At 71.9% G+C, this 56357-nt stretch carries 55 protein-coding genes (1 of these 55 cut by a window edge); 23 read left to right on the top strand and 32 right to left on the bottom strand.

The features are described 5' to 3' along the window. Nucleotides 1–249 precede the first annotated feature (249 nt). The 3 genes from AB0G52_RS11855 to AB0G52_RS11865 all read left to right on the top strand — a co-directional run bounded on the left by AB0G52_RS11855 (nucleotide 250) and on the right by AB0G52_RS11865 (nucleotide 2487). On the top strand, nucleotides 250–663 hold the full coding sequence (locus tag AB0G52_RS11855; RefSeq protein WP_132889537.1) for a peptidoglycan-binding domain-containing protein: 414 nt from the start codon (nucleotides 250–252) through the stop codon (nucleotides 661–663). A gap of 104 nt (nucleotides 664–767) precedes the next feature. Further along, nucleotides 768–1253 (top strand): TrkA C-terminal domain-containing protein, encoded by a 486-nt coding sequence (locus AB0G52_RS11860; RefSeq protein WP_361336074.1) that lies wholly within the window; start codon nucleotides 768–770, stop codon nucleotides 1251–1253. Nucleotides 1254–1260: 7 nt separating this feature from the next. Then, the gene (locus AB0G52_RS11865; protein ID WP_132889538.1) at nucleotides 1261–2487 is read left to right on the top strand and encodes a cation:proton antiporter; all 1227 of its coding nucleotides are present in this window, start codon (nucleotides 1261–1263) and stop codon (nucleotides 2485–2487) included. A 21-nt stretch (nucleotides 2488–2508) separates the two neighbouring features. Here the strand turns inward: AB0G52_RS11865 and AB0G52_RS11870 are convergent, their stop codons facing one another. Further along, nucleotides 2509–2961, bottom strand: coding sequence for an ATP-binding protein (locus AB0G52_RS11870; protein ID WP_361336076.1), 453 nt, complete (start codon nucleotides 2959–2961; stop codon nucleotides 2509–2511). 17 nt (nucleotides 2962–2978) lie between these two features. Between AB0G52_RS11870 and AB0G52_RS11875 the strand changes: the two genes are divergently transcribed. From AB0G52_RS11875 to AB0G52_RS11885, 3 genes are all read left to right on the top strand, one after another. Next, the gene (locus AB0G52_RS11875) at nucleotides 2979–3905 is read left to right on the top strand and encodes a helix-turn-helix transcriptional regulator (protein ID WP_361336219.1); all 927 of its coding nucleotides are present in this window, start codon (nucleotides 2979–2981) and stop codon (nucleotides 3903–3905) included. Continuing rightward, nucleotides 3868–3984, top strand: a complete 117-nt coding sequence (locus AB0G52_RS11880; protein ID WP_361336221.1) for a DUF397 domain-containing protein — start codon at nucleotides 3868–3870, stop codon at nucleotides 3982–3984. Before AB0G52_RS11875 ends, AB0G52_RS11880 begins: the two co-directional genes overlap by 38 nt. A gap of 263 nt (nucleotides 3985–4247) precedes the next feature. Further along, nucleotides 4248–5123 carry a hypothetical protein gene (locus AB0G52_RS11885; RefSeq protein WP_361336078.1) on the top strand — a complete coding sequence of 292 codons (876 nt, stop codon included), beginning with the start codon at nucleotides 4248–4250 and terminating at the stop codon, nucleotides 5121–5123. Nucleotides 5124–5153: 30 nt separating this feature from the next. On the opposite strand, the gene AB0G52_RS11890 is transcribed toward AB0G52_RS11885, so the two are convergent. Then, a complete protein-coding gene (locus AB0G52_RS11890) occupies nucleotides 5154–5873 on the bottom strand; it encodes a TIGR03943 family protein (RefSeq protein WP_132889542.1) in 720 nt (239 codons plus the stop codon). After that, nucleotides 5870–6952 carry a permease gene (locus tag AB0G52_RS11895; RefSeq protein WP_361336080.1) on the bottom strand — a complete coding sequence of 361 codons (1083 nt, stop codon included), beginning with the start codon at nucleotides 6950–6952 and terminating at the stop codon, nucleotides 5870–5872. The genes AB0G52_RS11890 and AB0G52_RS11895 overlap by 4 nt, the downstream gene beginning before the upstream one ends. A gap of 171 nt (nucleotides 6953–7123) precedes the next feature. On the opposite strand from AB0G52_RS11895, the gene AB0G52_RS11900 reads away from it, so the two are divergent. Then, entirely contained in the window at nucleotides 7124–9073 is a 1950-nt protein-coding gene (locus tag AB0G52_RS11900; RefSeq protein ID WP_361336082.1) for an NAD-binding protein, read from the top strand. 102 nt (nucleotides 9074–9175) lie between these two features. On the opposite strand, the gene AB0G52_RS11905 is transcribed toward AB0G52_RS11900, so the two are convergent. Then, nucleotides 9176–10993, bottom strand: a complete 1818-nt coding sequence (locus tag AB0G52_RS11905) for a prolyl oligopeptidase family serine peptidase (RefSeq protein ID WP_361336084.1) — start codon at nucleotides 10991–10993, stop codon at nucleotides 9176–9178. A gap of 120 nt (nucleotides 10994–11113) precedes the next feature. On the opposite strand from AB0G52_RS11905, the gene AB0G52_RS11910 reads away from it, so the two are divergent. Then, entirely contained in the window at nucleotides 11114–11905 is a 792-nt protein-coding gene (locus AB0G52_RS11910; RefSeq protein ID WP_361336086.1) for an SURF1 family protein, read from the top strand. 40 nt (nucleotides 11906–11945) lie between these two features. Here AB0G52_RS11910 and AB0G52_RS11915 read toward each other — a convergent pair whose 3' ends face one another. The 5 genes from AB0G52_RS11915 to AB0G52_RS11935 all read right to left on the bottom strand — a co-directional run bounded on the left by AB0G52_RS11915 (nucleotide 11946) and on the right by AB0G52_RS11935 (nucleotide 17564). Then, entirely contained in the window at nucleotides 11946–13076 is a 1131-nt protein-coding gene (locus AB0G52_RS11915) for a hypothetical protein (RefSeq protein ID WP_361336088.1), read from the bottom strand. A 116-nt stretch (nucleotides 13077–13192) separates the two neighbouring features. Further along, nucleotides 13193–13867 carry a SigE family RNA polymerase sigma factor gene (locus AB0G52_RS11920; RefSeq protein ID WP_207921755.1) on the bottom strand — a complete coding sequence of 225 codons (675 nt, stop codon included), beginning with the start codon at nucleotides 13865–13867 and terminating at the stop codon, nucleotides 13193–13195. 499 nt (nucleotides 13868–14366) lie between these two features. Then, the gene (locus AB0G52_RS11925) at nucleotides 14367–15437 is read right to left on the bottom strand and encodes an aspartate-semialdehyde dehydrogenase (RefSeq protein ID WP_132889547.1); all 1071 of its coding nucleotides are present in this window, start codon (nucleotides 15435–15437) and stop codon (nucleotides 14367–14369) included. After that, nucleotides 15434–16705, bottom strand: coding sequence for an aspartate kinase (locus tag AB0G52_RS11930; protein WP_046732250.1), 1272 nt, complete (start codon nucleotides 16703–16705; stop codon nucleotides 15434–15436). Before AB0G52_RS11930 ends, AB0G52_RS11925 begins: the two co-directional genes overlap by 4 nt. 190 nt (nucleotides 16706–16895) lie before the next feature. After that, the gene (locus AB0G52_RS11935) at nucleotides 16896–17564 is read right to left on the bottom strand and encodes a TetR/AcrR family transcriptional regulator C-terminal domain-containing protein (protein ID WP_132889548.1); all 669 of its coding nucleotides are present in this window, start codon (nucleotides 17562–17564) and stop codon (nucleotides 16896–16898) included. A 72-nt stretch (nucleotides 17565–17636) separates the two neighbouring features. Here AB0G52_RS11935 and AB0G52_RS11940 point away from each other — a divergent pair, with 72 nt between their 5' ends. Next, the gene (locus AB0G52_RS11940; RefSeq protein WP_132889549.1) at nucleotides 17637–19022 is read left to right on the top strand and encodes an FAD-dependent monooxygenase; all 1386 of its coding nucleotides are present in this window, start codon (nucleotides 17637–17639) and stop codon (nucleotides 19020–19022) included. A 30-nt stretch (nucleotides 19023–19052) separates the two neighbouring features. Here the strand turns inward: AB0G52_RS11940 and AB0G52_RS11945 are convergent, their stop codons facing one another. From AB0G52_RS11945 to AB0G52_RS11955, 3 genes are all read right to left on the bottom strand, one after another. Further along, nucleotides 19053–19715, bottom strand: coding sequence for a DUF5063 domain-containing protein (locus AB0G52_RS11945; protein ID WP_132889550.1), 663 nt, complete (start codon nucleotides 19713–19715; stop codon nucleotides 19053–19055). Further along, nucleotides 19708–20307 (bottom strand): recombination mediator RecR, encoded by a 600-nt coding sequence (gene recR / locus AB0G52_RS11950; RefSeq protein ID WP_046732256.1) that lies wholly within the window; start codon nucleotides 20305–20307, stop codon nucleotides 19708–19710. Before recR ends, AB0G52_RS11945 begins: the two co-directional genes overlap by 8 nt. A 107-nt stretch (nucleotides 20308–20414) precedes the next feature. Beyond that, the gene (locus AB0G52_RS11955) at nucleotides 20415–20759 is read right to left on the bottom strand and encodes a YbaB/EbfC family nucleoid-associated protein (RefSeq protein WP_132889552.1); all 345 of its coding nucleotides are present in this window, start codon (nucleotides 20757–20759) and stop codon (nucleotides 20415–20417) included. A 296-nt stretch (nucleotides 20760–21055) separates the two neighbouring features. Here AB0G52_RS11955 and AB0G52_RS11960 point away from each other — a divergent pair, with 296 nt between their 5' ends. Next, nucleotides 21056–21808 carry an SLATT domain-containing protein gene (locus AB0G52_RS11960; RefSeq protein WP_361336092.1) on the top strand — a complete coding sequence of 251 codons (753 nt, stop codon included), beginning with the start codon at nucleotides 21056–21058 and terminating at the stop codon, nucleotides 21806–21808. 280 nt (nucleotides 21809–22088) lie between these two features. Next, nucleotides 22089–23243, top strand: coding sequence for a Gfo/Idh/MocA family oxidoreductase (locus tag AB0G52_RS11965; protein ID WP_361336094.1), 1155 nt, complete (start codon nucleotides 22089–22091; stop codon nucleotides 23241–23243). 19 nt (nucleotides 23244–23262) lie between these two features. Here the strand turns inward: AB0G52_RS11965 and AB0G52_RS11970 are convergent, their stop codons facing one another. Continuing rightward, the gene (locus AB0G52_RS11970; protein WP_361336096.1) at nucleotides 23263–24792 is read right to left on the bottom strand and encodes a substrate-binding domain-containing protein; all 1530 of its coding nucleotides are present in this window, start codon (nucleotides 24790–24792) and stop codon (nucleotides 23263–23265) included. 134 nt (nucleotides 24793–24926) lie between these two features. After that, entirely contained in the window at nucleotides 24927–26717 is a 1791-nt protein-coding gene (locus tag AB0G52_RS11975) for a serine/threonine-protein kinase (RefSeq protein WP_361336098.1), read from the bottom strand. Nucleotides 26718–26926: 209 nt separating this feature from the next. Between AB0G52_RS11975 and AB0G52_RS11980 the strand changes: the two genes are divergently transcribed. From AB0G52_RS11980 to AB0G52_RS12000, 5 genes are all read left to right on the top strand, one after another. Further along, complete coding sequence (locus AB0G52_RS11980) at nucleotides 26927–28282, top strand: aspartate aminotransferase family protein (RefSeq protein WP_361336100.1); 1356 nt, start codon at nucleotides 26927–26929, stop codon at nucleotides 28280–28282. A gap of 125 nt (nucleotides 28283–28407) precedes the next feature. Further along, nucleotides 28408–29106, top strand: a complete 699-nt coding sequence (locus AB0G52_RS11985) for a GntR family transcriptional regulator (RefSeq protein ID WP_132889558.1) — start codon at nucleotides 28408–28410, stop codon at nucleotides 29104–29106. An 8-nt stretch (nucleotides 29107–29114) separates the two neighbouring features. Continuing rightward, nucleotides 29115–31571 carry a dolichyl-phosphate beta-glucosyltransferase gene (locus tag AB0G52_RS11990; protein WP_361336223.1) on the top strand — a complete coding sequence of 819 codons (2457 nt, stop codon included), beginning with the start codon at nucleotides 29115–29117 and terminating at the stop codon, nucleotides 31569–31571. A gap of 78 nt (nucleotides 31572–31649) precedes the next feature. Then, nucleotides 31650–32300 carry a hypothetical protein gene (locus AB0G52_RS11995; protein WP_132889559.1) on the top strand — a complete coding sequence of 217 codons (651 nt, stop codon included), beginning with the start codon at nucleotides 31650–31652 and terminating at the stop codon, nucleotides 32298–32300. A 139-nt stretch (nucleotides 32301–32439) separates the two neighbouring features. Continuing rightward, the gene (locus tag AB0G52_RS12000) at nucleotides 32440–32697 is read left to right on the top strand and encodes a hypothetical protein (RefSeq protein ID WP_132889560.1); all 258 of its coding nucleotides are present in this window, start codon (nucleotides 32440–32442) and stop codon (nucleotides 32695–32697) included. 102 nt (nucleotides 32698–32799) lie between these two features. Here the strand turns inward: AB0G52_RS12000 and AB0G52_RS12005 are convergent, their stop codons facing one another. From AB0G52_RS12005 to AB0G52_RS12015, 3 genes are all read right to left on the bottom strand, one after another. Next, a complete protein-coding gene (locus AB0G52_RS12005) occupies nucleotides 32800–33213 on the bottom strand; it encodes a hypothetical protein (protein ID WP_361336103.1) in 414 nt (137 codons plus the stop codon). Then, complete coding sequence (locus AB0G52_RS12010) at nucleotides 33210–33473, bottom strand: hypothetical protein (RefSeq protein WP_361336105.1); 264 nt, start codon at nucleotides 33471–33473, stop codon at nucleotides 33210–33212. The genes AB0G52_RS12005 and AB0G52_RS12010 overlap by 4 nt, the downstream gene beginning before the upstream one ends. A gap of 75 nt (nucleotides 33474–33548) precedes the next feature. Then, the gene (locus tag AB0G52_RS12015) at nucleotides 33549–33872 is read right to left on the bottom strand and encodes a hypothetical protein (protein WP_361336107.1); all 324 of its coding nucleotides are present in this window, start codon (nucleotides 33870–33872) and stop codon (nucleotides 33549–33551) included. Nucleotides 33873–34158: 286 nt separating this feature from the next. Here AB0G52_RS12015 and AB0G52_RS12020 point away from each other — a divergent pair, with 286 nt between their 5' ends. Further along, the gene (locus tag AB0G52_RS12020; protein WP_132889564.1) at nucleotides 34159–34899 is read left to right on the top strand and encodes a class I SAM-dependent methyltransferase; all 741 of its coding nucleotides are present in this window, start codon (nucleotides 34159–34161) and stop codon (nucleotides 34897–34899) included. A gap of 24 nt (nucleotides 34900–34923) precedes the next feature. Here the strand turns inward: AB0G52_RS12020 and AB0G52_RS12025 are convergent, their stop codons facing one another. The 7 genes from AB0G52_RS12025 to AB0G52_RS12055 all read right to left on the bottom strand — a co-directional run bounded on the left by AB0G52_RS12025 (nucleotide 34924) and on the right by AB0G52_RS12055 (nucleotide 41914). Next, the gene (locus tag AB0G52_RS12025; protein ID WP_361336109.1) at nucleotides 34924–35325 is read right to left on the bottom strand and encodes a hypothetical protein; all 402 of its coding nucleotides are present in this window, start codon (nucleotides 35323–35325) and stop codon (nucleotides 34924–34926) included. Nucleotides 35326–35416: 91 nt separating this feature from the next. Further along, nucleotides 35417–35872, bottom strand: coding sequence for an NUDIX domain-containing protein (locus AB0G52_RS12030; protein WP_132889566.1), 456 nt, complete (start codon nucleotides 35870–35872; stop codon nucleotides 35417–35419). A 59-nt stretch (nucleotides 35873–35931) separates the two neighbouring features. Continuing rightward, nucleotides 35932–36741 carry a protein phosphatase 2C domain-containing protein gene (locus tag AB0G52_RS12035; protein WP_132889567.1) on the bottom strand — a complete coding sequence of 270 codons (810 nt, stop codon included), beginning with the start codon at nucleotides 36739–36741 and terminating at the stop codon, nucleotides 35932–35934. Beyond that, nucleotides 36742–37602 (bottom strand): hypothetical protein, encoded by an 861-nt coding sequence (locus AB0G52_RS12040; RefSeq protein WP_132889568.1) that lies wholly within the window; start codon nucleotides 37600–37602, stop codon nucleotides 36742–36744. A 152-nt stretch (nucleotides 37603–37754) separates the two neighbouring features. After that, entirely contained in the window at nucleotides 37755–38570 is an 816-nt protein-coding gene (locus AB0G52_RS12045) for a TauD/TfdA family dioxygenase (RefSeq protein ID WP_361336112.1), read from the bottom strand. Nucleotides 38571–38639: 69 nt separating this feature from the next. Beyond that, the gene (locus AB0G52_RS12050; protein ID WP_361336114.1) at nucleotides 38640–40460 is read right to left on the bottom strand and encodes a 5'-nucleotidase C-terminal domain-containing protein; all 1821 of its coding nucleotides are present in this window, start codon (nucleotides 40458–40460) and stop codon (nucleotides 38640–38642) included. 170 nt (nucleotides 40461–40630) lie between these two features. Beyond that, entirely contained in the window at nucleotides 40631–41914 is a 1284-nt protein-coding gene (locus AB0G52_RS12055) for an adenylosuccinate synthase (RefSeq protein WP_132889571.1), read from the bottom strand. A gap of 197 nt (nucleotides 41915–42111) precedes the next feature. Here AB0G52_RS12055 and AB0G52_RS12060 point away from each other — a divergent pair, with 197 nt between their 5' ends. The 3 genes from AB0G52_RS12060 to AB0G52_RS12070 all read left to right on the top strand — a co-directional run bounded on the left by AB0G52_RS12060 (nucleotide 42112) and on the right by AB0G52_RS12070 (nucleotide 46249). Beyond that, nucleotides 42112–42951, top strand: a complete 840-nt coding sequence (locus AB0G52_RS12060; RefSeq protein ID WP_132889572.1) for a diacylglycerol kinase — start codon at nucleotides 42112–42114, stop codon at nucleotides 42949–42951. Nucleotides 42952–43041: 90 nt separating this feature from the next. Beyond that, complete coding sequence (locus AB0G52_RS12065; RefSeq protein ID WP_361336117.1) at nucleotides 43042–44172, top strand: DUF6801 domain-containing protein; 1131 nt, start codon at nucleotides 43042–43044, stop codon at nucleotides 44170–44172. Continuing rightward, nucleotides 44165–46249: an NACHT domain-containing protein gene (locus AB0G52_RS12070; RefSeq protein WP_361336119.1), complete on the top strand. Its 2085-nt coding sequence runs from the start codon at nucleotides 44165–44167 to the stop codon at nucleotides 46247–46249. The genes AB0G52_RS12065 and AB0G52_RS12070 overlap by 8 nt, the downstream gene beginning before the upstream one ends. Here AB0G52_RS12070 and AB0G52_RS12075 read toward each other — a convergent pair. Beyond that, complete coding sequence (locus tag AB0G52_RS12075; protein ID WP_132889575.1) at nucleotides 46222–46800, bottom strand: MarR family transcriptional regulator; 579 nt, start codon at nucleotides 46798–46800, stop codon at nucleotides 46222–46224. The two genes, AB0G52_RS12070 and AB0G52_RS12075, sit on opposite strands and share 28 nt — an antisense overlap. 74 nt (nucleotides 46801–46874) lie before the next feature. On the opposite strand from AB0G52_RS12075, the gene AB0G52_RS12080 reads away from it, so the two are divergent. From AB0G52_RS12080 to AB0G52_RS12090, 3 genes are read left to right on the top strand one after another with little or no spacing between them, the layout of a single operon-like run. Continuing rightward, nucleotides 46875–47762 carry an ABC transporter ATP-binding protein gene (locus tag AB0G52_RS12080; RefSeq protein WP_361336121.1) on the top strand — a complete coding sequence of 296 codons (888 nt, stop codon included), beginning with the start codon at nucleotides 46875–46877 and terminating at the stop codon, nucleotides 47760–47762. Then, a complete protein-coding gene (locus tag AB0G52_RS12085; protein WP_361336123.1) occupies nucleotides 47759–49327 on the top strand; it encodes an ABC transporter permease in 1569 nt (522 codons plus the stop codon). Before AB0G52_RS12080 ends, AB0G52_RS12085 begins: the two co-directional genes overlap by 4 nt. Nucleotides 49328–49375: 48 nt before the next feature. Next, nucleotides 49376–49594 (top strand): hypothetical protein, encoded by a 219-nt coding sequence (locus AB0G52_RS12090; RefSeq protein WP_132889578.1) that lies wholly within the window; start codon nucleotides 49376–49378, stop codon nucleotides 49592–49594. Here the strand turns inward: AB0G52_RS12090 and AB0G52_RS12095 are convergent. The 7 genes from AB0G52_RS12095 to AB0G52_RS12125 all read right to left on the bottom strand — a co-directional run. Beyond that, on the bottom strand, nucleotides 49584–50786 hold the full coding sequence (locus tag AB0G52_RS12095) for a cytochrome P450 (protein WP_132889579.1): 1203 nt from the start codon (nucleotides 50784–50786) through the stop codon (nucleotides 49584–49586). The two genes, AB0G52_RS12090 and AB0G52_RS12095, sit on opposite strands and share 11 nt — an antisense overlap. Before the next feature lie 180 nt (nucleotides 50787–50966). Next, complete coding sequence (locus AB0G52_RS12100) at nucleotides 50967–51791, bottom strand: MHYT domain-containing protein (protein WP_361336126.1); 825 nt, start codon at nucleotides 51789–51791, stop codon at nucleotides 50967–50969. A 225-nt stretch (nucleotides 51792–52016) separates the two neighbouring features. After that, nucleotides 52017–52682, bottom strand: a complete 666-nt coding sequence (locus AB0G52_RS12105) for a response regulator transcription factor (RefSeq protein ID WP_358978997.1) — start codon at nucleotides 52680–52682, stop codon at nucleotides 52017–52019. Beyond that, nucleotides 52679–54046 carry a histidine kinase gene (locus AB0G52_RS12110; RefSeq protein WP_207921756.1) on the bottom strand — a complete coding sequence of 456 codons (1368 nt, stop codon included), beginning with the start codon at nucleotides 54044–54046 and terminating at the stop codon, nucleotides 52679–52681. Before AB0G52_RS12110 ends, AB0G52_RS12105 begins: the two co-directional genes overlap by 4 nt. Before the next feature lie 114 nt (nucleotides 54047–54160). Continuing rightward, complete coding sequence (locus AB0G52_RS12115; protein ID WP_132889583.1) at nucleotides 54161–54847, bottom strand: response regulator transcription factor; 687 nt, start codon at nucleotides 54845–54847, stop codon at nucleotides 54161–54163. Continuing rightward, a complete protein-coding gene (locus AB0G52_RS12120; protein WP_361336129.1) occupies nucleotides 54844–56229 on the bottom strand; it encodes a sensor histidine kinase in 1386 nt (461 codons plus the stop codon). The genes AB0G52_RS12115 and AB0G52_RS12120 overlap by 4 nt, the downstream gene beginning before the upstream one ends. Before the next feature lie 10 nt (nucleotides 56230–56239). Continuing rightward, nucleotides 56240–56357, bottom strand: partial view of an acyltransferase gene (locus AB0G52_RS12125; RefSeq protein ID WP_361336225.1) — the final stretch only. The gene runs 1187 nt beyond the window's last position; only the last 118 of its 1305 coding nucleotides appear in the window; its start codon lies off the right edge, out of view — the gene reads right to left on this strand; it ends in the stop codon at nucleotides 56240–56242.

Below are 56357 nucleotides of genomic sequence, written 5' to 3' on the forward strand. Positions count from 1 at the left end.
GCCGCCCAGCTTCGGGCGGAACGCCTTGAGTGTCTGCGGCCGGCCGCTGACCACCCAGCGGGTACCGACCATGCAGGTGCCCCGGTACGAGCGGGCGCTGACCGGTCCCCCCGGGGCTGACCCGCCGGGTCGGCCCCGCCGCGTCAGCTTCACCGGTCCGGGGAGGACGGCCGCCACCGCCCTCCCCGACTCGCGGACCTCACCGCGTGCGCGCGACCATGGGCGGAGGACGCCCTCGAAGGAGCGGGCATGAAACGGAACCGACTGCTCACCTCGTCCGCGACGCTCACCTCGGCCGTGACGCTCGCCGCGACCGCCGCGCTCGGCCTCGCGGCGCCGCACACCGCCGTCGCCGCCACCCCCGGACCCGGCCCCAGCCCCGACCCCGGCCGGTCCTGCGCCTACGCGTCCTCCGCCTTCCGGCCGACCCTCAGGTACGGCGACACGGGCGCGGCGGTCAGCCAGGCGCAGTGCCTCAGCAACGCGTGGGGCGGCGTACCCCCCAAGCTCGCGCCCGACGGCGTCTACGGCACCGCTCTGCTGAAGAAGATCGAGTGGATCCAGACCTGCCACGGCCTGCCGGCGAGCGGAGTCGTCGAGGGCCGCACCTGGCAGTCCCTGTACCACCCGGCCCTGGACTGCTACGTCCCGTACCCGGCCTGAGGCAGTCCCCCGCGCCCCTTGTCGACACCGCTTTGCGAACGCACCCGTTAGGGTGGTTAAAGAAATCGCAAAGGACGAGCTGTGACGAGACGAGGGAGACAGCCTTGGGGGCGCCACGCCTGAGCAGGACGCCGTTGCCGGGAATCGGGGTCCGGTACGACCTCACCACGAAGGAGCAGGACAGGCTCTCGGTGGTCGCGCACCGGGACGGTTCGCGCATCCTGAGCGCCTACCGCCAGGAGGACCCCGACGCCTGCGCCCTGTCGGTGCGGCTGTCCTCCGGGGAGACGGCCGCGCTCATCGACGCGCTGATGCCGACGCACCACAGCCCGAACCTGCTGTCCACCACCGACCTCGGCCTGGTCGCCGAACGCATCGAGCTGGGCGCGACCTCGTACTGGAACGGCCGGCTGCTGGGCGAGACGCGGATGCGGACCGAGACGGGGGTCTCCATCGTGGCCGTGCTGCGCCGCGCCGACGCGGTCCCCTCGCCCGCCCCGGACTTCCGCCTCGCCGGCGGGGACACGCTCATCGTGATCGGCACCCGCGAGGGCGTCGACGCGGCCGCCGCGATACTCGGGCGGGAGTGAGGCCGTCGTGCACGACTCCGCCGTCTTCCTGATCGAGTTCGGGGCGATCATCCTCGGCCTGGGCCTGCTCGGCCGCCTCGCCGGACGCTTCAGCTTCTCGCCCATCCCCCTCTACCTGCTGGCCGGGCTCGCCTTCGGCAAAGGGGGCCTCTATCCGCTCGGCACCAGCGAGGAGTTCGTCGCGATCGGCGCCGAGATCGGCGTCGTTTTGCTGCTCCTGATGCTCGGTCTGGAGTACACCGCGAGCGATCTCGTCTCCAACCTGAAGACCCAGTACCCGGCGGGCCTGGTGGACGCCGCGCTCAACGCGCTGCCCGGTGCCGCCATGGCCCTCCTGCTGGGCTGGGGGCCGGTGGCGGCCGTGGTGCTGGCCGGTGTCACCTGGATCTCCTCGTCCGGTGTGATCGCCAAGGTCCTCGGCGACCTGGGACGGCTCGGCAACCGGGAGACCCCGGTGATCCTGAGCATCCTGGTCCTGGAAGACCTCTCCATGGCCGTCTACCTGCCGATCGTCACCGCACTGCTGGCCGGCGCGGGCCTGGCCGCGGGCAGCCTGACCCTCGCCATCGCCCTCGGGGTGGCCGGACTGGTCCTGGTGATCGCGGTCCGCTACGGCAGGCACATCTCCCGTTTCGTCTCCAGCGACGACCCCGAGAAGCTGCTCCTCGTGGTGCTGGGCCTGACCCTCCTCGTCGCGGGCATCGCCCAGCAGCTCCAGGTCTCCGCCGCGGTGGGCGCGTTCCTCGTCGGCATCGCGCTCTCCGGGGAGGTCGCGGAGGGCGCCCACCACCTCCTGGCACCCCTGCGCGACCTCTTCGCCGCCGTCTTCTTCGTCTTCTTCGGCCTGCACACCGACCCGTCGAGCATCCCGCCGGTGCTGCTGCCCGCGCTCGCGCTCGCCGTCGTCACCGCACTGACGAAGATCGCCACCGGCTACTGGGCCGCGAAGCGCGCCGGGATCTCGGCGAAGGGCCGCTGGCGGGCGGGCGGCACCCTGGTCGCGCGCGGCGAGTTCTCGATCGTCATAGCCGGGCTCGCCGTCACGGCGGGCATAGAACCCTCCCTGGGCCCCCTGGCCACCGCCTACGTCCTGATCCTCGTCATCCTCGGCCCCCTGACGGCCCGCTACACCGAACCGTTGGCCCGCCGCCTGACCCGCCGCTCCGAGCCGCCGCAACCCGCCCCGCTCCCGGAACCCGGGGTCCCCGACCCGGACACGGTGGGCCGCCCCTGACCGGGCTCGACGGCACCTGACTCACGGCGCCTTGACGGCCACCTCCGCCCATGCCGTCTTGCCCACCGGCTGCCGGGGCACGCAGCCCCACCGCACCGCCACGGCGGCCACCAGGAGCAGGCCGCGCCCCGACTCCGCGTCGGGGGCGGACCGCGGCGCGGCGGCAGGTGGCCTCCGCGCGGCCGCGGCGGCCGCGACCTCGATCCGGACCAGGGCCCCGGCCACGTCGCGAACCAGCCGGAGACCGAAGGTGTGCCCCGGCACCCGGCCGTGCCGCACCGCGTTGGCGGCGAGTTCGGCGACGACGAGGGCGACCGCGCACGACACGTCGGACTCGCCGGGAAACCCCCACTCCGCCATCCGTTGCACGGCATGGTGCCGGGCGTGCCGCGCCCCTCGTGCCGAGGACGCGAACTGCGCGCTCCACCCTGGCTCCTTGGGTTCCTTCTCCGGTGTGACCGCATCTGTCAGCACAGCGCGCCCGTCCTTGCCTGTACGCGAGTCGTTACGCGCTGTTCGGCGCACGAGCACGGAGACTCCGCGTCGCCGCCGGACTGACCCAGGCCGAACTCGGCGCCGCCGTGCACGTGGTGAGCACCCGGATCACCCAGATCGAACGGGCCTCGGGAGCGAAGCCGACGCTCGAACTGGCGCGAGCGCTGGACGCGGTCCTGGGCGCCGACGACCTGCTGGTGGAGCTGTGGCCGTACGTGTACCGGGAGGCGTTCCCCGACTGGTCGCGGAAGTTCATGGCGTATTCGGAGCGGGCGGTGGTCATCCGGCAGTACGCGGCGCACGTCGTCCCGGGCCTGTTGCAGACCGAGGCCTACGCGCGGACGGTGCTGAGCGTCGGCCGAACACTCGACGGCAGGCAGCAGTTGGAGGAGCGGGTCGTCGCCCGCATGGGCCGTCAGACACGGCTCGGCGCGGCCGACCGGCCGGAGTTGTGGGTGGTCCTCGACGAGGCGGTGCTCAGGCGTCCGGTCGGCGGCCCGGCGGTGATGCGAGAGCAGTTGGAGCGACTGCTCGACACCGCGACGGAGTCCCATCTCACCGTGCAGGTACTGCCGTTCGACCAGGGTGAGCACGACGTCATGGGCGGCTCGCTCACACTCCTGACCATGCCGGACGACTCGGAAGCCGCCTACACGGAGGGCGCTCACTACGGCCAACTCATCGAGGAAACCGGCGAGGTCAGGAGCTTCGCGCTGACCTACGATCGGCTACGGGCGGCAGCCCTGCCCCCGCTCATGTCACTCGACATGATCCGATCCGTGATGGAGGACAGTCACCGTGGAGCGAACGTCCCGTCCCGATCTGAACGACGCCGCCTGGCGCAGGAGCAGCTACAGCAATCAGGCGGGGGGCGACTGCGTGGAGGTGGCCGACGGGTTCCCCGGCGCCGTCCCCGTCCGTGACAGCAAGGTCCCGCACGGGCCGGCACTGTGCTTCGACACCACCGCCTGGACCGCTTTCATAGGCGGGTTGAAGGGCTGAGGCCGCCGCCCCGGGCTCACCGGACCCTTGCCCGCGAGGGGCCGGTGGGCCGCTGACCTCCCCAAAGAACCGGGAGAAAGAACTACCCGCCCACCCACCCTCCCCGGCCGCACGGTCCGCGTCACCCGTCCGGGTGACCGGCTTGCAGGGGCGGGACACGGACCGTTACGTTCGCCGCGACAACCGCACACAGACGACGGCCCCCGGCCGGGACTGGCATCCCGAACGAGGGCCTGACCGATCCGGAAGTGAACGCCTTCCCGATGGCTGAACCGCAGTCTAACGCGCCCTCGCGCGCCCACGCCGGACTCCCGACCTCCGGCGTGATCCACGTCCGCACCCGGCTCTCCGCCGACTTCACCGTGATCTCCAACGCCCTCGCCCAACGGCCCGGCAGCGCGGTCACGGTGGGCGTCGCGCTGTACGTCCTCTCCCTGCCCGACGGCGCCCCGGTGAGCATCGCCGCCCTGTGCCGTCACTTCACCGAGGGCGAGATCCTGATCTCCCGGGCCCTCAGGGAACTGGAGGCGGACGGCTACCTGGAACGCCGCCGCGAGCGAACGCCCACCGGCCAGATCCGTACCCGGACGTACTTCTACGACGTCCCCGGCGGCGATCCCGCCCCTCCCGAACCGCCGAAGCCGCGCCGCCCCCGGAAGCGACCCGCCGCCCGACCAGTCGTACCGGTGTCCGAAGCAGTACAGGAAGCGGTGCAGGCACCCGTACCGGCGCAGGCAGAGGCACCGGTTCCGCTCGCCGACGCCGACCCGAAGGCCGTCGCCGTACTCGCGGGCCTGCGCCGCATCGACCCCCGCCTCACCCTCTCCGAGCAGGACGCCGTCCGCCTCGCACCGGCCGTCAGCCGCTGGCTCGCGGCGGGCGTCCGGCCCACACAGATCGCCGACCACCTCACCGCAGGCCTCCCGGCCCACCTCCTGGCCCGCCCGGCCGGCATCCTCGCCCACCGGCTCAAGGAGACGCCCCTGCAAGCACCGGCGAGCATCCCGGCGCCGCCGGCCGCCCGGACCGTCGTCCCCATGTGGAACTGCGACGGCTGCGACCGAGGCTTCCGCGCCCCGCAACCGGGCCACTGCCGGGACTGCCGGCACCGCGAGCAGCGCCTCTCCGGTGCTGCCTGAGCCGGTCGACGCGGTGTCCCGGGCAGACCGTCAGTTGTTCCAGCTCTCGTCGTACGGGTCGGACGGGACCGGGATCGGTTTGGCCTGGGTGACCTTGAGGTAGGGGATCGGGCCGTTGTTCACCGGGTCGTGGGTCACGCGGGCGGTGTAGGTGCCCGTCACCTGGAGCCAGGCGTCCGGCTGGAGGACCGGGGGGATCTTGCCGGTCAGGGCCACCTTCACCGGCTGGGCGTCCGCCGCGCAGCAGTTGAGGGCCATGCGGACCAGGTAGGGGGCGCCGCTCTTGTCCAGGGCCACGAAACCCGCGAAGCGCACGCTCCTGCCGCCGAAGGAGCGCCCGTGGTCGTAGACCGCCCGTCCCGCGTAGTCGACCAGGTTCAGCGGGATGGGGTCCGACTTGGGCAACTTCATGTAGCCGTACGGCTGTTGCAGGGCCGTACCGGCGCGCACCGCGCTGTAGGAGCCGAGGGCGGGCGGGGCGACGAGGATCAGGGCGAGGAGGGGGAGGACCAGGAGCCAGGAGATGCGGGGTTCGCGGTGAGCGTGGTCCTGGGTGGGGGTGGTGCGGGCTCGGGCTCGCCACTCGTACCACGCCGTCGCCAGCGCCGCGACGATCAGGACCGCGCCCGCCGCCAGGATCAGCGGTTGCAGGCCCGCCTTGACGTAGCGCAGGTACAGGTTGGTCATGCCCGCGTGCAGGAGGGCCGCCCCGACCAGGAACAGCACCGCCGCCTGAGCCTGCCGGTTCACAGCAGCACCGCCCCGGTGACCAGCGCGCCCGCGATGGCGGCGACGAACGTGGCGGGGGCGAAGCGCAGGGCGAAGCCGCGGCCGAAGGTGCCCGCCTGCATGGCGAAGAGTTTCAGGTCGATCATCGGGCCCACGATCAGGAACGCCAGCTTGGCGGTGAGGGAGAACTGGGTCAGGGAGGCCGCCACGAACGCATCCGCCTCCGAGCAGATGGACAGCAGCACCGCCAGGATGGACAGCGCGAGGATCGCCACCACCGGGTTGGCGGCCGCCGTGCGCAGCCACTCCGCCGGGGCCACGGCCTTCAGCGTCGCCGCGGCCATCGCACCGAGCACCAGGAACCCGCCCGCGTGCACGGTGTCGTGCCGGACCGAGGACCAGAACGCCTCCATCTTCGTCTCGCCCTCGTGGTGCGCGTGCGCCGGCGGCCGCAGCCAGTCGGTGCGGCCCACCCGCTGCCACAGCCAGCCCATGACGCACGCGACCAGCAGGCTGCCGGCGAACCGCGCCAGCACCATCTCGGGGTTGCGCGGGAACGCCACGGCCGTCGCCGTCAGCACGATCGGGTTGATCGCCGGGGCGGAGAGGAGGAAGGCGATCGCCGCGGCCGGAGTGACGCCCCGGCGGACCAGGGCGCCCGCCACCGGGACCGACGCGCACTCGCAGCCCGGCAGGATCGCACCGGCCAGGCCCGCGACCGGGACCGCGAGGGCGGGGCGGCCGGGCAGGGCGCGGGCGAAGAAGGACGGCGGCACGAACACCGCGAGGGCCGCGGAGAGCAGGACGCCGAGGACGAGGAAGGGGAGCGCCTGGACGACCACTGCCACGAACACCGTCATCCAGCTCTGCATCACCGGCTTCGCCAGCGCGCCGCGCACCGGCCCCTGGAAGACCACGACCAGGAGCAGCACCAGGGTCAGCACGAGGGGTGAGTTGAGGTGCCAGCCCTCCTGCTCGGAACGGCCGGAGCGGCCGGGGCGACCGGGGCGGGCGGGGCCGCCGGAGCGACCGGAGCGGCCGGGGGGCTCGTCGTGGGCGGCGGCCGACCCGGGCGGGGCGGCTTTCTCGGTGATGGCCACGGGACGGATACCTCCGGCACTTCGGTCAGATCCGGGATGATGCTCCCTCCCCCTCCCTACGGGAGGCGGGGGCCGGCTGTTCACTTCGTTGCTGGAACCATGCGTCCCGTTGAGGCAGTCTTTTCCCTCGTGGCGAGCGTTCCGTATCAAGGTGGTGGGGGTCCGGCACCCATGGTGGTGTGCGGGGACGACGGGCTCGCGCACCGGCTGGCCGCCGAGTTGCGCACGGTGTACGGCGAACAGGTCACCCTGGTCGTGCCCCCGAACGGGCGCACCGCCCGGCCGCCGGTCGTCGGACGGGCCCGCGCCGCCTCCGCCGCGCTGATCGACCGGGTGGTGAGCGCCGCCGTCGGGCGGGCGACCGCCAACGGCGGTGGCAACGGAGGCAACGGAGGTAACGGAGGCGGCAACGGCGGCTCCGGGAGCACCGGCGGTCCCGGCACGGCCACCGGGGAAGCGCCGCGCGGGGAACGGGTGTTGGAGGCCCTCGAAGCCACCGAGTCCGTGCTCGCCGAGGCGGGCGTGGAGCGGGCCCGCGCGCTCGCCCTCGTCTACGACGACGACGAGACCAACATCCGCGCCGCCCTCACCGCCCGTCGGCTCAACCCCAGGCTGCGCCTGGTCCTGCGGCTCTACAACCGGCGGCTCGGCCAGCACATCGAGGAACTCCTCGACCAGGCAGCCGCGTTGGCGGTCGGGGACGCGGACGGCGAGGCCGGGGACGCGGCCACGATCGTCCTCTCCGACGCCGACACCGCGGCCCCCGCGCTCGCCGCCACCGCGCTCGCCGGGCACGGCAAGGTCATCCAGACGGACGGCCTGGTCCTGCGGGCGGTGGAACTGCCGCCCGGTTCCGGGGCCGACCGGCGGGACGCCGACCTGGGGCTGTTTCCGCTGGCGCTGCTCTCCGCGAACAGCACCGGTCCGCTGCCGTCCGGGCCGTCCGCGGGCGGCGCCGACCAGGGACCCCGCCTGCTGCCCGACGAGGCGGAGGTACGGGCCGCGGACGGCCGGGGCGTGCTGGTGCTCGAACAGGTGTCGTCGTCCGCGGGGGCGGCGGCGCCCGGCGGCCGTGGGCGCGGCAACGGCGTCGGGGCCGGAGTCGTACCGGCGCTCGCGTCGCTGTTCTCGCGGCGGCTCAGGTGGTCGCTGGCCGGACTCGTGGGGTGTGTGGTCGCGCTCGCGGTCGCGCTGTCGATCGTGACGGGCATCCATCCGGTACGGGCCTTCTACTACACGCTCCTCGACCTGTTCGCCATCGACAATCCCGCGATCGGGGAGTCGCTCGGGCGGCAGATCCTGCAACTGCTGTCGGGGTTGATGGGGTTGCTGCTGCTGCCGGTGCTGCTGGCGGCGGTGCTCGAAGCGCTCGGCACGTTCCGGACCGCGTCCGCGTTGCGGAAGCCGCCGCGCGGGCTGAGCGGGCACGTGGTGCTGCTCGGGCTGGGGAAGATCGGGACGCGGGTGCTGACCCGGCTGCACGAACTGCACGTCCCGGTGGTGTGCGTGGAGTCCGATCCCGACGCGCGCGGGCTGGCGGTGGCGCGGCGGCTGCGGGTGCCGGTGGTGCTCGGGGACGTCACCCAGGAGGGGGTCCTGGAGGCCGCCAAGATCCACCGGGCGCAGGCGCTGCTCGCGGTGACCAGCGCGGACACCACGAACCTGGAGGCCGTGCTGTACGCGCGGTCCGTACGGCCGGACCTCAAGGCCGTGCTGCGGCTGTACGACGACGACTTCGCGACCGCCGTGTACCGGACGTTGCGGACGGCGCACCCGCGGGCGGTCACCCGGAGCCGGAGCGTGTCGTATCTGGCGGCGCCGTCCTTCGCCGGGGCGATGCTGGGGCGGCAGGTCCTCGGGGCGATCGCGGTGGAGCGGAAGGTGTTGCTGGTGGCGGTGCTGGGGGTGGGTGGGCATCCGCAGTTGGAGGGGCGGACCGTGGCGGGGGCGTTCCGGGCGGGGGCGTGGCGGGTGCTGGGGTTGGAGGGGCGGGCGGGGGTTGCGGACGGGGGGTATGTGATGCGGGGTGGGGATCGGGTGGTGGTGGCCGCTACTCGGCGGGGGTTGGCGGAGTTGTCGGGGAGGGTGCCGCCCACCCACCCGCCCGACTCGCTCGGTTGAGAGGGGGGTGGGTGGGTCGGCGTTGTCGGGTGGCTGCGGGTGGGTGGGGGCTGAGCGCGCAGTTCCCCGCGCCCCTAAGGGGGCGCTTCGGGCGGCGTGGGTCTAGAGGGGGGCCTCCGCCTTCTCTTTCAGGTGGCGCTTCGCGAACTCCATCTCCAGCCTCAGTTGCTTGATGCGTTCGTCCACCACCAGGGAGCCGTGGCCCGCGTCGTAGCGGTAGACCTCGTGGGGGGCCGAGCGGGCTGCCAGGCGGGACACGTAGTTGTCGATCTGGCGGATGGGGCAGCGGGGGTCGTTGAGACCGGCCGAGATGTAGACGGGGGCCTTCACGTCGTCGACGTACGTCAGGGGCGAGGACGCGGCGAAGCGGTCCGGGACCTCCTCCGGGGTGCCGCCGAGCAGCGTGCGGTCCATCGCCTTCAGTGACTCCATCTCGTCGTGGTACGCCGTGACGTAGTCGGCGACCGGGACGACGGCGATGCCCACCGCCCAGGACGCGGGCTGGGTGCCGAGGCCGAGGAGCGTGAGGTACCCGCCCCAGGAGCCGCCGGTCAGGATCAGCCGGTCCGGGTCGGCGAGACCGGACTCGACCGCCCAGTCCCGTACCGCGGCGACGTCCTCCAGTTCGATCAGGCCCACCCGGTGCTTCAGCGCGTCCGTCCAGGCGCGGCCGTAGCCCGTGGAGCCCCGGTAGTTGATGCGGACCACCGCGTAGCCGTGGTCCACCCAGGCCGCCGGGCCCGCCGCGAAGCTGTCGCTGTCGTGCCAGGTCGGACCGCCGTGCAGGTCGAAGACCGTGGGGAGCGGGCCGACGGCACCGGCCGGCTTCTGGATCAGGGCGTGGATGGGACCGCCCGGTCCCTCCACCCACGCGTCCGAGACCGGGACCGACGGGGGGCACTTCATACCGGGCGGGTCGAGGACGACCGCGCCCGTCGTGGAGCGGACCACCGGTGGCTCGGCGGCCGACGACCAGAGGTACTCGACCGTGCCGTCCGGGCGGGCCGTGGCCCCGGAGACGGTTCCCGGCGGGGTGGGGATCCGGGTCAGCTCCTGCGTGCCGAGGTCGTAGCGGAACAGTTCGCTGCGGGCCTTGTGGCTGTGCGCGATCAGCAGCGCGCTGCCGTCCGGGTACCACTCGGCGCTCACGTCGCCGGGCAGGTCCAGGATCAGGTCCGTCTGCGCGCCGGTCACGACGTCCCAGACCAGCGGCTCCCAGCGGCCCCGCCGCTGATGGCCGATGAGCAGCCGCGGATCGCCCTCGACCGGGGCGAAGCCCAGCACCTCCAGGCCCAGTTCCTCGGCGCCGCCCCTGGTGTCGTCCAGCTCGGCGACCGTCGTGCCGTCGGGGCGGATCACGCGCAGCGCCGAGTGCATCGCGTCACCGTGCTCGGTGTGCTCGATCGCGATCAGCGACCCGTCGTGGGAGAGGTCTCCGACGCCCGCCGACTCGGCGTGCCGGTAGATCTCCGACGGCTCCTCGCCTGTCCTGACCAGGTAGATCGTCGTGCCCTCGGCATCCGTCGAGCGGCCCACGACGGCTGTGCGGCCGTCCCGGCCGAGGGCCAGGCCCGAGGGGTACGACGGCTCCAGGCCCGGCGTCGCCTCCTCGTCCGCGCCGCCCTCGAAGGGCTGGCGGCGCCAGACGCCGAACTCGTCGCCGTCCTTGTCGTCGAACCACCAGATCCACGCGCCGTCCGGGGAGAGCAGCCCGTCCGTCGTGCCGTTCGGCCGGTTCGTCGCCTGGCGCTGCTCCCCGCTCGCGCGGTCCCAGGCGTACAGCTCGTACGTCCCCGTCGCGTTCGACACGAACAGGGAACGGTCGGGGGCGTCCTCCGCCCAGTCCGGCAGGGAGACCCGAGGGGCGCGGAAGCGCTTCTCCCAGTCCGGCATGTCGCTCTCACTCATGGCCGCAGTCATGGCCCCATAGTGCCTGCCTCCGCCCACAATGCGCTGCTCTCGTCCTCAGCCTGTGGATAACTTTGCGCGCGCCCACCCCCACTCCCAACCCCCCGCAAAGCGCCCCGTACCGTGGACAGGGTGTACCGGTTCCTGCTGACACCCCGCTGGTGGGGCATCAACGTCTTCGTGCTGCTCGCCATCCCGTTCTGCATCTTCATGGGGTCGTGGCAGCTGAGCCGCTTCGAGGCGCGGGTGGAAGCGCACCGCACCGCCGACGAGCAGGTCGTGACGGCCAGGACGGAAGCGGCCCGGCCGCTGGCCGACCTGCTCCCCGTCGACCAGGCCACCTCCGGCAAGCGGGCCGTCGTCAGCGGCCGGTACGCCAAGCAGCTGCTGGTGCCCGACCGGCAGCTCGACGGCCGTGACGGCTACTACGTGCTGACCCTGCTGCGCACCGACTCCGGCAAGGCCCTGCCCGTGGTGCGCGGCTGGCTGCCCGGCAAGGCCGACGCCGCCGCGGCGCCCGCCCCGCCCACCGGCGAGGTCACCGTCACCGGCGCGCTCCAGGCCTCCGAGACACCGGGGGACAACGGCGTCAGCGCCCAGGGCGGCCTGCCGTCCGGGCAGACGGCGGCGATCAGCGCGGCCTCCCTGGTGAACCTGGTGCCGTACCCGGTGTACGACGCGTGGATCACCCTGGACAAGGCCGACGCGGGGATGACGGCCGTACCGGCGGCCGCGCCGGACAACTCGGGGCTCGACCTGAAGGCGTTCCAGAACCTCGGCTACACCGGTGAGTGGTTCGTCTTCGCGGGGTTCGTGGTGTTCATGTGGTTCCGGCTGCTGCGCCGGGAGGCGGAGTTCGCCCGGGACGCGGAGCTCGGGCTGATCCCGCACGAGGAGGCGCAGCAGCCGACGGCCACGGTCTGACCGGCCCCGGCGCGGACGTCCGGGGCCTCGGCCGTGGGCGTCACTGCGCCGCCAGGACCCCGGTCCAGTAGACCGTGCCCGCGCACGCGTTCGGCACCGTCGCCGAGCCGGTCGGGGACCCGGCCTCCGGGGTGTACGAGACCGCGACGCTGCCGTCGGCCGTACCGTCCTCGGTGAGCATCTGGGTGGTGACGCCCTCCGTGCCCGAGGTGGTCGTGCCGGTGCTGCTGCTCGCGTCCTCGGAGGGGCTCGGGGAGGGCGTGCCGCCGGGGTCGGTGGTGCCGCCGGTACCGGATCCGCCGGTCGGGCAGGGGGCCGTCGGGACGAAGGCGAACTTCTCCGCGTAGGCGGCGCCGGGTGCCAGGACCAGGCCGGTGAGTTCGGTGGTCGGGTCGGGGAGCCCGGCCGCCGGGTCGCCCGAGGCGTGCCGGACGGCGACGACCTTGGTGGCGTCGGCCGCGCCCTGCGCGAGGACGCCGACGCTGCCGGGGCCGCCGACGGTACAGCTCGTCGCCGAGACGTTGACGACGCGGAAGGTGCCGTAGACGGCGCCGGTCGAGTCGGGGGCGCCGACGGTGGCCGCCGGGGCGCCGAGCTGGGCGGAGGTGCAGACCGGGGCGGCGGCGCTCGCCGTGGGGACGACCTTGGTGCCGCCGGTGCTCCCGGTGCTCTCGTCCTTGCCGCTGCCCTGGGTGGCGCCGGGGCTCCGGCTGGCCTCCGGGCCGCCGGAGCTGCCCGCGGTGCCGGTGCCGCCGTCCGGGTTCTTGCCGCCGGCCGAGCCGCCCTGGGCCTGGGAGGCCTGGCCGGCCATGGAGGTGTTGGGGTCGGTGCCGCCGGAGTTGGAGACGTGGACGAGGGCGGGGATCGCGGTGCCGATGAACAGGGCGGCGGCCGCCATCCCGACGGCGGCCTGACGCTTGCGGGCCCGGCGGGCGGGCACGGCACGGCGCAGCCGGTCGAGGGCGCCGTCACGGGGCGCGAGGTCGTCGACCGCGGTGTGCAGCAGCCGCCGCAGCGCCAACTCGTCGACGCCGAGCCCGTCCGGGTCCGCGGGGAGCCCGCGGCCGGTCCGGTCGGGGTCGTCACGGAGTTCTTCGTCGGGGTCGTTCCGGAGTTCTTCAGAGCCCTGGCCGAGGCCCTCCGGGCCCTTTTCGTCGGGGCCGTGGTTCACAGTTCCGTTCCCAGCGTGCGATTGCGTGTGCTCTTGCTCGTGGCGTGGTGGCATCGGCTCGTGCCAGAGGTAGGGCTCGTGCCGGTCATGCGAGTCCCGCCCCTCCGCTTCCTCCCTCATACCGACGCCTCCATCACGACCCGCAGCGCCGCGATGCCGCGCGAGCCGTACGCCTTCACCGAACCCAGCGAGATGCCGAGCGTCTCGGCGACCTGGGCCTCGGTCATGTCGGCGAAGTAGCGCAGCACCAGGACCTCGCGCTGCCGGCGCTGCAGTCCCTTCATCGCCTTGATGAGGTCACGCCGCTCCAGCTGGTCGTAGGCCCCCTCCTCCGCGCTCGCCATGTCGGGCATCGGCTTGGAGAGGAGCTTGAGGCCGAGGATGCGGCGGCGCAGCGCGGAACGGGAGAGGTTGACGACCGTCTGCCGGAGATAGGCGAGGGTCTTCTCCGGGTCGCGGACGCGTTTGCGGGCGGAGTGGACACGGATGAACGCCTCCTGCACGACGTCCTCGCAGGAGGCGGTGTCGTCGAGGAGGAGCGCGGCGAGGCCGAGGAGCGAACGGTAGTGCGCCCGGTAGGTCTCGGTCAGGTGGTCGACCGTCGTACCGGCCGCCGCCGTCTCCTCCGCGCCGTCGCGCTGGCTGGGTATGCGGGTGGGCCGCGCTGCGGGCATGGGCGCGATCACCGGCATGCCGCCGGGCGCACCGGGCACGCGGGGGCGCAGGCCGGCGCGGGGCGGCCGTAGGGCCGTCGCGCCGCGGGGCGCACTGAGTTCGAGAACCTCTGCCACGCAAGTTGGACACACTCACCCCCGCCGGGGTTGTACGTGCCGAGCATCACTTTCACATCGGACCCGCGGGCGCCGGGCCCAGCCGTCGCGTCGGGTCGCCCTGCCGGCCGGCGCGGCGTCGCCGTGGCGCACGGTGCCGCTCTTCGCGCGTCCGGCCGTACACCCGACGGTGCCTCAAGTGCCGTCATGCGTCCCGCTCTTCCCCTATATCCCATATGAACGGGCGTCCCCACGCCCCGATCACGGCGTCCCCACGCCAGGATCATGCGTCCGCACGTCCCGAAGGCCGCCGCGTAAGCGCCCGGTAAGAGGGCGATCGCAAAGACGCTCCCCGCCGCCCGCGTGGTTGCGGAGGACGGGGAGGAAAATCTTCGAACGCCGAGGCCCCCCGGTTCAAGAGGTCCGGACCATGCTCCGGACCACATTTCTTAGGGGAATCCTCACCATGGGCCCGCTCCCATCGAGAACGTTCCCCCTGGTCACCGGCCATTCACGCGCGCTACGCCGTTCCTGAACGGCCGGTCAGCTCGGCCGCCACGAGCTCGGCGATCTGCGCGGTGTTCAGCGCGGCCCCCTTGCGGAGGTTGTCCCCGCAGACGAACAGTTCGAGCGCGGTCGGGTCGTCGAGCGCCCGCCGCACCCGCCCGACCCAGGTCGGATCGGTGCCGACCACGTCCGCGGGCGTGGGGAACTCCCCGGCGGCCGGGTTGTCGAACAGGACCACACCCGGGGCGGTGTCGAGGATCTCCCGGGCCTTGTCCACGGTGACCTCGCCCTGGAAACGGGCGTGCACGGTCAGCGAGTGCGTGGTGACCACCGGCACCCGTACGCAGGTGACCGCGACCGGCAGCTTCGGCAGCCCGAGGATCTTGCGGGACTCGTCCCGCACCTTCATCTCCTCCGACGACCAGCCGTCCTCCCGCAGCGACCCGGCCCACGGCACGACGTTGAGCGCGACCGGCTCCGGGAACGGCCCGGTGTCGTCCCCCACGGCCCGCCGCACGTCCCCGGGCTTGGTGCCCAGCTCCGTACCGGCGACCAGCGACAGCTGCGCCCGCAGCGTCTCCACGCCGGCCCGCCCGGCCCCGCTCACCGCCTGGTACGACGACACCACCAGCTCGCGCAGCCCGAACTCGGCGTGCAGCGCGCCCAGGGCGACGATCATCGACAGGGTGGTGCAGTTGGGGTTGGCGATGATCCCGCGGCGCCGGTTGCGGGCGCAGTGCGGGTTGACCTCGGGGACCACGAGGGGCACGTCCGGGTCCATCCGGAAGGCGCCCGAGTTGTCCACCACGACCACGCCCCTGGCGGCGGCGACCGGCGCCCAGCGCGCGGACACCTCGTCGGGGACGTCGAACATGGCGACGTCGATCCCGTCGAAGGCCTCCTCGGACAGGGCGACGACCTCGACCTCCGCCCCGCGCACGGTCAGCTTGCGGCCGGCCGAGCGCGGGGAGGCGATCAGGCGGATCTCGCCCCAGACGTCCGCCCGCTGGGACAGGATCTGGAGCATCACCGTGCCGACGGCCCCGGTCGCCCCCACGACCGCGAGCGCCGGCTTGGCAGTCATCGGCCGGTGCCCCCGTAGACCACGGCCTCGTCGGTGTCCGAGTCGAGTCCGAAGGCGGAGTGCACGGCGCGCACGGCCTCCGGCACGTCGTCGGCGCGGGTGACGACCGAGATGCGGATCTCGGAGGTCGAGATCAGCTCGATGTTCACCCCGGCGTCGGACAGTGCCTCGAAGAAGGAGGCGGTGACGCCCGGGTTGGTCTTCATGCCCGCGCCGACCAGCGAGATCTTGCCGATCTGGTCGTCGTAGCGCAGCGAGTCGAAGCCGATGCCCGGACGGTTCTTCTCCAGCGCGTCGATGGCCTTGCGGCCCTCGGTCTTGGGCAGCGTGAAGGAGATGTCCGTCAGGCCGGTGGCCGCGGCGGACACGTTCTGCACGACCATGTCGATGTTGATCTCGGCGTCGGCGATGGTCCGGAAGATGGCTGCGGCCTCGCCCGGCTTGTCCGGCACACCGACGACCGTGATCTTGGCCTCGGAGGTGTCGTGCGCGACACCGGAGATGATGGCCTGCTCCACCTTCTTGTCCCCAATCGGCTTGCTGCTGACCCACGTGCCCTGCAGTCCGCTGAAGCTGGACCGCACGTGGATCGGGATGTTGTAGCGGCGGGCGTACTCCACACAGCGGTGGAGCAGCACCTTGGAACCGGAGGCGGCGAGCTCCAGCATGTCCTCGAAGGAGATCCAGTCGATCTTCCGCGCCTTCTTCACCACGCGCGGGTCGGCGGTGAACACACCGTCGACGTCGGTGTAGATCTCGCAGACCTCGGCGTCGAGCGCGGCGGCGAGCGCCACGGCCGTCGTGTCGGAGCCACCGCGCCCCAGCGTGGTGATGTCCTTCTTGTCGGCGCTGACGCCCTGGAAACCGGCCACGATGGCGATGTTGCCCTCGTCGAGGGCGGTGCGGATGCGGCCGGGCGTGACGTCGATGATCCGGGCTTTGTTGTGCACGGAGTCGGTGATGACGCCCGCCTGGCTGCCCGTGAACGACTGGGCCTCGTGGCCCAGGTTTTTGATCGCCATGGCCAGCAGGGCCATGGAGATGCGCTCTCCGGCGGTCAGCAGCATGTCGAACTCCCGCCCGGCAGGCATCGGGGATACCTGCTCGGCGAGATCGATCAACTCGTCCGTCGTGTCGCCCATCGCGGAAACGACGACAACCACCTGGTTGCCGTTCTTCTTCGCTTCCACGATCCGCTTGGCGACGCGCTTGATGCCCTCGGCATCGGCAACGGAGGAGCCTCCGTACTTCTGCACGACAAGGCCCACGTGCGCTCCTCGCTCGGTTCGTTTGTGTCGGCTCAGTCTAACGAGCGTCCGAATTCCACCAGACTGCTCCCGCATGGTGAGACATCGCACGGGGGGTGTTCGGCGGCGGCCGCTCGCGTCCGGAACGGAACCTGCCCAGCGCACGCCCCGTCACGCGGAAAGTGCCCCGGCTCACAGAGAGGCACGCGGCTCAGCCCGGGGCAGGCCGGGGCGCCACCCCGTACCGGGCCCCGATCCCCGCGATCACGACCGCGAGACCTTCCTCGAACTGGCGGTCGTAGTCATCGAAGAGGAACGCGCCGGCCGCCGCCGCGAGGGGGTGGTCGGACAGGCGGCGGGCGCGGTCGGCGATGTCGGTGCGGGCCTTCTCGCCGCCCGGCAGGGGGCGCATGCCCTGTTCCTCGATGACGAAGCCGAGGGTGTAGGCCTGGGCCGTGCGGCCCGCGTCGACGGCCTGGGCGAGGGTGAGCCCGGCGGCCGTCAGCAGGCGCAGGTTCGCCTCCATGGCCGGTGCGTGGTCGGTGCCGGTGAAGCGTGAGCCGCTGAAGACCTTGGCGCCGTCGCGGTAGCCGAGCAGCGCGGCGCGCAGGCCGCGGTTGTCCTTCAGCAGGCGTTCCTGCCAGGTGTCGGCGGGGTCGAGTTCGGTGCCGGCCGCCATCCGCCGGAACATCTGCGTCGCCATCTCGTCGAGCAGCGCCTGCTTGTCCTTGAAATGCCAGTACAGAGCGGGCGCCTTGACGTCCAGCTCCTTCGCGATGGCGCGCAGGGTCAGCCCGTCGAGGCCGACCTCGTTCAGCAGCCGCAGCGCCGCGTCCGCGACCCGCGCACGGTCCAGGGGGGCTCGTCGTTCCGTACTCACGCTTGACAGCTTAACAACGTTAAGGGCACTCTCGTGACCGATGGCACTTAACGACGTTAAGGAGATGTGGTCATGGATACGACGGATGTCCTGATCGTGGGTGCGGGCCCCACCGGGCTCGCCCTCGGCATCGACCTCGCCCGGCGCGGGGTGGCGGCCCAGCTCGTGGAGCGCGAGGACGCCCTGTTCCCGGGCTCGCGCGGCAAGGGGATCCAGCCCCGCACCCAGGAGGTCTTCGACGACCTCGGCGTCATCGACGCGGTCCTCGCGGCGAGCGGGCCCTACCCGGACCGGATGGTCTGGCGGGACGGCGAGCAGGTCGGCGAGGAGTCGATGTTCGAACCCTTCGAGCCGGACGCGGGCACGCCCTACCCCGTGCCGCAGATGATCCCGCAGTGGCGCACCCAGGAGATCCTGTACGCCCGGCTCACGGAACTGGGCGGGAAGGCCGCCTTCGGGCGCGAGGTCACGGGCCTGGAACAGGACGCGGACGGCGTGGACGTGGCGTTCGCCGACGGTACGACGGTCCGCGCGCGCTACGTGGTGGCGGCCGACGGCGGACGCTCGGTCGTCCGGCGGGCCCTCGGCGTCGGCATGACCGGCGAGACCGTCGACCCGGCGCCGTTCGTGGTGGCGGACCTGCGGGTGCGGGGCCTGGACCGGGCGTACTGGCACGCCTTCCCGGCCACGGACGGCAGCGTCCTCGGGATCTGCCCGCTGGCCCGCACCGAGGAGTTCCAGCTGGCCGCACGGCTGCCGGCGGACGCGGAGCCGGACGTGACCGAGGACGGGGTGCGCGACCTGGTCGCCCGGTACACCCACCTGTCCGCCGCGGACGTGACCGAGGTGCGCTGGGCCTCGGAGTTCCGGCCCCGGGCGGCGCTCGCGGACCGGTTCCGGGTGGGCCGGGTGTTCCTCGCGGGCGACGCCGCGCACGTGCACTCGCCGGCCGGGGGGCAGGGCCTGAACACCAGCGTCCAGGACGCCTACAACCTCGGCTGGAAGCTGGACGCGGTGCTGCGGGGCGCCCCCGAGCCCCTGCTGGAGACGTACGAGGAGGAGCGGCGGGCGAACGCCGCGGCCATGCTGGAGCTGTCCACCGGCGTGCACCGCGGCGAGGTCCGGCGGGGCCGGGCCACCGTCCAGCTCGGCGTCGGCTACCAGGAGTCGTCGCTCAGCGCCGAGACCCGGGCCGACCCGGGACCGGTGCGCGCGGGCGACCGCGCCCCGGACGCCGCGGTCCCCGGCGGGCGCCTCTTCGACCTCTTCCGGGGACCGCACTGGACCCTGCTGGGCACGACCGCTGCCCCGCGGGCGGACGTACGGACCCTGGCGTCCGCCCCCGAGTCGTACGGCCCCGGCGTCTTCCTGGTCCGCCCCGACGGCTACGTCGGCTGGGCGGGCGAGACGGTCACGGAGGACCTGGCGGCGTACCTCGCCGGCGTCGGCATCCGCTGAACCCCGCCCCTCACCGGGCCCGGGAGCCGCCTACCTGGTCGAGGTGCGGGCTCCCAGGCCGCCGATCTCCTGCTGCATGACCTGGCCCGCCTCGAACTCCAGGGTCTCGTCGCCGATGGTGTCCTGGTCGGTGTCCAGGCCGTCCAGTTCCTCCAGGGGCTGGTTCAGGCGGACGTGGATGAGGACGGACTGGAGGGCGCGCAGGACCGCGGAGGCGGTGGGGCCCCAGTTGGAGAAGTAGGAGAACTGCCACCACCACAGGGCCTCCGTGGTACGGCCCGCCCGGTAGTGGGCCATGCCGTGGCGCAGGTCGGTGATGATGTCGGCGAGGTCGTCCGAGATCCGGGCCGGCACGGGGGCCTTGCGGGGCTCGTACGGGTCGAAGACCTCGGAGTAGACGTCGATCGGGTCCAGGAGGCGCGCGAAGTTCTCGCGGAGCTGGTCGACGTCCGGCTCCGGGCCCAGGTCCGGCTCGTAGCGCTCGTCGGGGACGATGTCCTCGTGTGCGCCGAGGCGGCCGCCGGCCAGCAGGAGCTGGGAGACCTCCAGGAGGAGGAAGGGGACCGCCGAGTCCGGCTCGTCGCCCTTCGCCACCTCCGTGACGGCCACCAGGAAGCTCTCCACCTGGTCCGCGATCTGGACCGCGAAGTCGTCCGGGTTCAGCGTCGTGTCGTGCAGCGTGGCGTCAGACATCTAGGAGTCGTCTCCCCTCGAAGGCGCGCCCGAGGGTGACCTCGTCCGCGTATTCCAGGTCGCCACCCACCGGGAGGCCGCTGGCCAGGCGGGTGACCTTCAGGCCCATGGGTTTGATCATGCGGGCGAGGTAGGTGGCCGTGGCCTCGCCCTCCAGGTTCGGGTCCGTGGCCAGGATCAGCTCCGTGACCGTGCCGTCGGCCAGCCGGGCGAGGAGTTCCCTGATGCGCAGGTCGTCGGGGCCGACGCCCTCGATCGGGCTGATCGCCCCGCCGAGCACGTGGTACCGGCCCCGGAACTCCCGGGTCCGCTCGATCGCGACGACGTCCTTGGGCTCCTCCACCACACAGATCACCGTGGGGTCGCGGCGGGCGTCGCGGCAGATGTTGCACAGTTCCTCCTGTGCCACGTTGCCGCAGGTCGCGCAGAAGCGGACCTTCGCCTTCACCTCCAACAGGGCCTGCGCGAGACGCCGTACGTCCGTGGGCTCCGCCTGGAGGATGTGGAAGGCGATCCGCTGCGCGCTCTTCGGACCGACGCCGGGCAGCCGCCCCAGCTCGTCGATGAGGTCCTGGACCACGCCTTCGTACAACGGACTGCCCTTCCTGGAGTCTTTCGGTACGTACGGTAGTTGGCTGCCGCCCGTCCTAGGAAGGCGGTACCGGTGTCGCGTGGGCGACGAACATCAGAACGGCCAGTTCAGAACGGCAGCCCGGGGATGCCGCTGCCGCCGCCCAGACCCTGGGCCAGCGGGCCCAGTTTCTGCTGCTGGAGGGTCCCCGCGTTCTCGTTGGCCGCCTGCACGGCCGCGACGATCAGGTCGGCGAGGGTCTCGGTGTCGTCCGGGTCCACCGCCTTCGGGTCGATCTTCAGCGCGCGCAGCTCGCCGGAGCCGGTCACGGTGGCCCGTACCAGACCGCCGCCCGCCTGTCCGTCGACCTCCGTGTTCGCCAGCTCCTCCTGGGCCCGTGCCAGGTCCTGCTGCATCTTCTGGGCCTGCTGGAGCAGCTGCTGCATGTTGGGCTGGCCACCACCGGGGATCACGATCAGCTCCTGGATGTCGGTTCTCGGTTGTCCCGTTGTGCATGAGCCTACGTGGTCGACGCAGCCATCGCCCCGCCACTCTTTCGAGTGAGAATCACTGGAGGCCTATACCTGATCAAGGGCCACTTCTGGGCGGAAAAGACGCGAAAGCCAAGCCTTCGCCACCCATTGGGCGGTAGGAAGGGTTCCCGTCGTCAGCATCCATTGTCAGGCCCCGCGCGGTGGCCGGCGTCGTGTTCAATGCCATGGCCCGTGTCACGGGACGTGACCGGTGGGGATCAGTTAGGGAGTGCCTGGTGGGTCAGCCGGAGATGCAGCCCGAGGGACCGCGTCAGGACGGGCGGGGCGAGGGCGCGGCCGGACTGCGGCCGGGCGATCTGGCCGGGCGGGCGTTCCCGCTCGGGGACTGGGGGGAGCCGGCCGAGCGGCTCGACGAGCTGTACCGGTGGGTGGAGCGCGGGGCGCTGGAGACGGCCGCGTGGTACCTGACGGACCGGGTGTGGAAGCGGCGAGGGGCGCGGGCGCTGCGCGGCGGGGCGGCCGTTGGGGCGGTGCTGGGGGCTGCGCTGCCGCTGCTCGACCTGACCGGGGTGGTCGGCGGGGTCGCGCCCTGGGGGTATCTCGCGCTGCTGACGGCGGTGGCGTGCGTGGGGGTCGACCGGTTCTTCGGGGTGACGTCCGGCTGGATAAGGGACATGGCCACCGCGCAGGCCGTGCAGCGGCGGCTCCAGGTGCTCCAGTTCGACTGGGCGTCGGAGAGCGTGCGGGAGGTGCTGGGGCCGGCGGAGGGGACGGCGAGCGAGGCGGCGGAGCGGTGCCTGGCGGTGCTGCGGAGGTTCTCGGAGGACGTGACCGAGCTGGTCCGTACGGAGACGGCCGACTGGATGGTGGAGTTCCGGACCGGGTCGGCGCCGCTGGCGATCCAGGCGGCGGGGGCGGCCGGGCCGCGGGGGGAGGCGGGGCAGCTGCACGGCCGCTTCCCGCTGCCCCCGGGGACGAACGGGGCCCGCCCGAACATGCCCCGGCAGCGCCCTCCCGAGCCCAGATGAGGTAAGGGGGGCGCGCCTCACCGGTCGACCGCGGGTGCGCCGTGGTCCCTCGCGCAGTTCCCCGCGCCCCTTCGGGGGCACGTCGGTCGAGCGCCCCTTCAGGGGCGCGGGGAACTGCGCGACCAGCCACGACGGCGCCGCGGACGGGCGACGGCGCTCACCCGTCCCCCGGATCCGGGATTGTAAGGACGCCCGTATGTCTTGACATCTGCGGAAGCGGGCCCGCATCGTGGGCGGGCAGTCTCCGGAATGGTCCAAAGCAGCGGTGGAGGGGCAGCCCATGGTGCGTGCGCTCGGCGTCGCCGTCGTCGGATTCGGCTGGATGGGACGGGTGCACACCCAGGCCTACCAGCGGATCCCCCACCACTACCCGCAGCTGGCCGTGCGCCCCGAGCTGCTGACCGTCGCCGAGGAGGTGCCGGGCCGGGCCGAGGAGGCCGCCGGTGCCTTCGGGTTCCGGCACACCACCCGGGACTGGCGCGAGGTCGCCGCCGACCCCCGGATCCACGCCGTCAGCATCACCGCGCCGAACTTCCTGCACCGTGAGATCGGCGTCGCCATGGCGGAGGCCGGCAAGCACATCTGGATCGAGAAGCCGGTCGGACTGACCGCCGAGGACGCCACCGCCGTCCGGGACGCGGTCCGCAAGGCCGGCGTCCAGGGCAGCGTCGGCTTCAACTACCGCAACGCCCCCGCCGTCGCGTACGCCCGTGAGCTCATCGCCTCCGGCGAGTTGGGCGCCGTCACCCATGTCCGCATCCGGCTCTTCAGCGACTACGCGGCCCACCCCGACGGCGCCCTGACCTGGCGCTACGAGCGGGCCCGCGGCGGCGGAGGCGTCCTCGGCGACCTGGCCTCGCACGGCGTCGACCTGGCCCGCCACCTGCTCGGGGACATCACCGCGCTCGCCGCCGACACCGCCGTCTTCATCCCCGAGCGCGCCCGGCCCAGCGGCGCCACCGCCGGCCACACCCTGGCCACCGGCGGCGCACTCGGCCCGGTCGAGAACGAGGACTACGTCAACTGCCTGCTGCGCTTCGCCTCCGGTGCCCGCGGCGTCCTGGAGGCCTCCCGGATCTCGGTCGGCGAGCAGAACAACTACGGCTTCGAGGTGCACGGCACCAAGGGCGCCGTCTTCTGGGACTACCGGCGGATCGGCGAGCTGGGCGTCAGCCGCGGCTCCTCCTACCAGGACCAGCCCGTCAGCACCGTCTTCGTCGGCCCCGGCCACGGCGAGTACGCCGCCTTCCAGCCCGGCGCCGCCAACGCCATGGGCTACGACGACCTCAAGGTGATCGAGGCCCGCACCTTCCTGCGCTCGATCGCCGAGGGCACCCCGTACGGCGCGACCCTGGACGACGCCGTGCACAGCGCGACCGCCCTCGACGCGATGAGCCGCTCGGCCGCGTCGGGCACCTGGGAGAACGTCGGATGAGGGCGGCCCACCCGGTGCCTCACGCGCACAACTTCATCCCCACCGGCGTGTAGCAGGGCACGTGCCCGTACGACCGGATCGCCGCCTCCCCGTTCCCCTTCTCCACGTACGCCAGGAAGCGCGACGCCAGCGAGTCCGGGACCGGCTGCCCGTACGTGTACGCGTACTCGATCTCCCGGTACGGGTACGGGCTGGTGCCGCGTTCGATCGCCTCCACCGAGGGGGCGTGGCCGTCCAGGGAGAGGACGCGCAGCCCCTTCGCGCCGGCCGCCACGTTCAGCTCCGCGTAGCCGACCGCCTCCTTGAGCCGGGCCACCTCCGACAGCACCTGGTCGGTCGAGTCCAGCTCGCAGCGGATCACCTTCGCCGTCGGGTCGTCCTTGTGGACGCAGTCGACGGAGGAGTTGGCGATCTCACCGCGCCCCAGCACCCGCCGTTGGAACACCTGCCGGGTCCCGGAGTTGGCGTCCCGGCTGACCAGCCGCACCGGCAGGTCGGGGCCGCCCAGCTGCTTCCAGTCGGTGATCTCCCCCCGGTACAGCCGGCGCACGTCGGCCGTGGACAGGTCCGTCAGCCCCACGCCGTCGTTGACGACCAGCGCGAACACCACCAACGCGACCCGGTTCTCCTTCAGTTCGGGCATGTCGACGGGTTTGGGGCCGTCCGAGAGCGCCATCACCGGCGGGGAGCCGTTCTTCTTCCAGGCGGCGCCGGCACCGTCGAGGTCCCTGATCCCGGCCGTCGAGCCGTGTGCGTCGACGTGGATCGAGGCCCCCTCGCACTCCTTCTCGTAGCTGCGGGCCGCGTCCTGCATCACCGGGGCGAACGCCGTGGAGCCGTACACCTGCAACGAGCCCTTCGCGCAGCCCATCGGCGGCGGGTGGTCGTCGCGGGCGACGACGATCGTGGCGAGGGTGAGCACGCTCAGCGTCAGCATGATGGTGATCAGCCGGGAGGCGCGGCTGAACAGGGGCGTCGCGTCGTCCGGAGTGGCGCTGCGGTTGGTGTGCACCTCGCCGTCGTGCAGCCCGCCGATGAGTCTGATCTCCCGGCCGACGTCACCGCCGGAGAGCAGCACGAGCAGCTTGAAGTGCTCGCCCGCGTTGAGCGGGACGCGCGGGATGCGCAGGGTGTTGCCCGCGTAGCCGAAGCCGCGCTCCGGGGTGAAGTGCGGCATGAGGTGGTCGCTGTCGGTCGGCTGGGTGACCGAGACACCGCGGATGGTGCGGTCGCTGAACACCGCCGTGAGCCCGTGCAGTTCGGGGCTGGTGTAGTCGTCGCGGCCGATGCCCTGGGAGCCGTCGTTCTCGATGCGCAGCAGGACGAGGGTGGCGTCCGCCATGTCCGGGGCCTCGTCGAACAGACCGAGCCGTCTGCCGATCCGCCCGGAACGGACGTCGTCGCCGATCGGGTTGTCCATCTGGACCCGGTAGCCGATCCGTTTGCGGCGCGGCACCCGGCGCTCGTACCAGAAGATGCCCGCCGACGCGACGATGCCGGCCGCCGCGGTGCCGACGGCCACGATGTTCTCCGCGCTCAGCCACTCCATGTGGGTGCCCCCGCCACTCCCCGGAGCCGGATGGTGGGGTCACCGTAAGGGGCGGGACGGGGGCACGAAGGGACAAAAGGGGCGACCTTCCGGATGTTCTCCGAAGGTTCAACTACCTGTGTCGGAGCGGGAGTTCACCCTTTGCTGTACGTCAGGCTCTCGCCGCCGCCCTTCGTCGCGCGCTTCAGCCTGCCGTCCGGCAGCAGGGTCACCTCGGTGGGGTCACCGGCGGTGCACGACGAGAGCGGCTTGCCCGACGTGACCTTGGACGGCCCTATGTCCAGCGGCCCGCCGGCACCGGGGCGGCCGGCGAGCTTCGCCGTGAACTCGCAGTGGTAACCGGGTCCGGCGGCGACCAGGGTGAGGACCGTGTCGCCCACCGCGCCCTGCCGGATGGTCAGTTCGCGGGTGTTGTGACCGGTGGAGTTGTCTATGGCGGTGGTCCAGGTGCCCAGGAAGGCGGTGGGCACCAGCGAGCTGGTGGACGCGGAGGGCGACGGGGTGGGAGTCGGCTCCTCGGAGGTGGTCGGGGCGGCGGCCGAGGTGGTGGGGGTGGGCCCGCCGGGCGCCTTGGCGTCGTCGCCGCTGCCGCCGTCGTTCAGGAGCGCGTAGACGGAACCGCCCGCGGCCAGCATCACGATCAGGGCGACGGTGACGAGGAGCGCGGTGGAGCGGGTGCGGCGGGGTTCGTCGGTGGCGTCGGGATCGTAGGGCGGGGGCGGCGGGGGCGGCGGGGTGTAGACCGGCGGGGTGGGGGCCGGGTCAGGGGTGACGACGGTGGTGTAGGGGTTGTACGGGGTGGGCTGGGGGTGGGGTTGCGGGTAGCCGTAGGCGGGGTGGGCCGCGGTGTGTTCGGGGGGCGTGCTGTGCTGGGGTGGCTGCGGGTGGGCCGTGGCCGGTCGCGCCCCCGCACCGGCAGCCGCGGGTCCGGTGCCGCCCCGCACCCCCGGGTCGCTCGTCCCGTGCGCCCCCTGATCGGCCGGGGTCCGCAGGGCGCCGTACACCGTCGGGTCCTCCACCTCCAGCAACTCCACGGCGTGACGGCCCAGTTGGGCCACCAGGGAACCGGGCAGCCAGGGGTCCCTGGAGCGCCCCTGTTCGACCGTGTCGACCGCTCCCGTCCGGGCCAGGATCGCGTCCAGGGACGGGCGGGACGCCGGGTCCTTGCGCAGGCAGTCGCGGACCACGTCGGCGATGCCCTCGGGGAGACCGGAGAGGTCGGGGTCCTCCTGGGCGATGCGGAACAGCACGGCGTGTTCGCCGCCCCCGGTGGAGCCGAAGGGCAGCCGGCCGGTCGCCGCGTAGGCCAGCACCGAACCGAGGCAGAAGACGTCGGACGCCGGGGTGATCCGGTCACCGCGCACCTGCTCGGGTGCCATGAAACCCGGCGAGCCGACCAGCGAGCCGGTCCGGGTGAGCCCCTCCCCCGGCGAGGTCTCCAGCGCCCGCGCGATACCGAAGTCGATGACCCGGGGACCCTCGATCGTGAGCATCACGTTGGACGGCTTGAGGTCGCGGTGGACGATCCCGGCCGCGTGGATGTTGGCCAGCGCGTGCGCCAGCCCGGCCGCGAGGATGCGCACCGACCGCTCGGGCAGCGGCCCGTGGTCGTGCTCGATGACCCGCTGGAGGCTCGGCCCGGCCACATAGCCGGTGGCCACCCAGGGCACCTCGGCCTCGGTGTCGGCGTCCAGCACGGGCGCGGTCCAGAACCCGCCGACCCGCTGGGCGTTGCGCACCTCCTGCCGGAAGCGCGCCCGGAACTCCTCCTGCGCGGCCAGCTCCGCCCGCACCAGCTTCACGGCGACCGTACGGCCCCGCTCCGACCGGGCGAGGTACACGTGCCCCATGCCGCCCGCACCCAGCCGCGCGAGCAGCCGGTAGCTCCCGATGTGCTGCGGATCCCCCGGCCCCAGCTTCTCCATGGCAGATCCGCCCCTCCTCCACAGGTGTGATCGAGCCGAGAATATTCCGGCCGTGCGGGGCGCCGAGCCCCGCCCTGTCTACGGTTCCGTAACAGGTACGGACGGCCGGGCACATCCACCGGTTGTGGACAACGTGTCGCGGAATCCGCCGGAGCACGGAACATGTCGCCGATACCGCGCCCCCTCCCGGCGCTCCTACGCTCCCCGCCATGACCCCTCAGCCCCATCCCCAGGCCGGAGCCGCCGTGAAGGCGGCCGATCGTGCGCACGTCTTCCACTCGTGGTCCGCGCAGGACCTCATCGACCCGCTGGCCGTGGCCGGCGCCGAAGGGTCGTACTTCTGGGACTACGACGGCAGGCGGTACCTGGACTTCACCAGCGGGCTCGTCTTCACCAACGTCGGCTACCAGCACCCGAAGGTCGTCGCCGCCGTCCAGGAGCAGGCCGGGCGGATGACGACCTTCGCGCCCGCCTTCGCCGTCGAGGCGCGTTCGGAGGCGGCCCGGCTGATCGCCGAGCGGACGCCGGGCGACCTGGACCGGATCTTCTTCACCAACGGCGGCGCCGACGCGATCGAGCACGCGATCCGGATGGCCCGGCTGCACACGGGCCGCCCGAAGGTGCTGTCCGCGTACCGCTCGTACCACGGGGGCACGCAGCAGGCGATCAACCTCACCGGCGACCCGCGCCGCTGGGCCTCCGACGGCGCCGCCGCCGGGGTCGTGCACTTCTGGGCGCCCTTCCTCTACCGCTCCCGCTTCTACGCGGAGACCGAGGAGCAGGAGGCGGCCCGCGCGCTGGAGCACCTGGAGACGACGATCGCCTTCGAGGGGCCGGCGACCGTCGCCGCCGTCGTCCTGGAGACGATCCCCGGAACCGCCGGGATCATGGTGCCGCCGCCGGGATACCTCGCGGGGGTCCGGGAGATCTGCGACAAGTACGGGATCGTCTTCGTCCTGGACGAGGTGATGGCCGGGTTCGGGCGGACCGGTGAGTGGTTCGCCGCCGACCTGTTCGGGGTCGTACCGGACCTGATGACCTTCGCCAAGGGCGTGAACAGCGGGTACGTGCCGCTCGGGGGCGTGGCGATCAGCGACCGGATCGCCGAGACCTTCGGGAAGCGGCCCTACCCGGGCGGCCTGACGTACTCCGGGCACCCGCTGGCGTGCGCCGCGGCCGTCGCCACCATCGGCGTGATGGCGGAGGAGGGGGTCGTCGAGAACGCCCGGCGGCTCGGCGCGGAGGTCGTCGGGCCCGCGCTCGCCGCGCTCGCCGAGCGGCATCCGAGCGTCGGCGAGGTGCGCGGCACCGGCATGTTCTGGGCGCTCGAACTGGTGCGGAACCGGGAGACCCGGGAGCCGCTGGTGCCGTACAACGCGACGGGCGAGGCGAACGCGCCGATGGCCGCGTTCACGGCGGCCGCCAAGGAGCGCGGCCTGTGGCCGTTCGTGAACATGAACCGGACGCATGTCGTGCCGCCGTGCAACGTCACCGAGGCGGAGCTGAAGGAGGGGTTCGCCGCGCTGGACGCCGCGCTGGGCGTGGCCGACGAGTACACGGTGTGAGGTCACGGGCGGCCTTCCCCACAGAGAAGACATACGAAGGCAACCCGAACGCGTAAGGTGGCGTGCTCGTAGATGTACATGTAAGCGAGCACGTCACCCGAACGCGTGAGGAGAGGCACCCGACGATGCCCGGCAACGGCGCTGTGACGCGCAGTACCCTGCGCCAGCAGATCGCGGACGCGCTCCGTGACGAGGTGCTCGCCGGGCGACTCCAGCCGGGTCGCGAGTTCACGGTCAAGGAGATCGCGGAACAGTACGGGGTCTCCGCCACGCCGGTCCGCGAGGCCCTGGTCGACCTGTCCGCGCAGGGCATCCTCGAAGCCGACCAGCACCGCGGCTTCCGCGTCCCCGAGTACACCCTGGCCGACTACCGGGGCATGATCGAGGCGCGCAGCATGGTCATCGACGGCATGTTCCACGCGCTGGCCGACGGCCACCACCCCGCCTTCGAGGACCCCCAGAGCCCGCGCGTCGCCGCCGCCCTGGCGACGGTCCGCCGCCGCGGCGAGGAGGCGCGGCGCGCCGCGACCGCCGGTGACCTCATCATCCTCATCGGCTACGACCTGCGGTTCTGGCGCGAGCTCTCCGCCCTGTTCGGCAACCCCTACCTCGGCGACTTCCTGCACCGGCTGCGGGTCCAGTCCTGGGTGTGCGCGGTCCAGCAGCTGCGGCGGCTGCCCGATCTACGCGGGTATCTGTGGGCGCGGCACACGGAGCTGGTGGACGCGGTGGTCCGCCGTGACGCGGAGACCGCCCGGGGGATCGTCGCCGCGTACAACAGCCACTCCCTCGCCCTCATCGAGCGACTGTCGGAGAACGGATGACGGAGCCCATGGAACGGGCCGCAGCGGAACGCGCCGACGCGGATCGGGCCGACACGGAGGAAGTCGGCCTTTCCGTCGTCATCCCCGCGTACAACGAGGAGGAGCGGCTCGGGCCCACCCTCGACGCCGTCACCCGTTACCTCGCGGACAACGAGAGCCGTTTCGGCTGCTGGGAAGTGATCGTCTCCGACGACGGTTCGACCGACGGCACCCGCGAGGTCGCCGCCCTGGCCCACCCGCGGGTCCGGCTGGTCGCCGCCGACCGCAACCGGGGCAAGGGCAACGCGCTGCGCCTCGGCGTCGCCGCGACGACGGGCGCCCGGGTGCTGGTCACCGACGCCGACCTGGCCGCCCCGATCGAGGAGCTGGAGCGGCTGGACAAGGCGCTCAGCGAGGGCAACGCGGCGGCGATCGGCTCGCGTGCGGTGCCCGGCGCGGAGATAGCCGACCACCAGCACCGGCTGCGCGAACTGCTCGGCCGGGCCGGGAACCTGCTGATACGCGCGACCGCGGTGCCCGGCCTCAGGGACACCCAGTGCGGTTTCAAACTGTTCGACGGCGACCTGGCCCGTGAGTCGTTCGCCGCGTCCCGCCTCGACGGCTGGGGCATCGACGTGGAGGTCCTCCAGCACCTGCACCGGGCCGACCACCCCATCGCCGAGGTCCCGGTCCGCTGGAGCCACCAGCCGGGCTCGAAGGTGGGCCCGCTGGACTACCCGCGGGTCCTCGGCGACCTGGTCCTGCTGCGGGTGCGCCGGCTGCGCCCGACCGACCTGCTGGTCGCGGCCCTCTTCCTGGTCCTGTCCGTGGCGCTGTACTCGCACCGGTTCTTCGACCCCGGCCACCGCTACCTCGTCGACTCCATCCAGGACCAGAACCAGTGGGAGTGGTTCTTCGCGGTGACCGCGGACAACCTCGCCCACCTGCGCAACCCGCTCTTCTCCGATCTCCAGAACTTCCCCGACGGCGTGAACCTGATGGCCAACACGGTCATGCTGGGCATGTCCGTCCCGTTCGCCCCGCTCACCCTGCTCGCCGGACCGGCCGTCTCGCTCTCCGTCTGCATGGCGCTGGGCCTCGCCGCGACCGCCGTCGCCTGGTACTGGCTGATCGTGAAGCGGGTGACGCGGCACCGGGGCGCGGCCTTCGTCGGCGCGGCCCTCGCGGCCTTCGCGCCGCCGATGGTCAGCCACGCCAACGCGCACCCGAACTTCGTGATCCTGTTCATGGTCCCGCTGATCGTCGACCGCGCCCTGCGGCTGGCGGCCGGCGCACGCGTCCGGCGCGACGGGATCGTGCTCGGCGTGCTGACGGCCTACCAGGTGTTCCTGGGCGAGGAACCGCTGCTGCTGGCCGCGCTGGGGATGGCGCTGTTCGCCGGCGCGTACGCGGCGGTACGCCCCGACGTGGCGAAGGAGGCCTGGCGCCCGCTCGGCAAGGGGCTGCTGGTGGCCGGGGCGGTCTGCCTCCCGCTGGTGGCCTTCCCCCTGTACTGGCAGTTCACGGGCCCGCAGAGCTACCACAGCGTCCTGCACGGCGACAACGCCGGAAACAGCCCGCTCTCCCTGCTGGCCTTCGCCGAGCGCTCGCTGCTCTTCGGCGACGCGGCCCGTGCCAACGAGCTCTCCCTGAACCCGACCGAGCAGAACGCCTTCTACGGCTGGCCGCTGGTCCTGCTCGCCTTCGCGATCGTCGTACGACTGTGGGAGCGGCCGCTGGTCAGGGCGCTGGCGTTCACCTCGCTGGCCGCGGCGGTGCTGTCGCTCGGCCCGAAGATCCGGATCCCGCTGACCGACACGGTGTACCCGGGCCCCTGGGCGCTGGTGCGGAAGTTCCCGCTGTTCGAGTCGGTGATCGAGGGCCGGGTCGCGATGATCTGCGCGCCCGCGCTGGGCGTCCTGCTGGCCGTCTATCTGGAGAAGGTGCTGTCCACCCAGCGGATCGGCACCCTCTACGCCGGTCTGCTCGCGGTCGCCCTCGCCCTGCTCCCCATCGTCCCCGCGCCCCTGAAGGCGGTCCCGCGGGAGCCGGTCCCGGCGTTCATCACGAGCGGGGCGTACAAGGCGTACGTGGGCCGGGGCGAGTCCCTCGTACCGCTCCCGCTGCCCGACCCCGGCGCCGCGGAGGCGCTGCACTGGCAGACCGCCGCCGACCTCGGCTTCAAGGTGCCCGGCGGATACTTCAACGGCCCGTACGGCGATGATCGCATCGGAATCTACGGCGCCGTCCCGCGCTACACCTCCGACATGCTGCGGGACGTCCGCTACACCGGGAAGGTGCCGGTGATCGGCAGGAACTGGCGGGCGCAGGCGAAGAAGGACTTCGCGTACTGGAAGGCGGGCGTCCTGGTGGTCGCCCCGCAGCCCAACGACGACAAACTCCGGCAGGCCGTCACGGCACTGACCGGAAAACCCGGTAAGTGGACGGGCGGGGTCTGGGTATGGGACCTGCACGAGGGGGGCTGACCGCCCCCGCACCGACTACGCTTCCCTGACCACCTGTCGGAACGCCACGTGCGAACGCGCTGATACGAGGAGCCCTCTTTGGCCTGTGACCTCTGGCTGGTACCGCTCGTCGACGTGTTGTGCCACACGCCGGACAACCCGTTCGCCGAGGAACTCGCGCAATACAACAAGGTGCTCGCCGAGGCCGGGCTGCCGCCGGTGCCGGTGTACCAGTACATGCCGGGCCTGTCCGGCGAGGTGGCACCCGTGGCCGGCTTCGACTACGACGCGCTCCACTTCCTGCGCCGCGCGTACCTGCTCCAGGTCTGCGGCCTGCCCGTGTCCCCCGTGGACGACCTCGGCGGCGACTACGAGCAGCTCCTGGAGATGTTCGAGTCCACGGCCCAGCAGTCCCACCTCGTGTGGCACTACGACCACGCCGGCGCCTACGTCCCGGTCGACTTCCCCAGCCCGCTCTCCAGCGACGAACTCCTCGCGAGCGGCGGCCCGCTGGGCTCCTCGCACGCGCTGCTGCGCGAGCTGGAGTACGTCGCACCGTCGATCGGCATCGACCCGGCGAACCCCCCGGCCGCACCGCAACCCCCCGCCGTCCCCACCGACTTGGAGGAACCCGCGGTCCCGGCCCCCTACGACCCCAGCCCCTTCGCCCGGGAACGGCACGTATGGCTGGGCCTGCACGCGGCGGCGACCCGCAGCCTGGCCCAGGGGTCGATGATCGTCTTCAGCTGACGGTCCGTGAAACCGCCCCCGTACGGCGGAACCCCATATGGCTCCTCCGGGAAGCGCGGCGAGAGATGTCGATCTAGCCTCCGAAATGAGCGCTTATCAGATCTTTTGCCGCGCGCTCCAGCGAACCCAAGGAGGAGACATGCGCAAGCTTCAGAAGGCAGCTGTTGCGGTCGCCATCATCGGCGGCGTCGGTTTCATGGGCACCACCCCGGCCACCGCCCTCGCACCCCAGGGCGGCCACCACCACGGCGGCGGTTGCCGGTCGCACGACTTCAACCTCGACATCCTCGGTGAGGTGGGCATCGCCAACGGGCTCGCCGCCAACCTCCTCAACGGTGAGGGCAGCCCGGGTGCGCAGTTCACCGACATCGGTTCCGACTGCGGCCAGGACTGGTAGGCCGCCACGCGCCAACTGAACCGGCCTTGAGCCGCGTGATCATCTCTGAGTGAAGTGGACAGGGCTCCGGACCGCGTCGGTCCGGAGCCCTGGGGTGTGCGGTCAGCCCCGCTGCGGCAGCCTGATGGTGCGCACGAGGGGCAGGTCGGCGTAGCGACCGGGATCGACGGTCACGACATGGCGGCCGTCGGGCCAGTCGAGCGTGGGCCGGGACAGATGGACCGCGTGCCCGAGCCGCCACTCGACACCGTCACGCAGCAGCGCGCCGACCGTGGAGGCACCCGCGAAGTCCAACTCCACGATCTCGACGGCCGGAAGCGCACCGACGTGTTCCGCGAGCCCCTTGCGCAGGCCGTCCGCGGCGGCCAGGCAGAGCGCGGGAACGTAGACGTGCCGGGTCGGCCCGTGCTCCGTGTTCGCCACGAAGTGGGAGGCCAGCGAGTTCCCCGAGCCCAGCGCCAGCAGGGCGGACTCATCGAAGACGACGCCGGCGGATCCGGCCCTCGTAGCGCTCACAGGCTGTCCACCGGCCGACCGGCCTCCAGGTCCTGCCAGACCTTCTCCGCCCGGTCGTGGTCCTCCTTCGTGAACGTCACCCCGAAGTGCGTCTCGCAGTACGCCTTCGTCTCCTCGTACCGCCTGCGCAGCTCCTCCTGGGTGGGCGTGGCCCCCGCGAGCTCGGCGATCAGGTCGCGCATGGTCATCCCACGCTCCCTGGCGAGCACCATGAGGCGGTCACGGACAGCGGGGTCGACCTTGACGGTGGTGTCAGCCATGACGTAAGTATACTGCCGGTATACCGTCTCGGGCCGTTCAAGCAGGACAGTCATCGTGTTCCTTTCTTGTGGGGGCTAGGCCGCCGCGAGGCGAACTTTTTGCATTTCACCCGTCGGTGGAGCGGATTCGTACGGCCTGTCGAATACCTCGCAGGCCGTCGCGTACTGCCGGGTCACCGGGTCCCGCGTCACCACCCGCCGCAGATAACCCCGTTCCTCCAGCTCACGCAGGGACGCGACGACTGACATGCACCCTTCCCGGCGCCGCTCGGCGAGGACGCGTTCGGTGATCCAGGAACCGTCGGGCAGCCCCAAGAGGTACGTCAGTACGCCTACCGCACCCCAGGACAGACGACGGTCCCCGAAACGGGTGCGGGCAAGGGCTGCGAAGGCACGCACGGGCGCCATACGATGAACGCGCATCGGAGGGTTGCACTCCAGGTGTCGAGCCCCCGGGTGTTGGCGCACCGCGGGGGCAATCTGTTGATCGCGACTCTAGGGCCACACAAAGAGCCGAGCGCAAGCCACAATCCCTTTTTAGTACCGCCGTGTTGACGCAATTCACTCCGCAGAGTGAGCGACGACGGCGGCGGTAACTGCGTCGACGTATCCCCCACCGTCTGGGGGCGACACCGGTGCCCTGATCGGGTTGACCGCCCCCGGCCGGCAGTGCTGGAGTCGGCACGTGGAGAGCATCCCCGCCAACCGGCGGCTCTGGAACCGGATCAGCAGCGCCTACCAGCAAGAGCACGACCCGCAGATCGGCGCCGCACCCCGGCTGTGGGGCATGTACTCCATCCCCGACGCGCACCTGCGCGCCCTGGGCGACGTCACCGGCAAACGCGTCCTCGAACTCGGCTGCGGCGCCGGCCAGTGGTCCAGGGCGCTCGCCGCCGAGGGCGCCACCGTGGTCGGACTCGACCTGTCGGAGGCCCAGCTCGCGGCGGCGGCCCGCGCGAGGGGCGCGGCCCGCTACCCGCTGGTGCAGGGCGCCGCCGAACAACTCCCCTTCGCCGCCGACAGCTTCGACCTGGTGTTCTGCGACTTCGGCGGGCTCAGCTGGGCGCCCCCGAACCTGGCCGTCCCGCAGGCCGCACGCGTCCTGCGCCGGGGCGGGCGCCTGGTGTTCAACGTCGCCAGCCCATGGTTCGAAGCCTGCTACGACGAAGACGCAGGCCGCGTGACCACGACGCTGCAACGGGACTACTTCGGGCTGGACACCATCGCCGAGGGCGACGGCGCGACGAGCTATCAGCTCACCTACGGCGACTGGGTCAGGGTCCTGCGCGGCGCGGGTCTCGTCATTGACGACCTCATCGAGCCACGGCCCGAACCCGGAACACCCAACGGCTACAACGAGACCGACCCACCCGACTGGGCACACCGCTGGCCGGCCGAACTGCTCTGGGTGACCCGCAAACCCTGAGTTCCGCCGCGCCGAAAGGTGGCCCTAACCGAAGACGGTGAACAGGGCGAGTGCCGGACCGGTCGCGTAGACGAGCACGCCCAGGGCCAGGGACGTCCAAGGCCGCCGCGCCCACACCACCCCGAGTACGACCGTCACCACCGCGGCGGCCAGCGCCACCGTCGGCCCGAACATCGCCACCAGCATCCAGGCGCCGGAGTCGTCGCAGAACCGCGCTGTCCCGGCCGAGGTGCCACAGCTGTCACTGACGAAGATCATGCCGAAGAACAACAGCCCGGTGACCGCGACCGCGGCCGCGAGCAGCAGCCCCGCCGCCACCGCGAAGCCCACCCTTGAGGGCCGACCCGGGGATGGGGGCGGCGGCGGGAACCCGGGACCGTAGAACGGGCGGTACGGCTGCGGGTGCGAGGGCGGCGGAAAGCTCATGCCCCCAATGTCGCCCCTCCCGCACGTTCCCGCCTGAGTACGGCTACTCAGGCGGGGTGCGCACGCTGACGCGGCCGGCCTCGGGACCGTCTCATGGCCGCTGCTGTCGGGCCTGCCATTGCGCGATCGTCTTCTTGTAGGGCTCCGGCATCACGAGGCCCGGCACGTCCTCGTAGTCGAACAGGCCGAGTTCCTTGTGCTCGTTCGAGAGCTTCGGCTCCCGCGAGCCGGTGTACTCGGCGCCGTAGCTCACGATGAAGACGTGCCGGTGCGGAAAGATCTCGTAGACCCAGGAATCGACGATGTCGACCCCCGAGAGCAGCTCCGGTTCGAGGGTCAGTTCCTCCTGCACCTCGCGGAGCACGGTCGACTCCGGGGTCTCGCCCAGTTCGAGTTTCCCGCCGGGCAGTTCCCACTCGTCGCGTTCGTTCCTGAGGAGCGGGACCTTCCCCTTGATGTCGATCACCATCTTGACCGAGATGGGCAGTTGGTACTCGAAATACCCGGGGTTCCGCTCGACCAGATAGGGCTGCTTCGCCTTTTCCATGGTGCCTTCCGTTTCTCGTGTTCTCGGGGTTCTCGTTCTCCGCCCTCGCGCGGCGGCGCCTACAGGGCGAGCAACAGGGCCGTCACGTCGTCGGACCTCTTGAAGTGCGCCGTGTGCCGCGCCTGCTCCTCGTACCGCCTGATCCGGTCCCGGACCGAGGCGAGGCCCGATGCGAGAGCCTCCTGGAGCAGCGCCGACCAGTTCTCGAAGATGCCGTAGTCCACCACCGCTCTCGCGAACCCGTCCGTGCACAGGAGCACGTGCTTCGCCCGGCCGGGTGCCACACGCTCGGACTGGATCCGCAGGACGGCTTCCGGATGGCCGGAGAAGACGGACTCGTCGAAGACTCCCTTGATGTACTTCTGCCGGCGCCGGAGGATGCCTTCCCGAGAATTGCTGTCGGAGAGGTCGGCGCCCTGGGCCCGCTCGATCGCCTCGGCCTCGCGACGGCCGAAGAAGCCCGTGGACAGTTCGGTCACCTCGTCCCCGTACGCGATGCATGTGGGATCACCGACGCGGGCGAGCTCGGCGCCCTCCGGTCCGACGTGCAGCAGGCCGATGGAGCAGGTGGGGTGGATCCGGCTGTCGGGAAACGACAGCGAACGGATGTCCTGTGCGACTCTTCTGGAGAGTCCGGTCAGGAAGTCCCGTGCTCCCGGGTATCCGTCTTCCGCCGCCGCCTCACGCAGGAGTTCACCCACCCGGTCGACCAGCCACTGCACATCCGAGGGAGCCGGGAGAAAGGAATCGGATTCCAGATCGGTGGCGCCGTCGATCACCCAGGCCAATTCTCCGGAATACCCGTATCTGTCCTCATTGAGGCGCATACTGTCACCCGGCACGCTAAGGGAATCCAGAACCTTGAGCATTTAGACATGCACCAGCCAACTCGGAGCCAACAACCCGGTGATGAGCAGCACGAACCCTAGCGCAGCGGATAGGCCAACACGCCGCCACCGACCGTTGTTGACCATAAGAAAAAAAGAAGAGAAGACCAGGATCAAAGCCCCGGCCATTGCGGTCACGAGGCGTACGGCAACAGGTCCGGCGGCCTGACTGGCGACGTTCGCGGTACTCGCCACGAAGGCGACCACACCCGCCAGAAGGCCGAGAAGTTCCAGTTGCTGCGTTCTGAACTGGCTCATCTCCGTGCGGAACGCTTCCCTGGATCCGATCCACTCCGCGCGCTGCGCGAAGACATCGATCTTCACCCGGGTCGTCTGATACTGGGAGATTCGCCGTAAGTAGTCATGCCCGTCCCTGGGTTCGAGTTCGATCGCACGCCGGACAAGGCTGCGTGCCGTCTCGAAGTCGTTCTTCAGGCACAGCACCCGCGCCTTCGTCTCGAAGTAGTGCGCCACGCGACCGTAGGAGAGTGTGATGGCACGGTCCACGGACGACTCGGCCTCCTCCAGCTCCTTCGGCTGCGGTGGCGCGTCCCTCCTCTCCAGGTACTCGGCGATGAATTCGGCGACCTGGTGCTGCACCCCGGGCACATCCTCAAGGAGCCGTGCCGCCTCCCGCGAGTGCTCGATGGCCTGGAGGAGGCTCGCCAACTCCCCTTCCAACCGCAGGACCACAGCCCTGAACGTGTGGTAGTACGGCTCACTACCGAACTCGCGTTCGTTCCTGTCGACCAGTTCCGAATATTCCGACAGGCGTTCTTCCCTGCGCAGCCGCAACAACACCGCATACAACGCACAGAACCGCATCGCGGTCGGTCGCGACACGTCCTCGCAGATCCTGCGGAAAGTGCGCTCTGGATTTCTCGTCCGATCGATCACTCTCCGGATCTCTTGCAGGAACGAGGGATCCGTGGTGGGCGGGAGAGAATCCAGAGCCTGTTCCACTTCGGCCCGGTTCGAATAAAATGAGGATGCCACTACCCGGTGCACTCGCTTTCTCCGTGGGGGTGGTCGATGAAGAAGCCGTCATTGAGATGGGCGTGCGGGGACGACTCCTTGACGTGGAAAAGCATCCTGACACCTCTGCGCAGGCCGCTGAACGAGGTCCGCCCGTGGAGGATCCGATGGTTGTGCACCACATAGCCTTCGCCGGGGCCGAGGTGAAACCTGAGTGCTCCGGCGGCCGGGTGCCGCAGATCGTGCAACAAGGCTGCTGAGACAGGGGAGTCGGCCCTCGGCCGTGCCACCTCGTCGTCCCGGTAGCGGACGATGACGGATCCGTTGTCACTGATCGACAGCACGTTCTGACACCACCCCTGGAGGCTGCTGGACAGCTGGAGATCCCTGCCGATACGCGCCAGAACATCGCGGCGGTACCGGGACAGAAGGGGCTTGGTGTCGAGCAGGATCGAATCCCCACCGCCCGAGGCGGCTGTGACCATGAGAAAACAGAGGATGGACGGCGGCACGTCGAGCCTGCTCCGGTCGGTGTGCGGGCTCAGGGCGCCACGGGTGAACCCGCCGGATCCCGGGCTGTACCGGTGCCCGGGGACCGGCTGGATCGCCGTCCACGGTGCCCCGGCCGAGTCAGGGTGCTGGTAGACCCTCAGCGTCTCGCGGAAGATGTCGAAAGCCTCGGCACCATCCGCTTCGGACAAGAAGGCGACCCCCTCGGCCTCCAGTGACGCCAGTAACTGGTGCCCGGCGAGCGGCTCCCCCGAACGATTCATGATCTTCATGAACGCATGGCCTCCCCCTGGATCGTAGCGGCGACGACCGCTCCGCCGGGACACTCTGAAACGCCAACTCGCCCGCCGGGAAGGGCATCCGGCGAGCGAGTGGCGTGGGAGGCGTCGTCGGTGTCAGGCGAAGACGGGCGTGCCGTTCTGCGTCAGTTTCCAGTTCGTGGCCGCGAAGGTGGACGGGTCGATGGTGCCCTTGGCCGTGGCGTAGGCGACCATCAGGTCGCGGACCTGGTTGGTGGAGCTGTAGGCGATCTCGGCGGACGCGATGTGCGGGTAGCCGGAGCCGCCGTTGGCGCGGTAGTTGTTGACGGCGACGACGAAGACCTGGTCGTCGGCGACCGCGGTGCCGTTGTAGGTGAGGTTCTTGATGCGCGAGCCCTCGGGTGCCGCGATGTCGATCTCGTAGTCGACGCCGGCCGCCATGTCGTACATGTAGTCCCAGAAGCTGTTGGCGTTGGTGAGGGTGGCGGTGTCCACCGCCGTGCCGGCCGGGACCTGGTGGTAGTACTTCGCCGCGTACTCCAGGTAGTCCTTGAGCTGGGCGCCGGTGAGCTTCTTGCCGTACAGGGTGTTCTCGTAGACGTAGAGGCCCGCGACGTCGCGGATCGTCACGTCGCCGGCCGGGATGGTGGCCGTACGGCTGAAGCACGCGGCCACCGAGATCAGCGGGAGCGCGGCGTCCGCCGCCGACAGGCCCGCCTTCACCGCGTCCATCTGGACCTGCTGGATGAAGTCGATGGCGGGGACGTCCTTCCAGCAGGCCTCCGCCGTCGTCATCGCCGCGGTACAGGTGCCGATCGCGGTGTTGACGTACTTGACCACCAAGTTGTGGTCCGCCGTGAGGAGTTCGGTGATCCGGGGGTCCTCGGTCACCGTGTTGCTGTTCAGGGTGGTGGCGGTCTTCTTGGTGATCTTCCAGGAGCCGTGCACGTGCTCCAGCTCGAAGTCGAAGCGGGAGAGGCGGTAGCCGTAGCAGTACGGCTCGGAGAGGAGGACGTCCTCGCCCGTCTCCGCGTTCTTCACCGTGTACGACGGGACGTCGACATGGGTGTGGCCGACGAGGATCGCGTCGATGCCGGGCACCTGCTCGGCGACCAGGTTCGACGCGTTCTCCACGTAGGGGAGTTCGTCGCCCCACGAGGTCGAGCCGTCCAGGCCCGAGTGGTCGGTGAGGAAGACGACGTCGCAGCCGAGGGCGCGCAGCCGCGGCACGTACTTCTTCGCCTGCTCGACCAGGCCGGTGAAGGCCATCTTCCCGGAGACGTTGTCCTTGTCCCACAGGGCGATGCCCGGGTTGGTGAGGCCGAGGATGCCGACCTTGATGTCCGGGCCGTGCGGGACCTTGACGCGCTTGACGGTGTAGGGCTGGAAGGCGGGCTTGAGCGTCTTGGCGTCCAGGGCGTTGGCGCCGAGCAGCGGGAAGTCGCACTGCTTCTCGAAGGTGCGGACGACCTCGATGCCGTAGTTGAACTCGTGGTTGCCGAGGGCGGCCGCGTCGTAGCGCATCTCGTTCATGGCGATCGCCATGGGGTGCTTGGGGCCGCGCTTGCCGTCCTTGCCGGTGATCGGGTCGACGCTCGCGAAGTAGGAGGCGAGGGAGGTGCCCTGGATGATGTCGCCGGCGTCGACGAGCAGGACCCGGTCCGCGCCCAGCTCCTTGCGGATGTTCTTCACCAGGGTGGCGATCCGGGCGATGCCGTAGGTGTTGCCCTTGGAGTCCACGGGCGCCGCGTTGGTGTAGTAGTCCCAGTTGAAGACGTGACTGTGCAGGTCCGTGGTGCCCAGGATGGAGAAGCTCCAGGTGAGGGGCTTGCACTCGGGCTGGTGCGGGGCAGCCTGCGCGGTGCCGGTGCCGAGCGTCCCGGCGACCGCGACCGCGGCGCCTGTCACGGCCGACTTCTGCACGAACTCACGGCGGTTCAGGGGATGGGCGGGCATTCAGGTCTCCTGGGCTCGAAAGGCACGGTCGGACGGGCGGCGCGGCGGAACTACCCGCGTAGATGCTGGCGTTCGCCCGTTACCGGCGTAACCACGAGCAGACCAAGGGCCGGTCAAGGATTCCCAAGACCGGCCCAAGAGAGCTGTGTGCATAAGGGGTGCAAACGGACCTACAGGAACGAGTTGATCTCGATCGTCTCGTCGCGGCCCGGGCCCACGCCGATCGCGGAGATCGGGGCGCCGGACATCTCCTCCAGCGCCTTGACGTAGTTCTGGGCGTTCTTCGGCAGGTCCGCGAAGGACTTCGCCTTGGTGATGTCCTCGGACCAGCCGGGCAGGGTCTCGTAGACCGGCTTCGCGTGGTGGAAGTCGGTCTGGGAGTACGGGAGTTCCTCGACGCGCTTGCCGTCGATCTCGTACGCGACACAGACCGGGATCTGCTCCCAGCCGGTGAGGACGTCGAGCTTGGTGAGGAAGAAGTCGGTCAGGCCGTTCACGCGGGTCGCGTAGCGGGCGATGACCGCGTCGAACCAGCCGCAGCGGCGGTCCCGGCCCGTCGTCACACCGCGCTCGCCGCCGATCCGGCGCAGCGCGTCGCCGTCCTCGTCGAACAGCTCGGTCGGGAACGGGCCCGCGCCGACCCGGGTCGTGTACGCCTTCAGGATGCCGATGACCCGGCTGATCTTCGTCGGGCCGACACCGGCGCCGGTGCAGGCACCGCCGGCGGTCGGGTTGGACGAGGTCACGAAGGGGTACGTGCCGTGGTCGATGTCGAGGAGCGTGCCCTGGCCGCCCTCGAAGAGGACCACCTTGTCGTCCTCCAGCGCCTGGTTGAGGACGAGGACCGTGTCGGCGACGTACGGAGCGAGCTTCTCCGCGTAGCCCAGCAGCTCCTCGACGACCTGCTCGACGCCGATCGCGCGCCGGTTGTACAGCTTGGTGAGGAGCTGGTTCTTGACGTCGAGGGCCGCCTCGACCTTCTGGGTCAGGATCGACTCGTCGTACAGGTCCTGGACCCGGATGCCCACGCGGTTGATCTTGTCCGCGTAGGTCGGGCCGATGCCGCGCCCGGTCGTCCCGATCTTCCGCTTCCCGAGGAAGCGTTCCGTCACCTTGTCGACGGTCACGTGGTACGGCGTGATGATGTGCGCGTTACCGCTGATCAGGAGCTTGGACGTGTCGACGCCACGCTCGTTCAGACCGCTCAGCTCGGAGAGCAGGACCGACGGGTCGACGACGACACCGTTGCCGATGACCGGGACACACGTGGGCGAGAGGATTCCGGAAGGGAGGAGGTGGAGCGCATACTTCTGGTCGCCCACGACGACCGTGTGGCCGGCGTTGTTGCCGCCCTGGTATCGCACCACGTAGTCGACGGATCCGCCAAGCAGGTCCGTCGCCTTTCCCTTGCCTTCGTCACCCCACTGAGCACCGAGCAGCACAAGTGCGGGCACGCGCGTACACCCCTTCCGGGCGGGGCATGTCCAAGGTCAGGGGCGTGCGCGTAATGTTCAGCGCCGCGTACCACCGCGACCGTCGTTGGCCGCACAACCGTCGGACCGGATGCCCCGGAATAGACGAAGCCCCTGGCGCAATAGCGCAAGGGGCTCTTGCACAGTGATGCTACCCGAGGAAGCGAGGCAGGACCGAGGTGGCGACTTTCGCGACGTCCGATCAGCTGCTGGTGATCATCGATTCGGCGGCCAGGGAAACGGACAACGAATCCGTCCGGATCGCGAAAGACGTGCTCAGCGCGGGTGCGGCCGCCAAGGTGTGCATGCCGGACGGGCCCGAGGAATTCGCCCGGGTGCTGTCCCGCCGGGGCGCACGGCGGCCGGTGGTGATCGGCGACGACCGTGCCCTGGTCCGTGCGGTGACCCTGCTGCACCGCCGCCGGGAGCTGGCCGGATGTGTGCTCTCCGTGGTCCCGGTCGGGGGCGCGCAGAGCGTGGCGCACACCCTCGGCGTGCCCGCCGGTGCGGTGGCGGCGGCGCGGGCGGTGCTGGACGGGGTGGAGCGCCGGATGGACCTCCTGGTCGACGACAGCGACGGGGTGGTGCTGGGCGCGCTGCGCATCCCGCCGGTGGCGGCCGGGCCCGAGGTGCCGGAAGCGTCGCCGGAGGGCGCGATACGGCCGTGGCTGCGGCCGTACCAGACCCTCGTACGGTCACTGTCCGCCCGCCCGGCCCCGGTCGTGCCCCGGCCGGGGGCCGCGCGGCTGCGGGTGGAGGTCGACGGGCGGACGGTGGTGGACCTGGACCAGCCGGTGGAGGGCGTGTCCGTGACCCCGGGTGCGTGCGGGGTCGCCGAGGTGGAGGTGCGACCGCTGTCGGTGGGCGCCGAGGCGACGCCGCTACGCGCGTCGGGCCGGACGGTCACGGTGGCGGGCGCGGACTTCCGGTACCGCGCCGACGCGGGGGTGGCGGGGCCGGTACGACGCCGGACGTGGCGGGTGCTGGAGGGTGCCTGGGGGCTGACGGTGCCGGCGTAGGCGCACGCGGTCGCTGGCGGTTCGTGGAAGCGCGGTGAAGGTTCCGCCGTCCGGGCTGACGTACCGCATTCGGCTACGTACGGTGCGTATATGCCAGGTGCATTACGGGCCGGACGCGTGGTCGCCGGCGCATGGGTCGCCGGGGCCGTGATTGCCGTCGTCCTCCCGGAAGCCGCCCCGGGGGTCGCTGCGGAAGCCGCCCCGGGAGTCGCGCGTGCGGCGGCCGCTTCCCGCGCCTTCCGGTACACCTGCGATTTCGGGTTGCTCGGCGGGCAGGCCATGACGGGGTCGGTCGCGTGGGACGTCTCCGACACCCATGTGGTCGGGCGGCCCACTCCTCGGCTGCCGGTGGACGCGTCGGCGACGGTGGGCGGGCTCGTCCCCGGGGGACTGCGGACGATCGGGGCGACGAGCCTCGCAGGCACGGCGAAGGTCCACGCCGTGGTGGCCGCGCCGCAGGGGGACGTGGACGTCACCGTGCCGATGGACGTGCCCGTGACCCAGATCCCGGCGTCGGGGGCGCTGACCGTCCCGGCGCACGGGACCGCGCCGTCGCTCACCTTCACGCAGCCGGGCACCGCGAGGATCGTCGCGGGGGACATCGAGTTGCGGGTGACGCCGCGGAAGGCGGACGGGAGCGAGACGGTGGCGGGCACGGTGAACGCGTCGTGCGACCTGGACCCCGACCAGGACAGGGTGCTGTCGTCGTTCCTGATCCGGTCGGCGCAGACGTCACCCGCACCGACGGGGGCGGGGTCGGGAGCGGGCGGAGGGTCCGGGGCGGGGCCGGGAGCAGGCGCAGGCTCGGGGTCAGGTGGTGGGGCGGGGACGGGTGGGCCCGGTGCGGGGGCAGGACCGGACGGCGGGGGCGGCTCCGGGTCCGGGGCGGCCTCCGGTGTCGGGGCCGGGGGCGGCTCGGGGGCCGAGGGGGGTGGGTCTCAGGGTTCTTCCCGGAGCGGGGTCCCGCGCAGTGCCGGTCCCGGCACCCCGGTCACCCCGGGCGGTACCGCGTCGGCACCGCCCTCGCCGTCCGCGTCGGCCGCCGCCGGCGGTGCGCCGACCTTCGCCCGCCCCGAGGCCGACTCGCACGACCGCACCCGCGCGCAGGACCGCACCGCACTCCCCGCACCGCTGCGCGCGGCGGTCGCGGTGCTGGTGATGGCCGGGGCCGCGGGCGGCGGCGCGCTGTGGTTCCGGCGGCGCCGGGGTGACGATGGCTGAGCGCGTGACGGGCGACGGCGAGCAGCGCGGGCCCGACGTCATCAACGCGCACCAGCACGGCGGCGGGACGCAGGTCGTCGCCAGGTCCATCGGCGTGGTGAACTTCGGCACCGGCAGGCTCCCGCAGGACGAACTGGCCGCGAGCATCCTGCTGCGCCGCAGGGAGGAGCAGGCACAGCTCGGCATCCGGGACCGGCGGCGCATGCAGGTGCGCTGGACGGCCCCGGACGACCAGGAGCTGGCCACGGACCACCCGGAACTCGTCTGGGGCGAGGGCCCCCGGAAGGACCTGACCGGCAACCTGGACGAGATCGCGGAGGTGTACGAGCGGATCCCGACGGGCCGGCTGGTGGTGCTGGGCCGGGCCGGTTCGGGGAAGAGCGTGCTGGGCGCCCAGTTCGTCCTGCGGTGGCTGGAGCGGCGCTCCGCCGGCGCAGCGGTCTCGGAGATCTTCAGCCTCGGGTCGTGGAACCCGGCCGAGGTGGAGCTGACCCGCTGGCTGGGCGAGCAGTTGAGCCGCGACCGGCCCTGGCTGGCCGCCGTCCACCCCGACGGAGGGATGACCCTGGCCGAGAGGCTGGTGAGCGAGCGGCTGATCCTGCCCGTCCTGGACGGCTTCGACGAGATCCCCGAAGGTCTGCGGGACGACGCGCGCAGGAAGCTCTCGGCCACCTGGCTGCCGTACGTCCTCACCAGCCGCTACGACGAGTACAAGGAGGCGGTGCGGGACACCACGGGCTTGCAGGGCGCCGCGGTCGTGGTGCTGGCGGACCTCCCCCCGGACGACTCGGTGCGGTACCTGCGGTTCAGCGGCCCGCAGGGCGCCGCCGCCGGCTGGGACCCGGTGCTGGCCGAGATGCGGGACAACCCCGACGGCCCGCTGCGCAAGGCGCTGTCCACCCCGCTGATGGTCGCCCTGGCCGCCGCCGTCCACGGCGAGCGCGCCCCGAACGGCACGAGCGGCACGAGCCGCACGAACGGCCCGCAGACGTTGCTGGACAGCGCGGAGTTCCCGACCGCGGACCGCCTCGAACGGCACCTGCTCACCGCGTTCCTCCCGTCGGTGTACCCGCGTCCGTCGCACGCCCGGCGCGCCCGGCGCTGGCTCGCCTACCTCGCCCACGACCTGAGACAGCGCAGGACGCCGACGCCGGACCTGGCCTGGTGGGAACTCGGCACGACGCTGCCGCTCCGGCAGCGCACCGCGGTGATCGCGTTCCTCGCCGGTCTGTCCTTCGCCTTCGTCACCGCCGTCGGGAACATCCCCGTCGACCTGATCGCCACCTCGCACGGGCTCGGCTTCGCCGTCCGGCGCGGGCTGCTCGTCGGCACCCTGCACGGGCTGCTGCTGGGCGCGGCGTGCGGCTTCGTCTACCACCGGGCCAGCGGCAACGACGCCCTCAAACCGTCCCCGATCGAGATCACGCTGCGCCGGGACGCCGGACGGCGGCTGCGGGACGGGCTGTCGAGCAGGATCGCCGTCGGTTCACTGGTCGCGCTGGCGGGTGCGGTCGCGATCGTCGCCGTGGACCGGTCCGTCGTGCCGTGGCTGGGGCTCGACGACGGGCTCGGCGGCGGGCTGGTGTCCGCGGCCCAGTTGCCGCTCATCTTCGGGATCGGGACCGGTCTCGTCCTGGCGGTCACGGCCTGGCTGGAGGCGCCCGTCGACGTGAACAGGTCCGCGAGCTGCGTGGACCTGCTGCGGATGAACCGCAGGAACGTCCACGCCCACATCGCCGTCTGGGCGCTCGTCTTCGGCTTCATCGCCTGGTTCGGCGGCAGCTTCACCGAGACCCCGCTGCGCAGCCTCCAGCTGGGTCTCGTCTTCGGCGTCGAGGGGGCGTTCGGGGGCGGCCTCGGGTACGGGCTCTGTCTGACGGCGTGGGGGCAGTGGATCGCGCTGGCCCGGATCTGGCTGCCGCTGACGGGACGGCTGCCCTGGCGGCTGGTCACGTTCCTGGAGGACGCCTGCGAGCGCCGGGCGTTGCGGCGGGCGGGGGCGGTGTACCAGTTCCGGCACGCGCGGCTGCAGGACCTCCTGACCGAGGATCAGGAGCCCAGCCGACCCCGGTCCTGACGGGGCGCCGGGGCGGGTGCCGCGGTGCCGCCGAACAGTTCGTCCCGGCGCACCCGCCAGCGCTCCATCATCCGCGCGACCTCCCCGTCCACGAACTCGAAGAACGCGAGCGTCTCGGCCATCCGGCGGCCCGCGGGGGTGTCCGCGCCGAGGCTGTGCACGCCCTCCCTGAGCGCGCCCTCCCACCGCTTGATCACGGCCTCCCGGCTGGTGAGGGCCTCGTACCACTGGTTGCTGTGCACCCGGTACCGCTCCCGCCGCGAGCCCGGTTCCCGCTCCCGCGCGACCATGTGCTGCTGCGCCAGGTAGCGCACCCCGCCGGACACCGCGGCCGGGCTGACCTGGAGCTGTTCGCCGAGTTCCGCCGAGGTCAGGGTGCCGGAGTCGGAGGACAGCAGGGCGGCGAAGATGCGCGCCGGCATGCGCTGCATCCCTGCCTCGACGAGCTGCGCCGCGAAGCTCTCCACGAACTTCGACACAGCGTCGGGGTCACGTCCCCCGTCTCGTCCTGCGTCGCGCCCCTGGTCGCCCCCCGCCGCATCCGTAGTCATGGTCACCACCCTAGCGTCGGTTTTCACGCTTCCTTAACTTCACAAATTTCTGAAGTAAGCGTACGTTCTGAACCATGACGAAGGCCATCACGGTCGCCGGGCTCCACAAGTCCTTCGGCCGCGCCCCCGCCCTCACCGGCCTCGACCTGACCGTCGAGGCCGGTGAGGTGCACGGCTTCCTCGGCCCCAACGGCGCCGGGAAGTCCACCGCGATCCGGGTCCTGCTCGGCCTGCTGCGCGCCGACTCCGGCGCCGTCCGGGTCCTCGGCCGCGACCCCTGGAAGGACGCGGTGGAGGTGCACCGCCGGATCGCCTACGTCCCCGGGGACGTCACCCTGTGGCGCAACCTCTCGGGAGGCGAGGTCATCGACCTGTACGGCCGCCTGCGCGGGGGCCTGGACGCGCGCCGCCGCACCGAACTCGTCGACCGCTTCGAGCTGGACCCGACGAAGAAGGGCCGCACCTACTCGAAGGGCAACCGCCAGAAGGTCGCCCTGGTCGCCGCCTTCGCCTCCGACGTGGACCTGCTGATCCTCGACGAACCGACGTCCGGCCTCGACCCCCTGATGGAGGAGGTCTTCCAGCGCTGCGTGGCGGAGGAACGCGACCGGGGCAGGACCGTGCTGCTGTCGTCCCACATCCTCAGCGAGGTCGAGGAGCTCTGCGACCGCGTCAGCATCATCCGCGCGGGCAGCACCGTCGAGTCCGGCTCCCTGGCCGACCTGCGCCACCTCACCCGTACCAGCGTGACCGCCGAACTGGCCGGTCCCCCCAACGGCCTGGCGCACCTGCCCGGCGTCCACGACCTCGACGTGCGGGGCCACCGGGTCCGGCTCCAGGTCGACGCCGACCACCTCACGGCCGTACTGCGCTCGCTCGGCGAGTCCGGCGTGCGGTCCCTGACCTCCACTCCCCCCACCCTCGAAGAGCTGTTCCTCCGCCACTACCAGGAACAGGCATGAGCACCCTCGCCGGCACCGGCACCCTGCTGCGCCTCGCGCTGCGCCGCGACCGGGTGACGACCGCGGTGTGGCTCGCGGTGAACGCGCTGATGGTGCTCTCCATGCCGAACACCCTGCGCGGCCTCTACGGCACCGCCGCCGAACGCGCCGACCTGGCGAGGCAGGTGGGGACCAACGCTTCGTACCGCGCGCTGATCGGGCCGCTCCACGACACCTCGCTCGGCGCGCTGACCGCCTGGCGGGTGGGTGTCTACGCCGGGCTGCTCGCGGCCGTCACCGGCCTGCTCGTCGTCGTACGGCACACCCGCGACGAGGAGGAGACCGGCCGTGCGGAACTGCTGGTGTCGGGTGCGGTGGGCCGCCGGGCGTCGCTGACCGCGGCGCTGCTGGCGGCGGGGGTGGTCAACGCCGTCCTCGCGCTGCTGATCACGGCGGGCCTGGCGAAGCAGGGGGTGGCCGGTGCGCTGGCCCTCGGGCTCGGCCTCGGCGCCGTCGGCACGGTGTTCGCGACCACCGCGGCGGTCGCGGCACAGCTGACGGAGAGCGCGCGACTGGCGCGGGGACTGACGGCCGCGGTCCTGGGCGCGGCGTTCGTCCTGCGGGCGGCGGGCGACTCGGCGCGGACGGACGGCTCGTCGCCGTGGACCTGGCTCTCGCCGCTGGGCTGGCTGGAGAACCTGCGCCCGTTCGCCGCCGAACGCTGGTGGGTGCTGCTGCTCTTCGCGACGGCAGCGGTGGCCCAGGGTGCGCTCGCGTACGGGCTGGCCGGCCGCCGGGACCTCGGCATGAGCTTCCTCCCGTCCCGGCCGGGGCCGGCCACCGGGCGCCTCGGCTCCGCCGCCGCGCTCGCCCGGCGGCTCCAGCGGGGCGCCGTGCTCGGCTGGTCGCTCGGCTTCCTCCTGGCGGGCGTGGTCTTCGGGGGTCTGGCGCGGGGCGCGGCCGACCTGGTCGGGAACAACGGGAACACCCGCGAGGTCGTCGAGCGGATGGGCGGGCACAACGGGCTCACCGACGCGTTCCTCGCCGCGATGGCCGGCATCCTGGGCCTGGTCGCCACGCTGTACGTCGTCGCCTCGGTGCTCCGCCTGCACGGCGAGGAGACCTCGGGCCGCGCCGAACCCCTCCTGGCCGCCCCGGTGAGCCGGCTGCGCTGGGCGGCCGGCCATCTGACGGCCGCCTTCGGCGGCTCCGCCCTGATCATGCTCCTGGCGGGCCTCGGCCTGGCCGTCGGCTACGGCGGGCGGCCGGGCGCCGTCCTGGCCGCCTGCCTGGTCCAGCTCCCGGCCGTGTGGGTGATCGGCGGGGTGACGGTGCTGCTGTACGGCGTCGCGCCCCGCCTCGCCCCGGCCGCCTGGGGCGTGGCGGCGGCCGTCCTCCTCGTCGGCTGGGTGGGCCCGGCGCTGAACGTCCCCCAGGCCGTCCTCGACCTCTCCCCCTTCGGCCACCTCCCCAAGCTGCCGGGCGGGCACCTCGGCGGACCCCCGCTGCTGACCCTGCTCGCCCTGGCCACGGCCTCGACCGCCAGCGGCCTGGCAGCGCTCCGTCGACGCGACCTGACGACCTGACCGCGGTCCGCGGGAACCCCGGCCGGACCGCAGACGTCCCTCCCGGGCATGGGACAACGCATGCAGGCCGCGGCGGGCTGCCTGACCGCGGCCGTCGGCGCGGGCGCGGGGCTCGCGGTGTGGACCGTCGACGTCCGGTCACGGACATGGCGCTTCGAACAGGCCCCGGACTGGAGCGTCCTCTACGCCGAACTGCCTCTGGCCGTACTGGGCGGGACCGCCGCCGCGCTCGTCGTATGGGCCCTGGTCCACCGGTTCAGACCGTGACGGCCAGCCCCTCCAGCCCGCGGATCACGAAGTTGGGCTTGCGCTCCGGCTCCGCCGCCAGGCTCAGGGTCGGCGCCCGTTCCAGCAGGGCCGTCATGGAGGCGGCCAGTTCGATGCGGGCGAGGGGGGCGCCGATGCAGTAGTGGATGCCGGCGCTGAAGGAGATGTGCGGGTTGTCGCGGCGGGTGAGGTCGAGTTCCCCGGGCCGGTGGAACACCTCGGGGTCGTGGTTGGCCGAGCCGAAGAGCATGGCGATCTCGGCGCCGCGCGGGATCGTCGTCCCGTCGACCTCGATCTCGTCGAGCACCCAGCGTTCGAAGAGCTGGAGCGGGGTGTCGTAGCGCATCAGCTCCTCGACCGCGGTGGGGACCAGGGAGTGGTCGGCGCGCAGGGCTGCGAGCTGGGCGGGGTTGCGGAACAGCGCGTACCAGCCGTTGACCGTGGCGTTGACGGTCGCCTCGTGGCCGGCGTTGAGGAGCAGGACCGCGGTGGAGATCATCTCCTGCTCGGTGAGCCGGTCGTCCTCGTCGTGCGCCTCGATGAGTCCGGAGATCAGGTCGTCGCCGGGCCGCCTGCGCCGCTCGGCGATCAACTCCCGCAGGTACGCGGAGAACTCGGCCGAGGCCCGCACCGCCCGCGCCGCCGTCTCCTGCGGCGGGTTCAGCTCGTACATCCCGCAGATGTCCGCCGACCAGGGCCGCAGCGGGGCACGGTCCGCCTCCGGGATGCCGAGCATCTCGGCGATGACGGCGACCGGCAGCGGCTCCGCGACGTCGGTGAGGAGGTCCCCACCGCCCTTGTGCACCAGCGAGTCGACCAGTTCGGCGGCGAGGCCGGTGACGTACGGCTTGAGCCGCTCGACCGTCCGCGGGGTGAACGCCTTCGACACCAGGCGGCGGATACGGGTGTGGTCCGGCGGTTCGAGGTCGAGCATGCCGTGGTCGTTGAGCGTGTGGAACGGCTCGTGCTCCGGCGGCGGCGCGGTCCGCCCGAACTCCTCGTGCGTGAACCGGTGCTGGTACGTCCGCCCCAGCCGCCGGTCCCGCAGCAGCGCCGAGACGTCGGCGTGGTGCGGGACGAGCCACTGGTTCGTGGGCTCGAAGTACTGCACCCGGCCCCGGGCGCGGAGTTCGGCGTAGGAGGGGTACGGGTCGGCCAGGAAGTCCGGGTCCCAGGGGTCGAAGGCTGCCATGGACGGACGTTAACCGCCCGTCCTCGTCCTGACCAGGGGTCTCAGAGCTCACCCGCCCGACGCGACTCCGCGGCCGGGGCCGATACGTGCGGTGTGACCTCGTCGCACGAAGGCCTGCACCAGCTCTCTCAGACGACCTGCTCGCCGAAGACGCCGGCTGGCCTGGCCGCGGCCTGAAGATCAGCCGCCTGTCCGCGTGGAACCGCGTTCGGCACCGTGCGCGTAGCGCGGCGCGGGGGCGGGGGTGTTCGGGGTGGTTCCGGCGCGGTGGCCGCCCACCACCTCGGGGTCGAACATGACGACCGCCGCGGCCAGGATGAGGGCTGCCACCGGGCCGGCCAGCATGAACAGGAGGAAGGCGAGCAGGCTCGTGGAGGACTGGCCGCCGGAGTGCATCTGGGTGAGGTGGACGCTCACCGCGGCCATGCCGGTGTAGTGCATGGTCGACACGGCCGCGCCCATCACCAGGCTGGCGCCGACGGTCGCCCAGACCGCGCTGATGGACACCGCCGCCCAGAGCGCGGCGGTCGCGGCGACCACGGCGATCACCACGGAGAGGACGACGACCGTGGTGTCGTAGTGCACGGTGCCGCCGGTGTTCATCGCCGTCATACCGAGGTAGTGCATCGCGGCCACGCCGAGTCCGGTGAGGATGCCCGCGGCGCCCAGGGTGACGGGGCCCGCACCCCGGTAGCCGACGAGGAAGACGCCCACGGCGACGACCGCGATGGCGACGAAGAGGCTCAACAGGGTCCGGCCGGTGTCATAGCTCACCAGCGCCCCGTCCACGCTGAACCCGATCATCGCGATGAAGTGCATGGTCCAGATGCCGCAGCCGAGGGAGACCGCGCCCAGAGCGAGCCAGCCGAATCGTTTCTCCCCGCGCCCGCGGCCGATCGAGCGGGTCGTGCAGCGCAGCGCCAGCACCGCACCGAGGCAGGCCATGAGGTAGGCGGCTATCGGGGTGATCAGGCCGTAGTGGAATTCGGACACGTCAGCGGTCATCGCGGCAACTTTCTTCACGCGAAGCAGGGACGGCACACCTCCCACCGGAGAACGCGGGCACGCGGGCACGCGGGCACACGAGCGGGAGGGAGTACACGGAGAGCGGAACAAGCCATCTGGCTGATTTCCTTCACCATCCAAACACAACTTGAGCACACCGTGAACACGCCTGTACCGCTCGCGACCGAATCGCAATATCAACTGTGCTCGTGGCACGTGCGGCGACTAGCCCGGCGTCACCAGGCGGGCCTCGTACGCGAACACCGCCGCCTGCGTGCGGTCCCTGAGGCCCAGCTTCACCAGGACGCGGCTGACATGGGTCTTGATCGTGGACTCGGCCACCACCAGACGCTCGGCCATCTCCGCGTTGGACAGGCCCTGCGCGATCAGGATCAGCACCTCCGTCTCCCGGTCGGTGAGATCGCCGTAGGCCGCCTGAGCCGTGGACATCAGCCTCGGGGTGCCGGAGAGCCGGGAGAACTCCGTGATCAGCCGCTTGGTGACCGAAGGGGCCAGCAGGGCCTCGCCCGCCGCCACCACCCGCACCCCGTCGGCCAACTGGCGGGCGGAGGCGTCCTTGAGGAGAAAACCGGAGGCTCCCGCGCGCAGCGCCTGGTACACGTACTCGTCCAGGTCGAAGGTGGTCAGGACCAGCACCTTCGCCGTGCTGTCGGCGGCCACGATCTCCCGGGTCGCCTCGATGCCGTTCAGCTCGGGCATCCGGATGTCCATCAGCACCACGTCGGGGGATAGTTCACGGACCCGGTCCACCGCTTCACGGCCGTTGACCGCCTCACCGGCGACCTCGATGTCCGGCATCGCGTTGAGCAGGACCGAGAAGCCCTCGCGCACCATCATCTGGTCGTCGGCGATCAGTACCCGGATGGTCATGCGTCACCTTCCGGGGCGGCCGCGACGGGCAGGAACACCGTCACCTCGTAGCCTCCTTCGGCCGTGCCGGCCGCCGTCATCTCGCCGTTCAGCATCGAGACGCGTTCCCGCATGCCCGTGATGCCGTGACCGGCGCCGGGGGACGGCTTGAGCAGGGCGGTCCGCGGCGGCGGGTCGTTGACCACGCGCAGCCCCAGGCCGCCGAGCACATAGGCGACCTCGACCCGGGCGGCCGCCCCCGGCGCGTGCCGCAGGGTGTTGCTCAGCGCCTCCTGGACGATCCGGTACGCCGACAGCTCCACGCCCTGCGGCAGTTCCCGCACCTTGCCGGTCATCGTCTTCTCCACGTCCAGACCCGCCTCCCGCACATTGGCCAACAGCCCGTCCAGGTCGGCGAGGGTCGGCTGCGGGGCGTCCGGCGCCTCGTAGTCCTCGGCTCTGACCACGCCCAGCACCCGGCGCAGTTCGGTGAGCGCCGCCACCGCGTTCTCCCGGATCGTGACGAACGCCTTCTCCAGTTCCGGCGGCGGGTTCTCGACGCGGTAGGGGGCCGCCTCGGCCTGGATGGCGACGACGGACATGTGATGGGCGACCACGTCGTGCAGTTCACGGGCGATCGTCGTGCGCTCCTCCAGGAGGGTGCGCCGGGACCGCTCGTGCGCGGTCACCGTCCGCTGGACGGTCATCTCCCGCCGGGCCGCGCTGCGGATGTGCCAGACGGTGACGCCCAGCAGGGACAGCGCGGACAGGAACAGCAGCGTCGCGGTGTCGGACCCGTAGTAACCGCCGCTGTGGACCGCCTGCGCCATCGCGCCGTACAGCGCCGTCAGCAGCCACATCCACGCCGCCGTGCGCGGCCTGGTGCGTATCGCCACCACGGTGAGCACGAACAGGTGGCAGGCGAAGCTGCCGTCCAGCCAGGGCCACGGGCTGCCCCAGTCGCTCCCCACGACGGCCGCGACGGGGGTCGCCGCCATCGACACCCAGAACGCGCCGACCGGCCGCACCATGGTCAGCAGGACCGGGACCAGGGCGAGCAGGCCGAGGACCAGGTTGACCGTCGCGCCGTTGACGGCGCTGTTCGAGGCGATGAACATCGCGAGCAGGCCGGCCGCGCCGATCAGGGCGTGCGGCGCCCGGGCCGCGTACTCCCGGAGCCTGGCCGGCAGGCGGCGGGCGAACGGGCCGTCGGTGCTCGCCCGGGGCAGCGGACGGTAGGCGAAGGCGTCCTGAAGCAGGTCCTGCCGCAGCCCCCGCAGGGCGTCCATCGCCGCCCGGAACTCCGGGCTGCGCGGCTTGTACGGCTCGAACGCGCCGTCCGGCGGCTGCGGTGGTGTGGCGTGCGGGTGGGTCGTCTCGGTCACGTACACGAAGGTAGGCGGCGGCGGGGGTCACCGTCGTCACCAGTGAGAAGGGTCCTGCGGGGTCCCTCTCAGGTACTACGGGGCGCAGCCGGGGGCCGTCCGGTCGGTATCCCTTCAGTACCCCGCCGGGCGCACCAGGCCCGACTCGTACGCGAACACCGCCGCCTGCGTGCGGTCCCTGAGCCCCAGTTTCACCAGGATCCGGCCCACATGCGTCTTCACGGTCTGCTCGGCGACCACCAGCCGCTCGGCGATCTCCGCGTTCGACAGCCCCTGCGCGATCAGCGCCAGGACCTCCGTCTCCCGTTCGGTCAGCTCGCCGACGCGCGCCTTCAGCGGAGCCCGCACCCCGCCCCCGTCCAGCTGGGAGAACTTGGTGATCAGCCGCCGGGTGATGACGGGCGCGATCAGCGCGTCCCCGGCCGCCACCACCTGCACCGCCTCGGCCAGTTTGGCCGCGGACGCGTCCTTGAGCAGGAACCCGGACGCACCCGCCCGCAGCGCCTCGTACACGTACTCGTCGAGGTCGAAGGTGGTGAGCACCAGCACCTTGATGTGCGGGCGTTCGCCGACGATGCGGCGGGTCGCCTCGATCCCGCCGAGTTCGGGCATGCGGATGTCCATCAGGACGACGTCCGGGGTGAGTTCGCCGACCTTGGCCACCGCGTCCAGGCCGTCCACCGCCTGCCCGACCACCTCGATACCGGGCTGGGCGTTCAGCAGCACGGTGAAGCCCTGCCGGACCATCTGCTGGTCGTCGGCGATGACCACGCGGATGGGGCGGCCACTGCTGTTCGTCATGCGCGGTCGTCCTTCGGGTGCGGGGCACGGGGTACGCCGGTGCCGGGGTGCTGGGTACGGCCGGCCATCAGGCCGGCGTCCGGAGCGGTGGCCGGGAGCTCCGCGAAGACCCGGTAGCCGCCGTTCGCCTCGGGGCCCGCGGTCAGTGATCCGCCGAGCATCGCCGCCCGCTCGCGCATGCCGAGCAGGCCGTGCCCGGCGCCGGGCGACGGCGAAGCGGGGCGGGCCGCACGGGAGTTGGCGACGGACACCAGCAGACCGTAGGGGATGTACTCGATCTCGACATGGGCGGTGGCGCCCGGCGCGTGCCGCAGTACGTTGCTCAGCGCCTCCTGCACGATCCGGTACGCCGACAGCTCGACGCCCGACTGCATCGGACGGCGCTCGCCGTTGATCCGGGTGGTGACGGTCAGACCGGCCGCCCGGGTGTTCTCGACCAGCGCGTCCAGCCGGTCCAGGGTCGGCTGCGGGCTGTGCGGCCCGGCGCCGCCGTCGTCGGGCGCGTCCGCGTCGGGGCTCTCCGAACGCAGCACGCCCAGGACTCTGCGCAGTTCGGTGAGCGCCTCCAGCGCGTTGTGCCGGATGCCTTCGAGGTTCTCCCTGAGCTCGTCCGGAGGGTTCTCCACGAGGTGGGGGGCGACCTGGGCCTGGATGGAGATCACCGACATGTGGTGAGCGACCACGTCGTGCAGCTCGCGCGCGATGCGGCTGCGCTCCTCCAGGAGGGTGCGCCGGGCGCGTTCCTCGGCGGTGAGCGTGGTCTGGCGGTTGAGCTCCGCGCGGGCCACCCGGCGGCCGCGCAGCGCGGTGCCGAGCGCCACCACGACCGTGGCCAGCACGACGGTGATGACCGAGGTGGACTGGTGGGGCGGCGCGCCCCAGACGCCGTCGAGCAGCCAGGTGACCAGAACGGTGAGCCCCAGTGCCTCGGCGGCCGCCCGGGCGCGGACGCGCAGCGTGAGCAGCAGCAGGACCAGCAGCTGCGCGATCATCCCGGCCACGGTCCAGGGCCAGGTGAACAGCACCACCGGTGTCGTGCCCAGCCGGCCGTGCAGCGTGACGGCGGACACCAGCATGGCGCCCGTCGACAGCCACCAGGCCGGGACGGGCCGCCACATCGCGAGGAGCACGGCGGCGCCCGGGGCGAGGCCGAGCAGGGCGGCGAGTCCGGCACCCAGGTGCCCGTTGTGCTGGAGCTGCGCGACACCGCCGATCGTGATGCCGACCGCCGCCACGCACAGCACACCGTGCGGCAGCCGGCGCGGCCACCCGGAGGCGGGCAGCGGGTCGGCCCGGAGGGTCCACAGGTCGTCATGGAGTGTCCGCAGCCAGCGCGGCACGCGGTCGAGCCGCTCCGCCTGCCGGGTCCCCGTTTCCGTCACAGCGGCCAGCCTAGACACGGCGGGCCTCCGTCGGTGTCGCCCGATCGGACGAGCGGTGGGTCCGTACGACACGCGAGGGGATGACGACGCCGGTCCGGGCGACGCGGGCGCGGACAAGGGCGCGGTTG

Origin of the sequence: Streptomyces sp. NPDC021562 (assembly GCF_040640875.1) — a bacterium.
Classification (GTDB): Bacteria; Actinomycetota; Actinomycetes; order Streptomycetales; family Streptomycetaceae; genus Streptomyces.

Bases quoted from the DNA above. Each gene is read 5' to 3' on its own strand.
- AB0G52_RS12010 (WP_361336105.1), bottom strand. From the start codon at position 33,473: ATGGCTGACACCACCGTCAAGGTCGACCCCGCTGTCCGTGACCGCCTC.
- AB0G52_RS12085 (WP_361336123.1), top strand. From the start codon at position 47,759: ATGAGCACCCTCGCCGGCACCGGCACCCTGCTGCGCCTCGCGCTGCGC.
- AB0G52_RS11985 (WP_132889558.1), top strand. From the start codon at position 28,408: ATGCCCGGCAACGGCGCTGTGACGCGCAGTACCCTGCGCCAGCAGATC.
- AB0G52_RS12065 (WP_361336117.1), top strand. From the start codon at position 43,042: ATGCCAGGTGCATTACGGGCCGGACGCGTGGTCGCCGGCGCATGGGTC.
- AB0G52_RS11975 (WP_361336098.1), bottom strand. From the start codon at position 26,717: ATGGAGAAGCTGGGGCCGGGGGATCCGCAGCACATCGGGAGCTACCGG.
- AB0G52_RS12070 (WP_361336119.1), top strand. From the start codon at position 44,165: ATGGCTGAGCGCGTGACGGGCGACGGCGAGCAGCGCGGGCCCGACGTC.
- AB0G52_RS12050 (WP_361336114.1), bottom strand. From the start codon at position 40,460: ATGCCCGCCCATCCCCTGAACCGCCGTGAGTTCGTGCAGAAGTCGGCC.
- AB0G52_RS12025 (WP_361336109.1), bottom strand. From the start codon at position 35,325: ATGAGCTTTCCGCCGCCCTCGCACCCGCAGCCGTACCGCCCGTTCTAC.
- AB0G52_RS12000 (WP_132889560.1), top strand. From the start codon at position 32,440: ATGCGCAAGCTTCAGAAGGCAGCTGTTGCGGTCGCCATCATCGGCGGC.
- AB0G52_RS12090 (WP_132889578.1), top strand. From the start codon at position 49,376: ATGGGACAACGCATGCAGGCCGCGGCGGGCTGCCTGACCGCGGCCGTC.
- AB0G52_RS12115 (WP_132889583.1), bottom strand. From the start codon at position 54,847: ATGACGAACAGCAGTGGCCGCCCCATCCGCGTGGTCATCGCCGACGAC.
- AB0G52_RS12105 (WP_358978997.1), bottom strand. From the start codon at position 52,682: ATGACCATCCGGGTACTGATCGCCGACGACCAGATGATGGTGCGCGAG.
- AB0G52_RS11945 (WP_132889550.1), bottom strand. From the start codon at position 19,715: ATGTCTGACGCCACGCTGCACGACACGACGCTGAACCCGGACGACTTC.
- AB0G52_RS12035 (WP_132889567.1), bottom strand. From the start codon at position 36,741: ATGCTCAAGGTTCTGGATTCCCTTAGCGTGCCGGGTGACAGTATGCGC.
- AB0G52_RS11970 (WP_361336096.1), bottom strand. From the start codon at position 24,792: ATGGAGTGGCTGAGCGCGGAGAACATCGTGGCCGTCGGCACCGCGGCG.
- AB0G52_RS11965 (WP_361336094.1), top strand. From the start codon at position 22,089: ATGGTGCGTGCGCTCGGCGTCGCCGTCGTCGGATTCGGCTGGATGGGA.
- AB0G52_RS11900 (WP_361336082.1), top strand. From the start codon at position 7,124: ATGGTGGTGTGCGGGGACGACGGGCTCGCGCACCGGCTGGCCGCCGAG.
- AB0G52_RS12100 (WP_361336126.1), bottom strand. From the start codon at position 51,791: ATGACCGCTGACGTGTCCGAATTCCACTACGGCCTGATCACCCCGATA.
- AB0G52_RS11925 (WP_132889547.1), bottom strand. From the start codon at position 15,437: ATGACTGCCAAGCCGGCGCTCGCGGTCGTGGGGGCGACCGGGGCCGTC.
- AB0G52_RS12095 (WP_132889579.1), bottom strand. From the start codon at position 50,786: ATGGCAGCCTTCGACCCCTGGGACCCGGACTTCCTGGCCGACCCGTAC.
- AB0G52_RS11855 (WP_132889537.1), top strand. From the start codon at position 250: ATGAAACGGAACCGACTGCTCACCTCGTCCGCGACGCTCACCTCGGCC.
- AB0G52_RS12075 (WP_132889575.1), bottom strand. From the start codon at position 46,800: ATGACTACGGATGCGGCGGGGGGCGACCAGGGGCGCGACGCAGGACGA.
- AB0G52_RS11990 (WP_361336223.1), top strand. From the start codon at position 29,115: ATGGAACGGGCCGCAGCGGAACGCGCCGACGCGGATCGGGCCGACACG.
- AB0G52_RS12080 (WP_361336121.1), top strand. From the start codon at position 46,875: ATGACGAAGGCCATCACGGTCGCCGGGCTCCACAAGTCCTTCGGCCGC.
- AB0G52_RS12030 (WP_132889566.1), bottom strand. From the start codon at position 35,872: ATGGAAAAGGCGAAGCAGCCCTATCTGGTCGAGCGGAACCCCGGGTAT.
- AB0G52_RS11940 (WP_132889549.1), top strand. From the start codon at position 17,637: ATGGATACGACGGATGTCCTGATCGTGGGTGCGGGCCCCACCGGGCTC.
- AB0G52_RS11905 (WP_361336084.1), bottom strand. From the start codon at position 10,993: ATGACTGCGGCCATGAGTGAGAGCGACATGCCGGACTGGGAGAAGCGC.
- AB0G52_RS11980 (WP_361336100.1), top strand. From the start codon at position 26,927: ATGACCCCTCAGCCCCATCCCCAGGCCGGAGCCGCCGTGAAGGCGGCC.
- AB0G52_RS11885 (WP_361336078.1), top strand. From the start codon at position 4,248: ATGGCTGAACCGCAGTCTAACGCGCCCTCGCGCGCCCACGCCGGACTC.